Origin of the sequence: Pseudomonas auratipiscis (genome assembly GCF_036324085.1) — a bacterium.
GTDB lineage: Bacteria > Pseudomonadota > Gammaproteobacteria > Pseudomonadales > Pseudomonadaceae > Aquipseudomonas > Aquipseudomonas auratipiscis.
Window position 1 is genome coordinate 56,947 of sequence record NZ_JAZDCU010000015.1, and the last position, 53,561, is coordinate 110,507.

At 58.9% G+C, this 53,561-nt stretch carries 64 protein-coding genes (2 of these 64 only partly in view); 20 read left to right on the plus strand and 44 right to left on the minus strand.

Translation table 11 applies throughout. The annotated features are described in order from the left end of the window. Together sulA and lexA are read right to left on the minus strand one after the other, a co-directional pair. Window positions 1–212: the start of an SOS-induced cell division inhibitor SulA gene (sulA, locus tag V0R60_RS19540; RefSeq protein WP_136475314.1), read on the minus strand. The gene continues 283 nt to the left of window position 1, outside the view; 212 of the gene's 495 nt are visible here — the first part of the coding sequence; its start codon is at window positions 210–212; its stop codon lies beyond the left edge, outside the window. A 10-nt stretch (window positions 213–222) separates the two neighbouring features. Further along, entirely contained in the window at window positions 223–831 is a 609-nt protein-coding gene (gene lexA / locus V0R60_RS19545) for a transcriptional repressor LexA (protein ID WP_330080508.1), read from the minus strand. A 230-nt stretch (window positions 832–1,061) separates the two neighbouring features. On the opposite strand from lexA, the gene V0R60_RS19550 reads away from it, so the two are divergent. The 3 genes from V0R60_RS19550 to nagZ are packed head-to-tail and all read left to right on the plus strand — an operon-like array spanning window position 1,062 to window position 3,365. Beyond that, window positions 1,062–1,775, plus strand: coding sequence for a TetR/AcrR family transcriptional regulator (locus V0R60_RS19550; RefSeq protein ID WP_330080509.1), 714 nt, complete (start codon window positions 1,062–1,064; stop codon window positions 1,773–1,775). A gap of 44 nt (window positions 1,776–1,819) precedes the next feature. Beyond that, window positions 1,820–2,344: a L,D-transpeptidase gene (locus V0R60_RS19555; protein ID WP_136475317.1), complete on the plus strand. Its 525-nt coding sequence runs from the start codon at window positions 1,820–1,822 to the stop codon at window positions 2,342–2,344. A gap of 22 nt (window positions 2,345–2,366) precedes the next feature. Then, entirely contained in the window at window positions 2,367–3,365 is a 999-nt protein-coding gene (nagZ, locus tag V0R60_RS19560; protein ID WP_178084208.1) for a beta-N-acetylhexosaminidase, read from the plus strand. A 65-nt stretch (window positions 3,366–3,430) separates the two neighbouring features. Here the strand turns inward: nagZ and V0R60_RS19565 are convergent, their stop codons facing one another. The 3 genes from V0R60_RS19565 to mfd are packed head-to-tail and all read right to left on the minus strand — an operon-like array spanning window position 3,431 to window position 10,791. Next, window positions 3,431–6,766 (minus strand): DEAD/DEAH box helicase, encoded by a 3,336-nt coding sequence (locus V0R60_RS19565; RefSeq protein WP_330080510.1) that lies wholly within the window; start codon window positions 6,764–6,766, stop codon window positions 3,431–3,433. 4 nt (window positions 6,767–6,770) lie between these two features. After that, entirely contained in the window at window positions 6,771–7,331 is a 561-nt protein-coding gene (locus V0R60_RS19570; RefSeq protein WP_330080511.1) for a CsiV family protein, read from the minus strand. Between the two features lie 10 nt (window positions 7,332–7,341). Continuing rightward, window positions 7,342–10,791, minus strand: a complete 3,450-nt coding sequence (gene mfd, locus V0R60_RS19575) for a transcription-repair coupling factor (RefSeq protein ID WP_330080512.1) — start codon at window positions 10,789–10,791, stop codon at window positions 7,342–7,344. Between the two features lie 169 nt (window positions 10,792–10,960). Here mfd and V0R60_RS19580 point away from each other — a divergent pair, with 169 nt between their 5' ends. The 3 genes from V0R60_RS19580 (at window position 10,961) to sthA (ending at window position 15,123) form a co-directional block, all read left to right on the plus strand. Continuing rightward, window positions 10,961–12,424 (plus strand): glyceraldehyde-3-phosphate dehydrogenase, encoded by a 1,464-nt coding sequence (locus V0R60_RS19580; protein ID WP_136475322.1) that lies wholly within the window; start codon window positions 10,961–10,963, stop codon window positions 12,422–12,424. 86 nt (window positions 12,425–12,510) lie between these two features. Beyond that, entirely contained in the window at window positions 12,511–13,506 is a 996-nt protein-coding gene (locus tag V0R60_RS19585) for an FAD:protein FMN transferase (RefSeq protein WP_330080590.1), read from the plus strand. 222 nt (window positions 13,507–13,728) lie between these two features. Further along, the gene (gene sthA, locus V0R60_RS19590) at window positions 13,729–15,123 is read left to right on the plus strand and encodes a Si-specific NAD(P)(+) transhydrogenase (protein WP_136475323.1); all 1,395 of its coding nucleotides are present in this window, start codon (window positions 13,729–13,731) and stop codon (window positions 15,121–15,123) included. Between the two features lie 42 nt (window positions 15,124–15,165). Here sthA and V0R60_RS19595 read toward each other — a convergent pair whose 3' ends face one another. After that, window positions 15,166–15,888, minus strand: a complete 723-nt coding sequence (locus tag V0R60_RS19595) for a glycerophosphodiester phosphodiesterase (RefSeq protein WP_203476696.1) — start codon at window positions 15,886–15,888, stop codon at window positions 15,166–15,168. 27 nt (window positions 15,889–15,915) lie between these two features. After that, complete coding sequence (locus V0R60_RS19600) at window positions 15,916–16,503, minus strand: PilZ domain-containing protein (RefSeq protein ID WP_136475325.1); 588 nt, start codon at window positions 16,501–16,503, stop codon at window positions 15,916–15,918. A gap of 94 nt (window positions 16,504–16,597) precedes the next feature. Between V0R60_RS19600 and V0R60_RS19605 the strand changes: the two genes are divergently transcribed. The 3 genes from V0R60_RS19605 to V0R60_RS19615 all read left to right on the plus strand — a co-directional run bounded on the left by V0R60_RS19605 (window position 16,598) and on the right by V0R60_RS19615 (window position 19,856). Next, a complete protein-coding gene (locus tag V0R60_RS19605; RefSeq protein ID WP_203476694.1) occupies window positions 16,598–17,848 on the plus strand; it encodes a lipoprotein-releasing ABC transporter permease subunit in 1,251 nt (416 codons plus the stop codon). 7 nt (window positions 17,849–17,855) lie between these two features. Further along, on the plus strand, window positions 17,856–18,539 hold the full coding sequence (gene lolD, locus V0R60_RS19610) for a lipoprotein-releasing ABC transporter ATP-binding protein LolD (protein WP_178084175.1): 684 nt from the start codon (window positions 17,856–17,858) through the stop codon (window positions 18,537–18,539). Between the two features lie 72 nt (window positions 18,540–18,611). Then, window positions 18,612–19,856: a lipoprotein-releasing ABC transporter permease subunit gene (locus V0R60_RS19615; protein ID WP_330080513.1), complete on the plus strand. Its 1,245-nt coding sequence runs from the start codon at window positions 18,612–18,614 to the stop codon at window positions 19,854–19,856. A gap of 62 nt (window positions 19,857–19,918) precedes the next feature. Here V0R60_RS19615 and V0R60_RS19620 read toward each other — a convergent pair whose 3' ends face one another. Both V0R60_RS19620 and V0R60_RS19625 read right to left on the minus strand, forming a co-directional pair. Further along, window positions 19,919–21,277 (minus strand): heavy metal sensor histidine kinase, encoded by a 1,359-nt coding sequence (locus V0R60_RS19620; RefSeq protein WP_330080591.1) that lies wholly within the window; start codon window positions 21,275–21,277, stop codon window positions 19,919–19,921. Continuing rightward, window positions 21,274–21,954, minus strand: a complete 681-nt coding sequence (locus tag V0R60_RS19625) for a heavy metal response regulator transcription factor (RefSeq protein WP_203476688.1) — start codon at window positions 21,952–21,954, stop codon at window positions 21,274–21,276. The genes V0R60_RS19620 and V0R60_RS19625 overlap by 4 nt, the downstream gene beginning before the upstream one ends. Window positions 21,955–22,110: 156 nt before the next feature. On the opposite strand from V0R60_RS19625, the gene V0R60_RS19630 reads away from it, so the two are divergent. Next, window positions 22,111–22,605 carry a cupredoxin domain-containing protein gene (locus V0R60_RS19630; RefSeq protein WP_136475331.1) on the plus strand — a complete coding sequence of 165 codons (495 nt, stop codon included), beginning with the start codon at window positions 22,111–22,113 and terminating at the stop codon, window positions 22,603–22,605. A 68-nt stretch (window positions 22,606–22,673) separates the two neighbouring features. Then, window positions 22,674–23,504, plus strand: a complete 831-nt coding sequence (gene queF / locus V0R60_RS19635; protein WP_136475332.1) for an NADPH-dependent 7-cyano-7-deazaguanine reductase QueF — start codon at window positions 22,674–22,676, stop codon at window positions 23,502–23,504. A gap of 45 nt (window positions 23,505–23,549) precedes the next feature. Here queF and V0R60_RS19640 read toward each other — a convergent pair whose 3' ends face one another. Together V0R60_RS19640 and V0R60_RS19645 are read right to left on the minus strand one after the other, a co-directional pair. Next, window positions 23,550–23,813 (minus strand): DUF4404 family protein, encoded by a 264-nt coding sequence (locus V0R60_RS19640; RefSeq protein ID WP_136475333.1) that lies wholly within the window; start codon window positions 23,811–23,813, stop codon window positions 23,550–23,552. Window positions 23,814–23,937: 124 nt separating this feature from the next. Further along, on the minus strand, window positions 23,938–24,495 hold the full coding sequence (locus tag V0R60_RS19645) for a phosphonoacetaldehyde phosphonohydrolase-related protein (RefSeq protein ID WP_136475334.1): 558 nt from the start codon (window positions 24,493–24,495) through the stop codon (window positions 23,938–23,940). 193 nt (window positions 24,496–24,688) lie between these two features. Between V0R60_RS19645 and V0R60_RS19650 the strand changes: the two genes are divergently transcribed. From V0R60_RS19650 to rssC, 3 genes are all read left to right on the plus strand, one after another. Further along, window positions 24,689–25,396, plus strand: a complete 708-nt coding sequence (locus tag V0R60_RS19650) for an MlaA family lipoprotein (RefSeq protein WP_136475335.1) — start codon at window positions 24,689–24,691, stop codon at window positions 25,394–25,396. A 392-nt stretch (window positions 25,397–25,788) separates the two neighbouring features. Further along, complete coding sequence (gene rssB, locus V0R60_RS19655) at window positions 25,789–26,973, plus strand: two-component system response regulator RssB (protein WP_330080592.1); 1,185 nt, start codon at window positions 25,789–25,791, stop codon at window positions 26,971–26,973. Beyond that, window positions 26,970–27,452, plus strand: a complete 483-nt coding sequence (gene rssC, locus V0R60_RS19660; protein WP_136475336.1) for an anti-sigma factor antagonist RssC — start codon at window positions 26,970–26,972, stop codon at window positions 27,450–27,452. The genes rssB and rssC overlap by 4 nt, the downstream gene beginning before the upstream one ends. Before the next feature lie 39 nt (window positions 27,453–27,491). On the opposite strand, the gene V0R60_RS19665 is transcribed toward rssC, so the two are convergent. From V0R60_RS19665 to dusA, 3 genes are all read right to left on the minus strand, one after another. Further along, on the minus strand, window positions 27,492–29,396 hold the full coding sequence (locus tag V0R60_RS19665; RefSeq protein ID WP_330080514.1) for an alkaline phosphatase D family protein: 1,905 nt from the start codon (window positions 29,394–29,396) through the stop codon (window positions 27,492–27,494). A 148-nt stretch (window positions 29,397–29,544) separates the two neighbouring features. After that, window positions 29,545–30,471 carry a transaldolase gene (gene tal / locus V0R60_RS19670; protein WP_330080515.1) on the minus strand — a complete coding sequence of 309 codons (927 nt, stop codon included), beginning with the start codon at window positions 30,469–30,471 and terminating at the stop codon, window positions 29,545–29,547. A 124-nt stretch (window positions 30,472–30,595) separates the two neighbouring features. After that, window positions 30,596–31,606 (minus strand): tRNA dihydrouridine(20/20a) synthase DusA, encoded by a 1,011-nt coding sequence (gene dusA / locus V0R60_RS19675; protein ID WP_330080593.1) that lies wholly within the window; start codon window positions 31,604–31,606, stop codon window positions 30,596–30,598. Between the two features lie 96 nt (window positions 31,607–31,702). Between dusA and V0R60_RS19680 the strand changes: the two genes are divergently transcribed. Next, window positions 31,703–32,845 (plus strand): tyrosine-type recombinase/integrase, encoded by a 1,143-nt coding sequence (locus V0R60_RS19680; RefSeq protein ID WP_330080516.1) that lies wholly within the window; start codon window positions 31,703–31,705, stop codon window positions 32,843–32,845. Here V0R60_RS19680 and V0R60_RS19685 read toward each other — a convergent pair. From V0R60_RS19685 to V0R60_RS19735, 11 genes are all read right to left on the minus strand, one after another. Further along, window positions 32,814–33,095, minus strand: a complete 282-nt coding sequence (locus V0R60_RS19685; protein ID WP_330080517.1) for a pyocin activator PrtN family protein — start codon at window positions 33,093–33,095, stop codon at window positions 32,814–32,816. The genes V0R60_RS19680 and V0R60_RS19685 overlap by 32 nt on opposite strands. An 11-nt stretch (window positions 33,096–33,106) precedes the next feature. Further along, window positions 33,107–33,283: a hypothetical protein gene (locus V0R60_RS19690; protein WP_330080518.1), complete on the minus strand. Its 177-nt coding sequence runs from the start codon at window positions 33,281–33,283 to the stop codon at window positions 33,107–33,109. Window positions 33,284–33,320: 37 nt separating this feature from the next. Continuing rightward, entirely contained in the window at window positions 33,321–33,872 is a 552-nt protein-coding gene (locus V0R60_RS19695; RefSeq protein WP_330080519.1) for a hypothetical protein, read from the minus strand. Window positions 33,873–33,927: 55 nt separating this feature from the next. After that, window positions 33,928–34,239: a hypothetical protein gene (locus V0R60_RS19700; protein WP_330080520.1), complete on the minus strand. Its 312-nt coding sequence runs from the start codon at window positions 34,237–34,239 to the stop codon at window positions 33,928–33,930. Window positions 34,240–34,282: 43 nt separating this feature from the next. Further along, window positions 34,283–34,618, minus strand: coding sequence for a hypothetical protein (locus V0R60_RS19705; protein WP_330080521.1), 336 nt, complete (start codon window positions 34,616–34,618; stop codon window positions 34,283–34,285). A 94-nt stretch (window positions 34,619–34,712) separates the two neighbouring features. Then, on the minus strand, window positions 34,713–35,036 hold the full coding sequence (locus V0R60_RS19710) for a peptidoglycan recognition protein family protein (protein ID WP_330080522.1): 324 nt from the start codon (window positions 35,034–35,036) through the stop codon (window positions 34,713–34,715). Then, window positions 35,033–35,287: a hypothetical protein gene (locus V0R60_RS19715; protein WP_330080523.1), complete on the minus strand. Its 255-nt coding sequence runs from the start codon at window positions 35,285–35,287 to the stop codon at window positions 35,033–35,035. The genes V0R60_RS19710 and V0R60_RS19715 overlap by 4 nt, the downstream gene beginning before the upstream one ends. Further along, window positions 35,284–35,622, minus strand: coding sequence for a hypothetical protein (locus V0R60_RS19720; protein ID WP_330080524.1), 339 nt, complete (start codon window positions 35,620–35,622; stop codon window positions 35,284–35,286). Before V0R60_RS19720 ends, V0R60_RS19715 begins: the two co-directional genes overlap by 4 nt. A 90-nt stretch (window positions 35,623–35,712) precedes the next feature. Beyond that, window positions 35,713–36,771: a hypothetical protein gene (locus tag V0R60_RS19725; RefSeq protein ID WP_330080525.1), complete on the minus strand. Its 1,059-nt coding sequence runs from the start codon at window positions 36,769–36,771 to the stop codon at window positions 35,713–35,715. Window positions 36,772–37,060: 289 nt separating this feature from the next. Next, entirely contained in the window at window positions 37,061–37,273 is a 213-nt protein-coding gene (locus V0R60_RS19730) for a hypothetical protein (RefSeq protein ID WP_330080526.1), read from the minus strand. Window positions 37,274–37,478: 205 nt separating this feature from the next. Continuing rightward, entirely contained in the window at window positions 37,479–38,558 is a 1,080-nt protein-coding gene (locus V0R60_RS19735) for a DNA cytosine methyltransferase (RefSeq protein WP_330080527.1), read from the minus strand. Between the two features lie 80 nt (window positions 38,559–38,638). On the opposite strand from V0R60_RS19735, the gene V0R60_RS19740 reads away from it, so the two are divergent. Beyond that, window positions 38,639–38,827: a hypothetical protein gene (locus V0R60_RS19740; RefSeq protein WP_330080528.1), complete on the plus strand. Its 189-nt coding sequence runs from the start codon at window positions 38,639–38,641 to the stop codon at window positions 38,825–38,827. 35 nt (window positions 38,828–38,862) lie between these two features. On the opposite strand, the gene V0R60_RS19745 is transcribed toward V0R60_RS19740, so the two are convergent. The 14 genes from V0R60_RS19745 to V0R60_RS19810 form a co-directional block, all read right to left on the minus strand. Further along, entirely contained in the window at window positions 38,863–39,408 is a 546-nt protein-coding gene (locus V0R60_RS19745; RefSeq protein ID WP_330080529.1) for a hypothetical protein, read from the minus strand. Between the two features lie 481 nt (window positions 39,409–39,889). After that, window positions 39,890–40,456: a hypothetical protein gene (locus tag V0R60_RS19750; protein ID WP_330080530.1), complete on the minus strand. Its 567-nt coding sequence runs from the start codon at window positions 40,454–40,456 to the stop codon at window positions 39,890–39,892. A 250-nt stretch (window positions 40,457–40,706) separates the two neighbouring features. Next, window positions 40,707–41,198, minus strand: a complete 492-nt coding sequence (gene ssb / locus V0R60_RS19755) for a single-stranded DNA-binding protein (RefSeq protein ID WP_330080531.1) — start codon at window positions 41,196–41,198, stop codon at window positions 40,707–40,709. Between the two features lie 13 nt (window positions 41,199–41,211). Further along, window positions 41,212–41,829 carry a lambda exonuclease family protein gene (locus V0R60_RS19760; RefSeq protein WP_330080532.1) on the minus strand — a complete coding sequence of 206 codons (618 nt, stop codon included), beginning with the start codon at window positions 41,827–41,829 and terminating at the stop codon, window positions 41,212–41,214. Further along, entirely contained in the window at window positions 41,813–42,586 is a 774-nt protein-coding gene (locus V0R60_RS19765; protein ID WP_330080533.1) for an ERF family protein, read from the minus strand. The genes V0R60_RS19760 and V0R60_RS19765 overlap by 17 nt, the downstream gene beginning before the upstream one ends. Before the next feature lie 7 nt (window positions 42,587–42,593). Next, entirely contained in the window at window positions 42,594–43,694 is a 1,101-nt protein-coding gene (locus tag V0R60_RS19770; RefSeq protein ID WP_330080534.1) for a coiled-coil domain-containing protein, read from the minus strand. Window positions 43,695–43,873: 179 nt separating this feature from the next. Then, window positions 43,874–44,197 (minus strand): hypothetical protein, encoded by a 324-nt coding sequence (locus V0R60_RS19775; protein WP_330080535.1) that lies wholly within the window; start codon window positions 44,195–44,197, stop codon window positions 43,874–43,876. Between the two features lie 310 nt (window positions 44,198–44,507). Next, complete coding sequence (locus V0R60_RS19780; RefSeq protein WP_330080537.1) at window positions 44,508–44,702, minus strand: hypothetical protein; 195 nt, start codon at window positions 44,700–44,702, stop codon at window positions 44,508–44,510. Then, window positions 44,699–44,902, minus strand: a complete 204-nt coding sequence (locus V0R60_RS19785; protein ID WP_330080538.1) for a hypothetical protein — start codon at window positions 44,900–44,902, stop codon at window positions 44,699–44,701. Before V0R60_RS19785 ends, V0R60_RS19780 begins: the two co-directional genes overlap by 4 nt. Continuing rightward, window positions 44,899–45,315, minus strand: a complete 417-nt coding sequence (locus tag V0R60_RS19790) for a hypothetical protein (RefSeq protein ID WP_330080539.1) — start codon at window positions 45,313–45,315, stop codon at window positions 44,899–44,901. Before V0R60_RS19790 ends, V0R60_RS19785 begins: the two co-directional genes overlap by 4 nt. Window positions 45,316–45,335: 20 nt before the next feature. Continuing rightward, entirely contained in the window at window positions 45,336–45,746 is a 411-nt protein-coding gene (locus V0R60_RS19795; RefSeq protein WP_330080540.1) for a DUF551 domain-containing protein, read from the minus strand. Further along, window positions 45,743–46,111 (minus strand): hypothetical protein, encoded by a 369-nt coding sequence (locus V0R60_RS19800; protein WP_330080541.1) that lies wholly within the window; start codon window positions 46,109–46,111, stop codon window positions 45,743–45,745. The genes V0R60_RS19795 and V0R60_RS19800 overlap by 4 nt, the downstream gene beginning before the upstream one ends. Before the next feature lie 783 nt (window positions 46,112–46,894). Then, a complete protein-coding gene (locus tag V0R60_RS19805; protein ID WP_161872682.1) occupies window positions 46,895–47,128 on the minus strand; it encodes a hypothetical protein in 234 nt (77 codons plus the stop codon). A gap of 64 nt (window positions 47,129–47,192) precedes the next feature. Further along, complete coding sequence (locus V0R60_RS19810) at window positions 47,193–47,657, minus strand: hypothetical protein (RefSeq protein WP_330080542.1); 465 nt, start codon at window positions 47,655–47,657, stop codon at window positions 47,193–47,195. Between the two features lie 620 nt (window positions 47,658–48,277). On the opposite strand from V0R60_RS19810, the gene V0R60_RS19815 reads away from it, so the two are divergent. Next, window positions 48,278–48,598 (plus strand): DUF1654 domain-containing protein, encoded by a 321-nt coding sequence (locus tag V0R60_RS19815; RefSeq protein ID WP_330080543.1) that lies wholly within the window; start codon window positions 48,278–48,280, stop codon window positions 48,596–48,598. An 89-nt stretch (window positions 48,599–48,687) separates the two neighbouring features. Beyond that, on the plus strand, window positions 48,688–49,296 hold the full coding sequence (locus V0R60_RS19820; protein ID WP_330080544.1) for a hypothetical protein: 609 nt from the start codon (window positions 48,688–48,690) through the stop codon (window positions 49,294–49,296). A gap of 225 nt (window positions 49,297–49,521) precedes the next feature. Here the strand turns inward: V0R60_RS19820 and V0R60_RS19825 are convergent, their stop codons facing one another. Continuing rightward, window positions 49,522–49,767, minus strand: a complete 246-nt coding sequence (locus tag V0R60_RS19825; protein ID WP_330080545.1) for a hypothetical protein — start codon at window positions 49,765–49,767, stop codon at window positions 49,522–49,524. Window positions 49,768–50,004: 237 nt separating this feature from the next. On the opposite strand from V0R60_RS19825, the gene V0R60_RS19830 reads away from it, so the two are divergent. After that, complete coding sequence (locus tag V0R60_RS19830; RefSeq protein ID WP_330080546.1) at window positions 50,005–50,259, plus strand: hypothetical protein; 255 nt, start codon at window positions 50,005–50,007, stop codon at window positions 50,257–50,259. A gap of 63 nt (window positions 50,260–50,322) precedes the next feature. On the opposite strand, the gene V0R60_RS19835 is transcribed toward V0R60_RS19830, so the two are convergent. The 4 genes from V0R60_RS19835 to V0R60_RS19850 form a co-directional block, all read right to left on the minus strand. Then, window positions 50,323–50,547, minus strand: coding sequence for a hypothetical protein (locus tag V0R60_RS19835; protein WP_330080547.1), 225 nt, complete (start codon window positions 50,545–50,547; stop codon window positions 50,323–50,325). A 572-nt stretch (window positions 50,548–51,119) separates the two neighbouring features. After that, entirely contained in the window at window positions 51,120–52,070 is a 951-nt protein-coding gene (locus V0R60_RS19840) for a hypothetical protein (protein ID WP_330080548.1), read from the minus strand. 109 nt (window positions 52,071–52,179) lie between these two features. Then, a complete protein-coding gene (locus tag V0R60_RS19845; RefSeq protein WP_330080549.1) occupies window positions 52,180–52,434 on the minus strand; it encodes a hypothetical protein in 255 nt (84 codons plus the stop codon). Window positions 52,435–52,436: 2 nt separating this feature from the next. Further along, a complete protein-coding gene (locus V0R60_RS19850) occupies window positions 52,437–53,246 on the minus strand; it encodes a S24 family peptidase (RefSeq protein WP_330080550.1) in 810 nt (269 codons plus the stop codon). Window positions 53,247–53,344: 98 nt separating this feature from the next. Here V0R60_RS19850 and V0R60_RS19855 point away from each other — a divergent pair, with 98 nt between their 5' ends. Beyond that, window positions 53,345–53,561, plus strand: partial view of a transcriptional regulator gene (locus V0R60_RS19855; RefSeq protein ID WP_105641516.1) — the 5' portion only. It continues 23 nt past the right edge of the window; 217 of the gene's 240 nt are visible here — the first part of the coding sequence; it begins with the start codon at window positions 53,345–53,347; the stop codon falls past the right edge of the window.

Consider the following 53,561-nt stretch of genomic DNA (forward strand, 5'->3'; position numbering starts at 1 on the left):
TCGCTCAAATCGCGCAGCATGGGTGCGAGCAGGTTCTGGCAGCTACCCAGAGCGCCACGGAAGGACAGTTCGCTGAATACCTGAGCTGTGCCAGGGTGCGACGCAGGCTTGGCGGCTTTCAGTCCGGGCAGCACTGGCTGGGCCAGAAATGCTTCGAACAAGGGCAGTTGCACTTGCTGCGGTACGTTCTGTGACGCTGGGGGGAACTGCATGACGCCTCCTTTATCGACGAATTACGCCGACACTCAAGCCCTCGATCACCAGCTCCTGCTCTTTCAGGTTGACTTCGATGGGGGCGAACTCGGGGTTTTCCGCAATTAGCCAGACTTTGCTGCCTTCGCGCTGGAAACGCTTGACGGTCACTTCGTCGCCCAGGCGGGCGACCACGATCTGACCATTGCGAGCTTCGCGGCACGTGTGCACGGCAAGCAGGTCACCATCGACGATGCCGACGTCCTTCATGCTCATGCCGTGAACGCGCAACAGATAGTCGGCTCGCGGATGGAAGAAAGCCGGGTTGATGTTGCACGACTCCTCGATGTGCTGCTGGGCCAGTATGGGCGCACCCGCAGCAACGCGACCGATGATCGGCAAGCTGCTGTCTTCGGCCTTGGCCTCAAGACCGGGAATGCGGATGCCGCGCGAGGCGCCTGGAGTCATCTCGATTGCGCCCTTGCGGGCCAGTGCCTTGAGGTGCTCCTCCGCAGCGTTGGGTGATTTGAAACCCAGCTCCTGGGCGATTTCCGCACGGGTCGGCGGAAATCCGTTGTCTTCCAGGCAGCGCTTGATAAAAGCCAGAATTTCAGCTTGGCGTGGCGTCAGTTTTAGCATTTCGATCGCTCTGTCTTTTTATACAGTGACTGTAATTATATACAGTGAGTGGCAAGCTGCAAGCATCGCGCGGGAAGAAAAAGCGGGAAATGGCGCTTATGCCTTGCAGTCTGGGGCCTGCAGCTGTGATTTAATACGTGACCGTATAGACGTAAAACGTCCGGGTGTACTTGACAAATCACCGGTTTGAAACGTATGTTTCAAACAAGTGTTTGTCAGGCGGAGTAGTCATGGCCCAGTCGGAAACCGTAGAACGCATTCTCGATGCTGCCGAGCAATTGTTCGCGGAAAAAGGTTTTGCCGAAACCTCATTGCGGCTGATCACCAGCAAGGCCGGCGTCAACCTGGCGGCGGTGAACTACCATTTCGGTTCGAAAAAGGCCCTGATCCAGGCGGTCTTCTCGCGTTTCCTGGGTCCTTTCTGCGCAAGTCTGGAACGTGAGCTGGAGCGCCGTCAGGCCCGTCCTGAGCACAAGCCAAGCCTCGAAGAGTTGCTGGAAATGCTGGTAGAGCAGGCCATGGTGGTGCAGCCGCGCAGCGGTAATGACCTGTCGATTTTCATGCGGTTGCTGGGCCTGGCTTTCAGTCAGAGTCAGGGGCACCTGCGGCGTTATCTGGAAGATATGTACGGCAAGGTGTTCCGCCGCTACATGCTGCTGGTCAACGAAGCGGCGCCACGTATTCCGCCTATCGAGTTGTTCTGGCGTGTGCACTTCATGCTGGGGGCTGCGGCATTCAGTATGTCCGGCATCAAAGCATTGCGCGCCATCGCTGAAACCGACTTCGGTATCAATACCTCGATCGAGCAGGTCATGCGCTTGATGGTGCCATTTCTTGCGGCTGGTATGCGCGCAGACAGTGGCGTCACCGATGAAGCTATGGCCGCCGCGCAACTGCGTCCACGCAGCAAGTCATCGAGCCCATCGGTTGCCGTCAAGGCCTGAGCCATGGCTGGGCGCGGCGAGCCGCATCGGCTAAGCTAGCGCCCATGCCCAGTCTCGATTTATTGCACATTTCCCTTGCCGATCAATGCCTCTATGGGTTCTACCAGGGGCACTTGCGCGTGCGTCTGCCCGTTTCCACTGCACTGAAGGGCGCCGGAGAAGCCAATGGCTCTGGTTGTACGCCGCGCGGCCGCCATCAGGTGCGAGCAAAGATCGGAACGGGTTTGCCCCAAGGGGCAGTGCTGCGTGGTCGACGCTGGAGCGGTGAAGTCTGGACGCCGCAGCTCCATGCGCAGTATCCGGGCCGTGACTGGGTTCTCAGTCGTATCCTCTGGCTCAGCGGTTGCGAGCCTGGATTCAATCGCCTGGGGTCGGTCGATACGTTTCGACGTTACATATATTTGCACGGCACGCCTGACAGCGAACCTTTAGGCGTGCCGTTGTCCCATGGCTGTGTCCGCCTGCGCAATGCCGACCTGTTGCATCTGTTTGACCGGGTGCCGGTGCATTGTGCAGTGCAGATCGAAGAAGCTGCGTGCCCTCAATGGGTCGACGCGCCCCTGAACTGAAGGATCTAATATGAGTGCCAGCCTGCAAGGCTCCCTGATGGTGGACATCGCCGGTACCTGGCTGACCGCCGAAGATCGCCAGCTTTTGCGCCAGCCCGAAGTGGCGGGCCTGATCATTTTTGCCCGCAACATTGAATGCCCTCGCCAGGTACGCGAATTGGCGGCTTCGATCCGTGCCGTTCGCCCGGACCTGATTCTGGCAGTGGATCAGGAGGGTGGACGGGTTCAGCGCCTGCGCCAGGGCTTTGTAAGGCTGCCAGCCATGCGTGCACTGGCCGACAATGACAATGCCGAATACCTGGCCGAGCAATGCGGCTGGTTGATGGCCACTGAAGTCCTGGCAGTGGGCCTGGATCTGAGCTTTGCCCCGGTTTTGGATCTCGATCATCAGCGCAGCGCTGTAGTCGGCAGCCGTGCGTTCGAAGCTGATCCGCTGCGTGCAACCGCCTTGGCCGGCGCATTCATTCGGGGTATGAACGCCGCAGGCATGGCCGCATGTGGGAAGCACTTCCCCGGCCATGGTTGGGCTGAAGCGGACTCCCATGTTGCGATTCCCACCGACGAGCGCAGTCTGGAAGAGATCCGTGCTGTCGACCTGGTGCCTTTTGCCCGCCTCAGTGGCCAACTGGCTGCGGTGATGCCTGCGCATGTGATCTATCCACACGTCGACAGCCAGCCCGCAGGTTTCTCGCGGCGTTGGCTGCAGGACATCCTGCGCGGTGAACTGGGCTTTGACGGGGTGATCTTCAGTGATGACCTGTCGATGGCAGGCGCGCATGTCGTCGGCGATGCTGCCAGCCGTATCGAGGCTGCGTTGACTGCCGGTTGTGACATGGGGCTGGTGTGCAACGACCGGGCAGCTGCTGAATTGGCGCTAACCGCTGCGCAGCGGTTGAAGGTCAAGCCCTCGCCACGTATTGCGCAGATGCGCGGGCAGGGTTTTGCACGTACTGACTATCGTCAGCAGCCGCGCTGGCTGGAAGCGCTCGGGGCGTTGAAAGAGGCGCAGTTGGTCGATTGATTTCGCCGCGCAAGCCCGTCCACCGGATACACAACGCCAGTGGCCGGGGCTTGCTCCGCGATGGTTCAACCCGTTTTGGACGCCTTGTGCTTACCAGGCAATGGGGCGAACAGAGCATCGATGTCTTCTGCGGCCAAACGCCAGTCTCCCGCCGTTCGCCCATCCAGCACGCCCGCCGCAAGCGCCGACTTCTCCTGCTGCAGTTGCTGGATTTTTTCTTCCACCGTGCCGCGGGTGATCAGTTTGTAGACGAACACCGGTTTTTCCTGGCCGATGCGATAGGCACGGTCGGTGGCCTGGTTCTCGGCTGCCGGATTCCACCAGGGGTCATAGTGAATGACGGTATCGGCCGCCGTGAGATTCAGGCCAACGCCACCCGCCTTGAGGCTGATCAGAAATATCTGCAAATGCCCACTTTGGAAGTCTTGTACGGGCGCCCGACGGTCACGGGTCTCACCGGTCAGGAGTGCGTAGGCGATGTTGCGTTGCTGCAATTCTTGCTCGATCAGCCTCAGCATGCTGGTGAATTGCGAGAACAGCAGCACTCGCCGGCCTTCGGCGAGCAACTCCTCAAGCATTTCCATCAGGCTGGCCAGTTTGCCCGAATGGGCGCCGCGAGCGGTTGTGGCCTGGCTATTGACCAGGCGCAAGTCGCAGCAGACCTGGCGTAGTTTGAGCAATGCCTCAAGGATGATGATCTGGCTACGGGCAACACCCTTGCGCGTGATTTCATTGCGGACCTTTTGATCCATGGCCAGGCGCATGGTCTCGTAGACATCGCGTTGAGCGTCGCTAAGGTCGACCCAGTGAATCATTTCGGTCTTGGCGGGCAGCTCCGTGGCAACTTGTTCCTTGGTGCGCCGGAGCAGGAAAGGCTTGATCCGGGCGTTGAGGTGCTGCAAGCGCTCCTCATTGCCCTGGCGCTCGATCGGTACGCGATAGTCGCGATTGAATGCTTTGGCGTCACCCAGCCAGCCAGGCAGCAGAAAGTGGAACAGCGACCACAGCTCACCCAGGTGATTCTCCAGGGGGGTGCCGCTCAAGCACAGACGTTGGCGTGCTTCAAGTTGACGCGCAGCCTGGGCCGCCTTGCTGTTCGGACTTTTGATGTACTGCGCTTCATCGAGAATCAGTACATGCAGCATCAGATCCTTGAAGTGCTCCATGTCCTTGGGCAGCAACGCGTAAGTTGTAAGCAACAAATCATAGTCGTGCAAGTTGGCAAAGTGTTTGCGTCGGCCGACGCCTTGCAGGGCAAGCACTCGTAGGCCGGGAGCGAAGCGTGCGGCTTCGTCCTGCCAGTTGGGAATCAGGCTGGTGGGCATCACCACCATGGCGGGGCGGGTCAGGCGTCCGGCGTTTTTCTCGGTGAGTAGGTGGGCGAGGGTTTGCAGGGTCTTGCCCAGGCCCATGTCATCGGCAAGGATGCCGCCGACTTCCAGTTCGCGCAGTGCCTGCATCCAGCTCAGGCCTTCAAGCTGGTATGTACGCAGCGTTGCATTGAGGCCGCTCGGGGCCGGCGCCGGTTGAAGGCGGATATCACGCAGGCGCTCGGCGAGGTTGCGTACCTGGGCGCCGCCTTGCCAGCTTAGCGGCAGGTCTTCCAGCGCATTGAGGCGGGTAGCATCCAGGGTGGGCAGGCGCAAGCTGGTGTCGCCTGGTTCCCGTAGGTAGAAGTCGCCTAGGGTCGCCAGTACGGGTTTGAGTCGGCCATAAGGCAGTGCCACTTGCAGGTTGCGGCGTACGTTGCCTGGCGGGCCAGGTAACTGCACCAGCAATTGTTCATCGTCTCGGCGCTTTTGCAAGTGCGCGGGATTGAGCAGTTCCGGATGACTGCGCAGTACGTTGAGAAGAATCGGCAACAGGCTCAGGCGCTCGCCATTGACCTCGATACCCAGTTCCAGGTCGAACCAGTCTCGCCCACCGGCTTCATCAATATGTGCGTACCAGTCATCCACCTGGGCGAGGTTGAAGGCGAAGTCGTCGGTGTACTCGATCTCCCATCCTTGTTCGCGCAACAGCGGCAAATCATTGAGGATGAAGCGCAGCCAAGCACCCTCGGACGCCAATTCAAGCAAGTCGCCAGCGCTTTCGGGCAACGCTTTGCTCTGTCGTGTAGCCACCTTGAATCCCAACTTCGTCAACGTTTGGCGGATGTTGCCTTCGGCTTCGGTCTGGCGCTGGATGCGGTGACAAGTGCTGCCGTCGAGTTTGGTTACGTCTTTGGCCTGGCGGCCGCTGGTGCGCACGCCGTCGTAGACAAAAGACAAGGCGGCTCGGTGCTGGTGCTGGCGCTGCATGCGACCTGATTGCGGCACGTAGGCGCTGAACTCGTGACTGCCCAGGGTAAGGTGGGGTATGGGTGCAATGCCTTCGATGATCTTTTCGCTCAATGTTCTGGGGGTGGGGATCTGACGATTGAGGGTCTGAATCCGATGGCTGAATTGTACTACCTGGCTTTCCGGTATGACCGGCGCGGAGGCGAGATATGAAGCAGTGATTTCGTCGTAGTCGTGGTTCAGGCTGCCAATCTGGTCCTGGGCTTGGTTTAGGTAATACAGTGGCTGCAGGGCCAGAACGTGCTCGATCAATGTGCCGTGGTTGTACCAGCAGCCCTTGTAGTAACCGTTATCCAGCTTGACCCAGCGAAACTCGCAGCTAAGCGGCGCTCCCCGTGTAACAGGGGAGAGACGCGGCGCGAGGACCAATCGTTCGGTAGACAGGGCCAGTTCAAGCAGGGCCGCGCCATCGGCGCCCTCAAGCGTTACGGTGCCGTTGAATGTGGCGCTTTGCGCACTGGCAACGATCAGGCGCAGGAACTTCGCATCACACTCCCGCAGATATCGCGGCTTCAGGCGCAAAGGCTCTTCGGGGTGCAAGAGCGGCTTGAGCTCGGTGAGGCTGCCATCCTTCAGGCGGTTGCATTTGTATGGGGTGATGCAGGCCTTGCCACTTTCTGGCAAGTACAGCGCATAGATCAGTATGTGCCCATCCTCTTTCGAGGATTTGTCGGCGCCTGCTTCAACCTTGGCCAGCCTGTCGATCCAGTGTTCCAGTTGCGGGCTCAGTCCCGACACTTCGCCTGGCTGTGGTGCTTCGTCCGGTTCTTGCAGGTCCATCACGTAATAGAGGACGGCAGCGCAATGCTTGCAATTTAAACCTACTGGGCAACTGCAGAATGTCTTCAGGAATGGCCCATTCTCGAGCTCATCCAATTCAATCCTCTGGGTGTAGACATTGCCAGCGGAACCGCGGCAGGTTGAAGTGAGCCTCGTGTCTTTCAGCGATAGCAGCTTTACGCGGCCTTGCCCCGCATATTCGGCGCCTCTTTTCAACACCTGAGAGCGGAACGCTGACGTCCAGTCGTCATTTTCAACCAGTTGCCGCAGTTCTCTCCGCATCTGGTTATTGCTCCATCAACTCCGGCGCTGGGCTGGGCATCCTCACCGGCCTGTTGGCGGTAACCTTGAGCAGGACGGCCAGGTGGCCGCCATCGAGAAAAGTCAGTTCTGCATTTTTTACCGTGCTGTTGCTCTGCTTGAGCTGTTCGCTCTGGACGACGGCGCCATTGCCGTCGAACTGATTGACCCAGACGTTGGCATCGACGGCGATGAAGCGATCTTCCTTGAGGCTCAGGTTGCCCTCGATCGGGAAGTGGCCGAATTGTTCCTTGCCGTCGGTGATGGCAACAATGCCGGTATCCTGTTTCCAGGCTTTGTGCAAAAGCACCGTGTATTGGCTGTCGGCGGTCAGCTTCGCCGCTTCTTCGGTCAATGCAGGCTTGCGCAGGTCGCCTTCGGCAAGGGCCTGGGCGCCGTTACTCCAGTCTTCTGGGGCAAACTGGCTGGTAATCGCTGGCACGGCGTTTTGCCGTACCAGAATCATTTCAACCTGATACTCCCCTTCAGCAAATGCGGCTGGGGCGAATAGCACCAGTAGCAGGGTCAGGCAGCGAATGGCACGCATGGATCTTCCTTCACGCAGATTGTGGGGTCAGGCGCTCGAATAGCGCCTCAAGGTTGTTGAAGCGTTGTTCCGGGCGCTCCATCGGCACCATGAACTTGAACTGGGTGGCACCTTCGAACTTGTAGCGCTTGGGCTGGCTCTGGATCAGCTTGATCAATGCCATTGGGTCGACCGGCGTCTCGGCTTCGAATTCGATCTTGCCGCCGTTAGGGCCGGCGTCGACTTTCTTGATGCCAAGCTTTTCTGCCTGCAGCTTGAGCAAGGTCAGGCGTACCAGGTTTTTGGTTGGCTCGGGTAGCAGCCCGAAACGGTCGATCATCTCCACTTGCAGGTCTTTGAGGCCGTCCTCATCCACCGCCGAGGCAATTCGCTTGTACAGAATCAGGCGCGCATGCACATCTGGGAGGTAATCTTCAGGAATCAGCGCGGGTAGGCGTAGATTGATTTCCGGGCCACCGCCCAACGGCTGGTCGAGGTTAGGCTGGGTACCCTTGCGGATGGCCTTGACCGCGCGCTCGAGCATTTCCATGTACAGGGTAAAACCGACCGCCTGGATTTGCCCGCTCTGGCCTTCGCCAAGTAGCTCGCCGGCGCCACGGATCTCCAGGTCGTTGGTGGCAAGGACGAAGCCTGCGCCCAAATCCTGGGTATTGGCGATAGCCTCCAGGCGCTTCTCGGCATCTGGCGTGATTTGCTGGCGTGGCGGGGTCAGCAGGTAAGCGTATGCCTGGTGGTGACTGCGTCCGACCCGGCCACGCAACTGGTGCAACTGGGCCAGGCCGAACTTGTCGGCACGCTCGATGATGATGGTGTTGGCGCTCGGTACGTCGATACCGGTCTCGATAATGGTCGAGGCAATCAACACGTTGAAGCGCTTATGGTAGAAGTCGCTCATCACCTGTTCGAGTTCGCGTTCGCGCATCTGCCCGTGACCGATGCCAATGCGCGCCTCGGGTACCAGTTCAGCGAGGTCGGCGGCGCACTTCTCGATGCTTTTCACATCGTTGTGCAGATAGTAGACCTGGCCGCCGCGCAGCAGCTCGCGCAGCAGTGCTTCTTTGACGGTGCTCTTGTTCTGCTCCATGACAAAGGTACGCACCGACAACCGCCGAGCTGGCGGGGTGGCGATGATCGACAGGTCGCGCATGCCGGCCACGGCCATGTTCAGCGTACGCGGGATCGGTGTAGCCGTCAGGGTGAGGATGTCGACCTCGCTGCGCAGCGCCTTGAGCTGTTCTTTCTGGCGTACGCCAAAACGGTGCTCTTCGTCGATGATCACCAGGCCCAGGTCTTTGATCTTGACGTCGTCTTGCAGCAACTTGTGGGTGCCGATGACGATGTCGATCTTGCCTTCGGCGAGATCGGCGACGGCGTTGGCGATTTCTTTGGGCGACTTGAAGCGGCTCATCACCTCGACGGTGACAGGCCAGTCGGCAAAGCGGTCGCGGAAGCTGTTGTAGTGCTGTTGGGCGAGCAGGGTGGTCGGTACCAGGATTGCTACCTGGCGACCGCCGTGCACGGCGATGAAGGCGGCACGCATGGCAACTTCTGTCTTGCCGAAGCCCACATCGCCGCACACCAGGCGATCCATCGGCTTGGGCGCGAGCATGTCCTCGCGCACAGCTTCGATCGCGCTTTGCTGGTCGGGGGTTTCCTCGAAAGGAAAGCCGGCGCTGAACGTGGCGTAGTCGGCAGACGGATCGGCGAAGGCATACCCTTTGCGCGCGGCGCGGCGGGCATAAATGTCGAGCAGCTCGGCGGCCACGTCGCGCACCTGTTCGGCCGCTTTGCGCTTGGCTTTTTGCCAGGTTTCGGAGCCAAGCCGATGCAGCGGCGCCAGCGCGTCATCGCTACCGGTGTAACGAGCGATCAGGTGCAGGTTGGCCACCGGCACGTAGAGTTTGGCGCCCTCGGCGTACTCCAGGGTGAGAAATTCGGCGACCTGATTGTCGATTTCCAGGGTCGCCAGGCCCAGGTAGCGACCCACACCGTGGTCGATGTGCACCACTGGCGCGCCTTCGCGCAGTTCGGTGAGGTTCTTGATGACGGCATCGTTGCTGCCGTCGCTGCGTTTTTCCCGGCGTCGACGCTGCATGACCCGCTGCCCGAACAGCGGGCTTTCGGCGACCAGGGCAATGGCTGGATCTTCCAGCAGCAGGCCTTCATCGAGCGGGGCGATGGTAATTGCCAGGCGCTCTTTGCCGGCAACAAATGCACTCCAACTGTCGACGGTTTGCGGGCGCAGCTTCAGGCGCTCGAGGAGTTCGAGCAGCACTTCGCGACGGCCTGCCGACTCGGCAGTGAACAACACGCGGCCAGCGAACTGGTCGAGGAACGCTGATAACGCTGCCAACGGCTGGTGGGCCTTGGCTTCGATGGCAAGATTGGGCAGCGCTTGTGCCGGGAAGCGCTCGCGACCGACGCCGCTGTCGATGTCATCCTGGCTGGCGACAACGCGTGGCCAGTTTTTCAGGCGGGCGAAACAATCCTCTACCGGCAGGAACAATTCGGCCGGTGGCAACAGGGGGCGCGACGGATCGATACGCCGCTCCTCGTAGCGGTTGCGCACATCGCTCCAGAAATGCTCGGCTGCCTGCTCGACGCCGGGCAGGGAAAATACCTGGGTGTCCTGGGGCAGGTAGTCGAACAGTGTCGAGGTGTCATCGAAAAATAGCGGCAGGTAATACTCGATACCGGCAGGGGTAATGCCGCTGGACAGGTCCTGGAAGATCGAGCAGCGGCGGAAGTCGACGTCGAAGCGCTCACGAAAGCGAGCCTTGAAGCGAGTCACGGCATCTTTTTGCAGCGGAAACTCGCGCGCCGGCAACAAGCGCACCGACTCCACTTTGTCGATGGAGCGCTGGGTCTCCGGGTCGAAGGTCCGCAGGGTCTCGATCTCGTCGTCGAACAGATCGATCCGGTACGGCAGCTTGCTGCCCATTGGGAACAGATCGATCAGTGCGCCGCGCACGGCGAATTCGCCGTGTTCGTACACCGTATCGACACAGCGGTAACCGCTGGCTTCCAGACGTGTACGCATTTGCTCGACATCGAGCTTCTGGCCGATGTCCAGCACCAGGCTGCTACCCAGCAGGAAGCGGGTCGGTGCCAGGCGGTGCAGGGCAGTGGTGATCGGCACCACGAGAATGCCGTGGTCAAGCTCCGGCAGCCGGTACAGGCTGGCAATCCGCTGAGAGATGATGTCCTGGTGCGGCGAGAACAGGTCGTAGGGCAGGGTTTCCCAGTCGGGGAACGGCAATACCGGCAGATCCGGCGCAAAAAAGCGCAACTCCTGCTCGAGCCGGTCAGCTGTTTGGCTGTCGGCGGTCAGAAGCAGGGTAAAGCGCTTGGCGGCGCTGGCAGCTTCGGCAATGGCCAGGCTCAGGGCAGCGCCCGGCAGATTGCCCCAGGTTTGTTTGCCGGCAGTGGCCGGCAGGTGCGGTAGACGCAGTACAGGCACGGGAGGTCGAGCTCCAAGCGTTACGACAAAGACGACAATTGTACCGGTGACGAGCCCGTGCTGTCAGGTTTGCGCAGGCTAAATCCATGTAGTGACGCATCGGCGACAGGCGCTCATTGCTCGATGGGCTGCGGGGCGTCATAATGTAGCCCCTTTTTTCTGTCCCTACATGTGGAAGGTTCCCGTGACTCAGAAGCCCGACCAGTGTCTTGGTGAGTGGATTGATCGTGAAGCACTTGCAGAAGCGATGATCCCGCTTATCGGTCAGCTCTACCGCAATAACAATGTGGTGAGCTCGATCTATGGCCGTAGCCTGATCAACCGCTCGGTGATCTCGATCCTCAAAGCGCATCGCTTTGCTCGTCATCGCCAAACCGACGAAACCGAACTCTCTGTCCACGAGACATTCCCGCTGCTCAAGGCCATGAGTGAGCTGAAACTGGGTGCCGCTTCGGTCGACCTGGGCAAGCTGGCCAACAAATTCAAGCAAGAAGGCAACGGCCGCAGCGCCGAGCAGTTCGTGCGTGAAGAAATGGCCGATGTGGTTGGCCAGCAGAATGCTTCGGCGCGCAAAGGCACCGACGTCGTGCTGTACGGCTTCGGTCGTATCGGCCGTCTGCTGGCGCGCATCCTGATCGAAAAAACCGGTGGTGGCGACGGTCTGCGTCTGCGTGCCATCGTCGTGCGCAAAGGCGCCGAAAATGATCTGGTCAAGCGTGCCAGCCTGTTGCGTCGTGACTCGGTTCACGGCCCGTTCGATGGCACCATCACCATCGATGAAGAACACAACACCATCACCGCCAACGGCAACCTGATCCAGGTTATCTACGCCAAGAGCCCGAGCGAAGTCGACTACACCCAGTACGGCATCGAAAACGCTCTGATCGTCGACAACACCGGTGTATGGCGTGATGCCGACGGCCTGGGCCAGCATCTGGCTTGCCCTGGCGCTGCTCGCGTAATCCTCACTGCCCCTGGCAAAGGCGCACTGAAGAACATCGTGCACGGTATCAACCACGGTGAAATCAACGCTGACGACAAGATCATCTCGGCCGCTTCCTGCACCACCAACGCTATCGTGCCGGTGCTCAAAGCTGTCAATGACAAGTACGGCATCGTCAACGGCCACGTCGAAACCGTTCACTCGTTCACCAACGACCAGAACCTGATCGACAACTTCCACAAGGGCAGCCGTCGTGGCCGCGCCGCGCCGCTGAACATGGTTATCACCGAGACGGGTGCAGCCACTGCAGCTGCCAAGGCGTTGCCAGTGCTCAAGGGCAAGCTGACCGGTAACGCGATTCGTGTTCCAACGCCGAACGTGTCGATGGCCATCCTCAACCTGAACCTGGAAAAGGCCACCAGCCGCGAAGAAATCAACGAGTACCTGCGCCAGATGGCCATGCACTCGGATCTGCACAAGCAGATCGACTACGTCAGCTCGCAGGAAGTGGTTTCCACTGACTTCGTTGGCTCGCGTCACGCCGGTGTGGTCGATGCCGAAGCTACCATCTGCAACGATAATCGCGTTGTCCTGTACGTCTGGTATGACAACGAATTCGGTTACAGCTGCCAGGTCGTGCGTGTAATGGAAGACATGGCCGGTGTAAACCCGCCAGCTTTCCCACGCTAAGCTTGTCTTGGTCGTGAAAGACGGGAACCTTAGGGTTCCCGTTTTTTTTGCCTGATCTTCCAGGAGGATGAATGCGTAAGCTGTTGCTGGCGAACGCGCTGGTGAGTGCACTGATCAACCTGGGCGGTTGCTCGCAAGGCGATACGCTCGAGCGCGTCAGCGGGCCAACCATGGGTAGCAGTTACACCGTGCAGTATGTGCGCACGGCTCAGGGGCCGACACCGGAACGGGTCAGGCAGGAAGTGCAGAGCGTACTCGAGGGGATCGACAAGCGCTTTTCCACCTATCGTAGCGACTCGTTGACCGAGACCTTCAATCGCTTGCCCGCCAACAGCTGCCAGGTGATGCCGGCAGAGGTGTTGGGGCTGGTGCGCGTTGGCGAGCAGCTGTCGCAGCAGAGTGATGGTGCATTTGACCTGACCGTGGAGCCGTTACTCGATCTGTGGGGCTTTGGTCCGCAATCACGGCGAGAGAAAGTGCCGGACGCACAGGCGTTGGCCAGCACGCGGCAGCGCGTCGGGCATGGGCATTTGCGCATAGTGGGCGAGCAGCTGTGCAAGGATGCGGCGGTGCAGATCGACTTCAATAGTATCGCGGCAGGTCATGCGGTGGACCTGCTGGTTGAACGCCTTGATGCCCTGGGGGTCGCGGATTTGCTGGTCGAAGTGACCGGCGAGCTCAAAGCCGTGGGGCGAAAGCCCGATGGCAGCCACTGGAAAGTAGCGCTGGAACTCCCCCGCGATGATCGCCAGATTGCCCAACAAATAGTGGCGGTGGATGGCTATGGCGTTTCGACCTCCGGTGACTATCGCAACTATTTCGAGGAGAATGGCCAACGCTATTCGCACACCTTCGATGCGCGCCAAGGCAAACCGGTGCAGCATGAGTTGGCGGCGGTGACGGTTTTTGCTCGTTCAGCGTTGAAGGCTGACGGTTACTCGACCTTGTTGTTGATCCTTGGGCCGCAACAGGGCTGGGACTTTGCCTTGAAGCACGAAATTGCTGCGGTATTCGTGACCCGGGTTGGCGATGGTTTCGTCTCTCGGAGCACGCCCGCCTTTGCACAAGTGGTTAAGAATTGAAAGGCATCGCGGGGCAAGCCCGCTCCCACAAATTTTGGGTGGGCTTGCCCCGCGATGAATACATGTAGTGCAGAGAAAATTAGCCTACGACGCGACCAAGGGTTAATGTGCGCGACGCTCAAGCTTGATTAGACTGCATTCGAAATTTTCATGGCGCCGCTGGCGACATGATCTAGCCCCGATCGCCGGCGTGGCGAACGGGCCTGTTCTGAAGGAGTACGCATGGCTGTCTACAACTACGACGTAGTGGTGCTGGGTTCCGGCCCCGCAGGAGAAGGGGCGGCAATGAATGCTGCCAAAGCAGGACGCAAGGTGGCGATGGTCGATAGCCGTCGCCAGGTCGGCGGTAACTGCACCCACCTGGGCACCATCCCGTCCAAGGCCCTGCGTCACTCGGTGCGCCAGATCATGCAGTTCAACACCAACCCGATGTTCCGGGCCATTGGTGAGCCGCGCTGGTTCTCGTTCCCCGACGTACTGAAAAGCGCCGAGAAGGTGATTGCCAAGCAAGTCACCTCGCGCACAGGTTACTACGCGCGCAACCGTGTCGACGTGTTCTTCGGTACTGGCAGCTTTGCTGATGAGCAGACCATCGAAGTGGTTTGCGCCAATGGCGTGGTCGAGAAGCTGGTTGCCAAGCACATCATCATCGCCACCGGTTCGCGTCCGTACCGTCCGGCCGATATCGATTTCCATCACCCGCGTATCTACGATAGCGACACCATCCTCAGCCTCGGTCACACACCGCGCAAGCTGATTGTCTATGGTGCCGGTGTGATCGGTTGCGAATACGCCTCGATCTTCAGTGGCCTGGGTGTGCTGGTGGAGCTGGTGGACAACCGCGGTCAATTGCTGAGCTTCCTCGATTCGGAAATCTCCCAGGCATTGAGCTACCACTTCAGCAACAACAACATCACTGTTCGCCACAACGAAGAGTATGACCGTGTCGAGGGCGTCGACAACGGCGTGATCCTGCACTTGAAGTCTGGCAAGAAGATCAAGGCAGACGCCTTGCTCTGGTGCAACGGCCGTACCGGCAACACCGACAAGCTAGGTCTGGAAAACATCGGCATCAAGGTCAACAGCCGTGGCCAGATTGAAGTGGACGAGACCTACCGCACTCACGTGCCGAATATCTACGGTGCCGGTGACGTGATCGGTTGGCCGAGCCTCGCCAGTGCTGCCCATGACCAAGGTCGTTCGGCGGCGGGCAGCATTGTCGATAACGGCAGCTGGCGCTTCGTCAACGACGTACCGACCGGTATCTACACCATTCCGGAAATCAGCTCGATCGGCAAGAACGAGCAGGAGCTGACCCAGGCCAAGGTACCTTACGAAGTGGGCAAGGCGTTCTTCAAGGGTATGGCGCGGGCGCAAATCGCTGGTGAGCCGCAAGGAATGCTGAAAATTCTGTTCCATCGCGAGACGCTGGAAATCCTTGGCGTGCATTGCTTCGGTTACCAGGCTTCGGAAATTGTCCACATCGGTCAGGCGATCATGGATCAGCCGGGTGAGCGCAATACCCTGAAGTACTTCGTCAACACCACCTTCAACTACCCGACCATGGCCGAAGCCTATCGGGTAGCTGCCTACGACGGCCTCAACCGGCTTTTTTGAGCGGCTCCGGCCGGTGGCCTGAGCCGGCCGGGGAGACCGATTTCAGCGATTCTCGAGGGTGGCGCTGGCCAAACCGGGAAAGTCTGTAATCAGGCTGTCTACGCCGAAGTCGGCGAGCCTGCGCATCAGCGCCGGCTCGTTGACTGTCCACACTGACACGTGCAAACCCTGGCGCTGGGCCTTGATCAGGCGCTCAGGGGTGCACAGTGTCCAGTTCAGTGCCAGTAAGTTGCAGCCATAATTCTGGGCGACCTTCAGAGGGTCGAGCCAGGCGTATTCGGCAACCAGTCCGCGCGAAATATCCGGGGTGAACTCCGCAGCTGCGCCCAGCACTTCCCGTGAGCTTGATGTGATGGTGACTTTATCGAGCAGGCCGAATTCTTGCGCCAGTTCGCGAATCGCCAGCACGGTGGTGACGGCGCGCGTGCGAGAAGCGCTCTTGACTTCAAGTTGCCAGTGCTCGAAGTCACACTTCTCGAACAGTTCTGCCAGGCGCGGGATAGGGCTTGCCGATACCCAGCCCGGGCCGCCTTTGCGTGCATCGTATGTGATCAGGTCGGCAGCCTGGTGCTCGAAAACTTTGCCACGTCGCCCGGTGGTACGCTTGAGCGTCGGGTCGTGAATCACCATCAGTTCATTGTCCGCTGAAAGGTGCAAATCCAGCTCGCAGCGGCGGACGCCGTGCTTGAGACATTGCTGGAAGCTGGTCAGGGTGTTTTCGGGGGCTTCGCCCTTGGCGCCACGGTGGCCATAAATCTGGGTCACGGTTGTTCCTTCAAAAAAAGGTAAGACTCAAGAAGCGCTAGAGGTGTTTTGGTCCAATGCCTGGCGTCGCTGTTGCGCCTGTCGCTGCAGGATATAGCGGGCCAGTAATTGTCGTTGGGCGTCGGTGATATCAACGAATTCGCTACCGATTTCGTATTGGCCGTCAGCTTGCTGGTCGCAGTGGGTGACCTTGCCGCGCAGCAGTAGGCCCAGGGCCTGGGGCATGAGGATCATCTTTACCGCGACCCGGGTGCCTGCGGCAATTGGCTGGGCCTGCTTGAATTCGATGCCGCCTTCGGATAGCACCACAGCTTGCGGCGCACTGATCTGCCCTAGCAGTGTTTGTGCGACAACGGCGCTGAGCAGATCGATGCGTTTGTTCTGGGCTTTGAGAAAGGCCGCAAGGGTGCGGTCCTTGTCACTGAGCTGGCGCAGCAGATGTTGGGACTCGAATTCGCTCAGATGCAGTTCGCTGAGCAGGTTGAAGAGTGGTGAATCATCTTGCAACAAGTCTGGGCCAAGGGCTTCGGCGGCACTCAGTGGGCTAATTTCCAGTGCGATCTGATCCTCGATACGGTAGTATTCGCGGCGATCTTCTTCATCTAATGTCGACATGGCGAACCCATGGTAGCGGCGGTGGTCTGAGTGTAAAGCCGCTATTCAAGCCCCGCCACAAGGACGTTCCTCTTTCCTCCGAACAAGCCCCGACATGTTCAGACCTCTTTTCGTATTTATCGGTACGCGTTACACACGTGCCAAACGCCGCAACCACTTCGTCTCGTTCATTTCGCTGACCTCGATGATCGGCCTCGCCCTGGGCGTGGTTGTGATGATCGTGGTGTTGTCGGTCATGAACGGTTTCGATCACGAGATGCGCACCCGGGTATTGGGCATGGTGCCCCATGCCACACTGGAAACCGGTCAGCCGATTAGCGACTGGCCTGCACTTGCCAATCAAGTAAAGCAGAACCCGCAGGTTGTAGCGGTAGCGCCCTTTACCCAGATGCAGGGTCTGCTGACCCATGAGGGCAAAGTGCAGAAGGTGCTGCTCAACGGCATTGATCCGGTTCAGGAGCGCCAGGTCTCGATCATCGATAACTTCATTCGTGAAGGTAAGCTCGACGCCCTGGCGCCGGGTGAGTTCGGCATCATGATCGGCGACAAGGCGGCAGCCAAGCTGGGCGCAGGCATCGGCGACAAGCTGACCTTCGTGGCCCCGGAAGTCACCGTGACGCCGGCCGGCATGTTCCCGCGCATGAAACGCTTTACCGTGGTTGGCATCTTTCATGTCGGCGCAGGCGAAATCGATGGCTATATGGGGCTGACCAACCTGTCGGACCTGTCGCGTCTGCATCGCTGGAAAGCGGACCAGGTGCAGGGCCTTCGCTTGAAGTTCGATGACCTGTTCCAGGCACCGCGTACAACCTGGGATATTGCCCAGAAGCTCGGCGACCGGGAGTTCTATGCCCGTGACTGGACCCGTACCCACGGCAACCTGTACCAGGCGATTCGCATGGAGAAGGCCATGATTGGCCTGCTGCTGTTGCTGATCGTGGCAGTGGCGGCGTTCAACATCATTTCCACCCTGGTGATGGTGGTCAATGACAAGAAGGGCGATATCGCCATTTTGCGTACCCTGGGTGCGACCCCGGGGCAGATCATGGCCATCTTCATGGTCCAGGGCACAGTGATCGGTGTGGTCGGTACCTTGATTGGAGGTGTGGTGGGTATTGCCGCTGCGCTGAATGTCAGTGCGGCGATATCCGGACTCGAAACCCTGATCGGACACAAGTTTCTCAATGCCGACGTCTATTTCATCGACTACCTGCCGTCCCAGGTGATGGCCGAGGACGTATGGATGGTCTGCGGTGCGGCATTGGTCCTGAGTTTCCTCGCCACCTTGTATCCGGCCTGGCGTGCGGCGCGCACCCAGCCTGCGGAGGCGCTACGTTATGAGTGAGTTGGGCATGAGTGATAAAGCAGTGCTGAGTTGCCGCAACCTGGGCAAGTCCTACGAGGAAGGCCCGGAGTCGGTACAGGTGTTATCCGGCTTGCAATTGGAGTTGCAACCCGGTGAGCGGGTGGCCATCGTCGGCAGTTCTGGGTCGGGCAAAAGCACTTTGCTCAACCTTTTGGGTGGCCTCGATACCCCTACTGAAGGCAGCGTCTGGTTGGCCGGTGAAGAGCTCTCGGCCCTGGGTGAGCGTGCCCGTGGACTGTTGCGCAACCGCGCACTGGGTTTTGTCTATCAGTTTCACCACTTGCTCCCGGAGTTCACCGCGCTGGAGAACGTGTGCATGCCATTGCTGATTGGCCGCACTGCCATTCCCGAAGCGCGCGAGCGCGCCGAGGCATTGCTCAAGCGTGTTGGTCTTGGCCATCGACTGAGCCACAAGCCTGCCGAGCTGTCGGGTGGTGAGCGCCAGCGCGTGGCGATTGCCCGGGCCCTGGTCAACCGCCCTGGCCTGGTGATGCTCGATGAGCCCACCGGCAACCTTGACCATCACACCGCTCAAGGTATCCAGGACCTGATGCAGGAACTGAGCAGTTCATCGCAGACCGCCTTCCTGGTTGTAACCCATGACCTGAATCTGGCGCGGCAGATGGACCGAGTGTTGCGTCTGGAAGACGGACATCTGGTAGCGATCTGACCTGGCCGTGCACGGCGCCCGCAAATGTTGTCGGGTGCTCTGTTCCTTTTCTTTACCTGGGTGCTTTCGTTCATGTTCAGACCCTTGTCTATTTTCATCGGCGCTCGCTACACCCGCGCCAAGCGCCGCAACCATTTCATCTCGTTCATTTCCATGACCTCGATGATCGGCCTGTCGTTGGGCGTGCTGGCGATGATCGTGGTGTTGTCGGTGATGAACGGCTTCCAGCGCGAAATGAGTGCGCGGATCCTCGGAATGGTTCCGCACGCCAGCATCCTTGGTGTGAAACCCCTGGATGACTGGCGTGCGGCGGCGGACGCTGCCTTGAAAAATCCGCAAGTGGTTGCTGCAGCGCCGTTGACCGAGATGGAAGGTATGCTGTCCTACAAGGGCGCGATGCAACCGATCCAGGTCAGCGGTATTGATCCGGCCGAAGAGGGCAACGTCTCGATCGTCGGCCAGCACATTGTCCAAGGCAGCCTTGCGGCCCTGGAGCCGGGCGAGTATGGCGTAGTGATTGGTGAAATCAGCGCCCGACGTTTTCGCTTGAACGTCGGTGACAAACTGACCTTGATCGTGCCGGAAGTGAGCAGCGCGCCGGGTGGCATCACCCCGCGTATGCAACGCCTGAACGTGGTCGGGGTGTTCAAGGTGGGTGCCGAGCTCGATGGCTCCATGGCTTACATTCACATGGCTGATGCCGCGCAGATGCAACGTTGGCAACCGGGGCAGGTGCAGGGCGTGCGCCTAAAGCTCAAGGATCTCTACAGCGCGCCGCAGGTATCCAAGGCCATTGCCGCAAGCCTGGGTGAGGCCTACCGTGCCGATGACTGGTCGCATACTCAGGGCAGTCTGTTCAGTGCGATGAAAATGGAGAAGACCATGATTGGCCTTCTGCTGCTGATGATCATCGCCGTGGCCGCGTTCAACATCATTGCCACGTTGATCATGGTGGTCAACGACAAGGGTGCGGACATTGCCATCCTGCGCACCATTGGCGCGACCCCTGCGCAGATCATGGGCACTTTCATGGTCCAGGGTTCGTTGATCGGCGTTGTCGGCACTCTTATCGGCGGTGTGCTTGGGGTGATCGCTGCGCTTAATGTCAGTCAGATTGTCGGCTGGCTGGAGCGGGTCAGCGGGCAGCACATTTTTACCTCCGACGTGTACTTCATCAGCAGCTTGCCATCGCAACTGCAATGGGGTGATGTGGCGCTGATTTGCAGCGCTGGTCTGATCATGAGCTTCCTTGCGACCTTGTACCCTGCCTACCGCGCCTCGCAGGTTGAGCCAGCGTACGCCTTGCGTTACGAGTAACAATCAGCGCCGCTCAAGCCTGCTCCACTACGCATTGGTGGGAGCGGGCGTGACCGGCGATTTCACACTGCTGGCAAGCTGATAACAAACCGCGTCCATCCCCCCACCGACTCTGCCCGAATATTCCCTCCATGGGCCTGTACGATCGAGCGGGTTATCGCCAGTCCCAAGCCTGCATGCTCACTACTGCCTTCGCGACGCGCTGGGTCGGCCCGATAAAAACGGTCGAACAAGCGCGGCAACAGTGACGGATCGATAGGTTCGCCCGTGTTGGCCACCTGCAACTGCATCTGATGGTCGTGCACCTGGATATTCACGCGGATTTCCCCTGCGGGCGGGGTAAAGCGCAGGGCGTTATCGAGCAGGTTGGACAGGGCCCGGCGCAACATGTGACGGTCGCCTTCCAGGCTTGCCATACCCTCGCGACTCAAGGTGACTCCAGCGTCTTCGGCCAGGGGTGCGTAGTATTCGATCAAGGCGTCGGCTTCATCATGCAGGTCCAGGTACTGACGGCTCGGCATTAGCAGGCCATGGTCAGCCTTTGCGAGGTAAAGCATGTCATTCACCAACTGCGCCATCCACTGCAATTCCTCCAGATTGCTGTGCAAGGCTTCGCGATACTCTTCCAGGCCCCGTGGGCGCGTGAGGGTGACCTGGGTGTGCGTCAACAGGTTCGACAGTGGCGTGCGCAGTTCATGCGCGATGTCGGCGGAGAAGGCCGACAGGCGCTGAAAGGCATTGTCCAGGCGCTCGAGCATGGCATTAACGGTTTGTGCCAGTTCTGCAAGTTCTACCGGCATCTGCTCCGCCGGCAGGCGTGTGGTCAACGAGCGTGCCGACACTTTTGACGCCACCTCACCCATCTGGCGCAAGGGGCGCAGGCCGCTGCGCGCCGCCCAGGCGCCGAGCAGGGCCGTGGCCAGGGCTGAGAGGCCGACGGTGAGCCAGATCAGTTGCTGCATGCGTTGGAGAAAGTGTTGGTGATGGGTGATGTCGAGAAACAATGTCAGTTGCGCTGACTGTGGGTCAGCATTGTTCAGATTGACGCACAGGCTGCGGTAGTCGCTGCTGGGGCTGTGCACTGTACTGACCCCGGGCACCCGCGGGGAGTCGGGTAGCTTCTCCTGGCTGTCGAACCAGACTTGGCCATCGCTGCCGCGTACACGCACTGCAAGGTCGGTCTGGTGGCTTAGTTCGGATTCAAGGGCAGGCAGGCGCAAGGCCAGGCTGGCAGGGTCGGCAACGCCTTCAAGTAACTGGCGCAGTACTGACAGGCGACTTTCGAGCAATTGCTGATCGAGCTCGATGAAGTGCCGTTCGCTGGCACGGCTGAACAACACACCGGCCGTCAACGATACTGCCGCGGTGCAAGCGGCGAACAGCAGGGCCAGCCGGCCACCCAGAGACAATTTACGCATCAGCCAACTCGCTCTTCCAGCACGTAGCCCATGCCGCGCACAGTATGGATAAGCTTGTGCTCATGACTGTCGTCGATCTTCAGGCGCAGTCGGCGAATGGCCACTTCAATCACGTTGGTATCGCTGTCAAAGTTCATATCCCAGACCTGAGAGGCGATCAATGACTTGGGCAGCACCTCGCCCTGGCGGCGCAACATCAATTCCAGCAGGGCGAATTCCTTGGCGGTCAAGTCGATGCGCTGACCGCAGCGCTCAACTCGGCGGCGTATCAGGTCAAGGCGCAGGTCGGCGAGCCCAAGGGTGGTTTCTTGTGCGGGGCTGCTGCCGCGGCGTAGCAGGCTGCGCACCCGCGCCAGCAGTTCCGAGAAGGCAAAAGGCTTGACCAGATAATCGTCGGCACCCAGCTCCAGACCGTGCACGCGGTCTTCCACAGCGTCGCGTGCGGTAAGAAACAGGACGGGAACCTCATTGCCGGATGCACGCACCGCTTGAAGAATCTGCCAGCCATTTCGGCCGGGCAGCATCACATCGAGAATCAGCAGGTCATAGTCGCCAGTGAGGGCCAAGTGCTGGCCGGTATTGCCGTCGGCGGCAAGTTCCGTGGCAAAGCCTGCTTCACTGAGGCCTTGGCACAGATACTGGCCGGTTTTGGTCTGGTCTTCGACGATCAATAGTTTCATCGTGAGGCTCTTGGAGAAGGAGTGCCAGGTGGTTATACCGTGCCCGGCAACGTGGGTGGCCAAGCTGACAAAGTTGTAATCTTTCTGTCAGGTAGCTGCCAGCGCCGATTTTTTACAGTGAAGCCTGATTCGTCGCAACCCTGGAGTAGGCCTGACATGAAACACCTTTACTTCGCTGGCGCCCTGGCGCTATTCAGCCTGCCTGCATTGGCATCGCCTGCGCCTTCGTACGTTTTCGGCGCACCAGCTCCTGCCGCCAAGGCCGATCGTACTGTGGAGATTGTCATGGGCGATATGTTCTACGAGCCGCGCAGCTTGCAGGTCAAGCCTGGAGAGACGGTGCGCTTCGTGCTGATCAACAAGGGAGCGGTGGCGCACGAGTTCAGCCTTGGCGATGCAGTCATGCATGCCAAGCACCAGAAAGAAATGATCGCCATGCAGGGGCAGATGGATCATTCGTCCATGGGTCATGGCGGTATGCAGCATGGTGGCGGCATGAAGCATGAGGATCCGAACACGGTCATGGTCGATCCGGGCAAGCGCGGTGAACTGACCTGGACCTTTACCCAGGCAACCCCCATCGAGTTCGCCTGCAATGTGCCAGGCCACTATCAGGCCGGCATGGTTGGCGAGCTGACTATCGGTCAATAACAGCCGAATGCCCAACGTATGGCACAAACCCGATAAACTAGGCGTATTTCGTCCTTCAGGTTTGAGCCATGCACCCCGCCGCCGAACACTCCCCGCTGGGCAAGTCCAGCGAATACATCGCCACCTACACACCCTCGCTGTTGTTCCCGATCCCACGGGCAGCCAAATGGGCCGAGCTGGGCGTCACGGCCCAGACCCTGCCTTGGCAGGGGGTGGATTTCTGGAACTGCTTCGAGTTGTCCTGGTTGCTGCCCTCGGGCAAGCCGGTGGTCGCTATTGGCGAATTCGCCATTCCCGCCGATTCACCCAACATCATCGAGTCCAAGTCGTTCAAGCTGTACTTGAACTCGCTGAACCAGACCGTCTTCGAAACGCCGCAAGCCTTGCAGGCGTGCCTGGCAAAGGACCTTTCGGCGGCCGCTGGCAAGCCGGTGTCCGTGCAGGTTCGAAGCTTGGCCGAAGTCGAAGGGCAGGGCGTGGTTGCTTTGCCTGGCCGGTGTATCGATGAGTTGGAAGTCAGCATCACCAATTACGAGCAGCCGCAACCGGAATTGCTGCGTTGTGACAACAGCCGCGTTGTCGAAGAAACCCTGCACAGCCACCTGCTCAAATCCAACTGCCCGGTCACCGGTCAGCCCGATTGGGGCAGCGTTACCGTGCATTACCGCGGCGCGGCGCTGGACCCTGCAAGCTTGCTGACCTACCTGATCAGCTTCCGTCAACACGCTGACTTCCATGAGCAATGCGTTGAGCGTATCTATCTGGACCTGAAACGCCTGCTCAACCCCGAATTCCTCACCGTTTATGCCCGGTATGTTCGTCGTGGTGGGCTGGACATCAACCCTTACCGCAGCACCGAAACTGTGACGCTGCCGAACGTGCGGTTGGTTCGCCAGTAACGAAAAAGCCCCGTTTGATAACGGGGCTTTTTTTTCGGAGCGGGGTCAGATACCCATACTGTGCAGGCTGACGGCCAGGCGGCGCAGGATGCCGGTCAGGCTGGGGTGATTGGCTTCAAAGGTTTCCACTGCCAGATTGACGCTGTCGACCAGATCGTTGTCGGGACTGGCGGCTTCCAGTTCAAGTTTGGCCTCGATCTGGCGCATAAGCTCATGCAGGTGTTCGCGCTCTTCTTCTGAAAGCGGTGGATTTTGCTCCAATTGCTCGCGCAGCTCGTTGAGTTGCTCTTGCAGTTCGCGGGCAGGCATGGGTGATCTCCCTCTATGAATAGGCACAGTCATGGACCCCGGTAGTGGGTGAAAGGTCCATACCTTGCCTACTAGAGTAATCCACTGGGCGACGCTTTGCATGACCCTGATCAACAGCTCTGTGTCAGGGCTTTTCGCCCTTGATACGGCGCTGGGTGATGTCGTTCAGGCAATCGTTCAAGGCTTCGAGGTGGCCGATCACCGAATGCACCCCCAGTGCGAACAATTGTAACGTCGCCTTGCCGCGCTCGCGTTCTTGCTCCTGGATGCTTAGCGCCTGCCATTGCAGGCTGTCTGCCCGGCACCGTGAGTTGCAGCTTGCCACGCCGATTGTCCACAGGCCTGCATTAAGGCCCGATTGCAACAGCCGTGGGTCGCCACTGACCAGCACGCAGCCGTCGAGGGTATGGGCCTTGAGGGTCATCAGTGCGTGCCAGCAGGCATCGGGTGCAGGCCATGGCGCGGGTGCCTGGTGCTGGGCCTTGAGCCATGATGGCAAGGGTGAGGACAACTGCAGGGCGTCGGCTTCAGTCAGCTCGTCGATCCAGGCACAGGGGATTTGTTGCTGCTTCAACCCGTCGAGAGTTTGCAGCGCGCCTGGCGTCAGTTGCACCGTAGTGCTGTCGACGAGGCAGTCGCGCAGACCGAAAAGCAATGCGTTAATTGCGGGAAAGTCTGACATGGCAACGTCCCTGTAAATAGCCTGCAGGCTACACTCGACGTGTTACACCTTGGCGACCAGGTACACAGTTGTTCACAAAATCGTGACCTCAATTGTGCCAAGCTGTTTATCAGTGGAAGACCCTTTATACTTGTTTCCTTTTTTAGCGCAGGGCGTATAACGTCCAGCGCAGTGACTGTCGAGGAGTAACTCTATGCGTAGGATCGGTACAGGTGTGATCGATCGGATGACCCGGGCCTGTGTCTGCGCCGGCCTGTTGCTGGCGCCATTGGGCGCAGCCCAGGCAGCTACTGAAGAAGACCCGTGGGAGAGCATCAACCGGCCGATCTTCACCTTCAACGATACCGTCGATACCTACGCCCTCAAGCCGCTGGCAAAAGGGTACCAGGCCGTCACTCCCCAGTTTCTGGAAGATGGTATCCACAACATGTTCCTCAACCTGGGCGATGTCACCAACCTGGCCAACAACGTGCTGCAGTTCAAGCCTCACGCTGCTGGCGTCGACACTGCTCGCTTGATCATCAACACCACCTTCGGGTTGGCCGGTTTCTTCGATGTCGGCACCAAAATGGGCCTGCAACGCAACGATGAGGACTTTGGCCAGACCCTCGGTTACTGGGGTGTCTCCAGCGGGCCTTACGTGATGCTGCCGCTGCTTGGCCCTAGTACGGTTCGTGATGCGATCGGCAAGTACCCGGACACCTACACCGAACCGTACCGCTATGTTGATCATGTGCCGACCCGAAACACTGCCATCGCCGTCGATGTTGTCGATACCCGCGCAAGCTTGCTGTCGGCGGAAAAGCTGATCAGCGGTGACAAATACGTGTTTATTCGTAATGCCTACCTACAAAACCGTGAGTTCAAGGTCAAGGACGGCGAAGTTGTAGACGATTTCTGATTCTGGGCCCGTTCATCGGCGCAGGGGAGCGAGCTTGCCTCGCGTTGCGATTCAGCTGAAAAATCGCAATTGCGGGCAAGACTGCTCCTACCATGCAAGCCTTTTTCTCCTACATCGGCTTTCCACCGTCCTTTCCATTGTGTTGCAGCTGCAGGCGTTTTTATAACTCCCGGTAATTTACCCAGCAAAGAGCAGCTGCGAGCATCGGCGTACCCTTGAAACCCCCGGCGGATGGGAGTACCGTCTGCGCCTTAGAGGGCACCTCTGCTAGTTGCCGGACAGCCTGTCTTGTCCTACAACTCATATAAGAGTGGCTAGAAGCGAATCCAGTACGTGTGCTCATGCCTTGTCGAGCCACCTACGCCAACCTAATTCTGGCGCCGTTTGCCCACATGCAGAATACCAGTGCAACGCTGCTGATAATCGATGACGACGACGTCGTGCGTGCGAGTCTCGCCGCCTACCTTGAAGACAGTGGCTTCAGTGTCCTGCAAGCGTGTAATGGCCAGCAGGGCCTCCAGGTCTTCGAAAAGGAACAGCCTGATCTAGTGATCTGCGATCTGCGCATGCCGCAAATGGGCGGTCTGGAGCTGATTCGCCAGGTTACCGAGCGCGCACCTGAATTGCCGGTGATCGTCGTTTCTGGCGCCGGAGTGATGAACGACGCGGTGGAGGCGTTGCGCCTGGGTGCAGCCGACTACCTGATCAAGCCCCTCGAAGACCTCGCAGTACTGGAGCACTCGGTACGCCGTGCGCTGGACCGTGCTCGCCTGGTGCTGGAAAACCAGCGTTACCGGGAGAAGCTCGAAACCGCCAACCGTGAACTGGAGGCCAGCCTGCACCTGTTGCAGGAAGACCAGACCGCTGGGCGCCAAGTGCAGATGAATATGCTGCCGGAAAGTCCGTGGGTGGCTGACGCGCTGTCGTTCGAGCACCAGATCATTCCATCCTTGTACCTGTCGGGCGACTTTGTCGATTATTTCCGCGTCGATGAGCGCCGTATTGCGTTCTACCTGGCAGACGTTTCCGGTCACGGGGCTTCCTCGGCGTTCGTCACTGTATTGTTAAAATTCATGACTACCCGGCTGTTGTTCGAATTCAAGCGCAATTCCAGATTGCGCGACTTCAAACCGTCGGAAGTACTTGGGCACATCAACCGCGGCCTGATCAATTGCAAGCTGGGCAAGCACGTGACCATGGTCGGTGGTGTGATCGATGAAGATACCGGGCTGATGACCTACAGCATCGGCGGCCATCTGCCGTTGCCGGTGCTTTACACCCCGGAGCAGTGCCGCTACCTGGAAGGTCGTGGGTTGCCGGTCGGGTTGTTCGACGAGGCGACTTACCAGGATCATGTTCTGGAATTGCCACCGACATTCAGCTTGACCTTGCTCTCTGATGGCATTCTGGATCTTTTGCCTGGAAAGACGCTCAAAGATAAAGAGGCGGCCTTGCCTGAAATAATAAAGGCCGCGGGGGGCAGCCTGGATGGGCTGCGCCAACGATTCGGATTGGCTACGCTTGGGGAGATGCCGGATGATATCGCCCTATTGGTGTTGAGCAGGAACCTTCAATGAGTATGGGAAGAATCCAGTTCGCTGAACAGAGCGGCACGTTCGTTCTGAAGTTCGTCGGCGAAGTGCGCCTTACCTTGTGTTCGGCGCTGGATGCGACTATTGAAAAGATCTTTACGGCGCTGGATTTCTCGGCGATTGTCATTGATCTGACTGAAGCAGAAAGTATCGACAGCACCACCTTGGGGCTGCTGGCCAAGCTCTCGATCCTGTCGCGGCAGAAGGTCGGCCTCTTGCCGACGGTGGTTACCACCAACCCGGATATCTCGCGGTTGCTGCAATCCATGGGCTTCGATCAGGTGTTCAACATCGTTGATCGGCCAATCCCTTGCCCAGAGTGCCTGACCGACCTCCCTTCCCAAGACCAGAGCGAAGACGTGGTGCGCTCCAAGGTGCTTGAGGCGCATAAAATCCTCATGGGCCTGAACGACTCCAATCGTGAAGCCTTCCATGACCTGGTCAACGCACTCGAGCGCACTTGATCTGGCCTGCAGGCGCCGCAGGGCGCCTGCTTCTACTGGTTAATCCGTTACCCTGGGTGGAAACTCTGTCGCTGCCGAGCCATCGGCATTGAGTTGGAAAATCTGCTGGGGTTGACCCTGTTCGTTGAAAAACACCTGGCCCAGGCCTGCGCTGTTCCACAGCCGTTCGCCCGCTTTGCTGTGGTTGGGCGTGCGCGGTATCACTTCCATCTGGCGGCGCTTGGTGAACCAGTTCAGAGGGGAATGCGGGGCGTAGAGCCAGCGATTGAGGCGGTCGAAAATGTCCAGAAGCCGCCGCGGAAACTCGTTCTTGATGCCACTGCTGGTGATCTGCCACAAGTGCGGGCTGCGCTGACGGTGGCGAATCAGTACTTCGTAGACGAACGAATAATGCACATCGCCCGATAGAATCACGTAGTGCCCCGGGGTTCGCGAGTGGCGGAAGATATTCAGAATGACTTGCGCCGAACCACGATGGGCCATCCAGTTTTCCGCATCGACCAATAGCGGATAGCCCAACCAACTGAACACCCGCTGCACTGTCTCTATCAGTTTGACGCCGAAGATCGGAGCCGGGGAGACGATGATCGCCGAGGGATGATCGAGCAGCGCTTGCTGCAGTTCGCACAGGGCTTCCCAATCGAGCAGGCCCGATGGCTTCTTCAAGTTGCTTTCACTGCGCCAGCGCCGCGTGCGGGTATCGAGCACCAACAAGGGTGGATTGCTCGGCAGCACGAATTGCCAGCCTTCAAAGCGCAGCAGCTCATCGATAAGGGTATCTTGCAGCGGCGAATCCAATTCCAGGTCCGCTTGGGCACTGCTACTCAGCGTCTGGCATTTGCTCACCAGCTCACGGCAGCTGTCGGGATCATTGCCCCAGCCCTGGCACAAAAGGTAGGCAAGCAGGGCATTGCCGATGATGCGTTTGGAGAAGGGATGACCATAAGCGGTCTCTTCCCATTGCGCTGACAGGTTCCAATCATCGGTGATGTCATGGTCGTCGAAGATCATCAGGCTGGGCAGGTGCGCCAGCACACGTGCTACGCCGCCAAGTCCGGCGACGAAGTCTTCTATCAGTTGCTGCTCGGCTCGGTAGCGCACTTGGCGCGGCTCGGTAAGCCCAGGCGGCATTTGCACGTCGATCAATGTCCAGGGCACCGGCGACCAGACCAGCAGGTACATGGCCATGACTTCGGCGAAGGTCACCAAGTGGTTATCGGCGTTACTGCTGGTAAAAATCGGTTTGCGCGTGCCGCCGAAGAAGCGTTCACGCAGAGTTTCGTTGCTTTCCAACGCCGGCAGCAGGTCGGCGCGATGATAGTAGCTTGCCGGGTGTCTGTAGAGCGCAGCGCTGTTTTCGACCACTGCGCCTTGCAGCTTTTCGTTGAACAGTCCCAGGCGTTCGATCAGAACATGGATGGCCCGCAACATGGGGCCGGCGACGTCGTCGGCGTAGACCTGGTCGCCGTTCATCATCAGTAGCGCTGGGCGAGCGTTGGGGTCGACACAGTCCATCAGCAAGCGATCAGCACACAGCAGGCCATCTGCAGCGGCGAAGTGGGGTTTGCGGCAAGACCCGTGAAGCAGTTGATCAATGCGCGAGCGCAGTACGAAATTGGGCTGGCTGGCACCTTTGTAAAGCAGGTGTGGCGCCCACTGTGCGATGCCTTGGCAGCCGTCGTCTGTGCTCAGGAGCAGGTCATAGTCGATTTGCACATCGTAGGGCAGGGCGCTGTCGAGATGGATATCGATCAGGTGCACGAACGCGTGCTGGCCGATGGCAATGACTTGGCACTCCAGGGTGGAGGTGATGTTCGCACAGCTCAATGACAAACGAGGATTCAGTTCTTGCGAACCAACCAGCCAGAACACCATACGGGTGGGTTCCAGGCGGCGCAGTAAAGGGCCAGCCAATACTGCTGGCAAGGGGGAGGGATCAGGCATCAACATCTCTAAGGGCACAAATCAAAAGCATCGCGGGTCACGCCCGCTCCAGTGCAGGAGCGGGCGTGACCCGCGATGAGGCCGTCAAGGCCGCAAAAAGGCAAGGATACTCAGCATTCTTCAGCTCAGTATCAAACCCGGCTTTGTATCAAACCTTTGCCGCCATCAACGCCTCAAGCTTCTCTTGATCGCGTGCGAACTGACGAATACCTTCGGCGAGCTTTTCGGTGGCCATCGCATCTTCGTTGGATGCCCAGCGAAATTGCGCTTCGTTGAGTTGCTGGCGCGGCTCACCGGCGTTGCCTGGCTTGAGAATACGTGGCAGTTCGCCTTGATCGTCGCTCAGCTGCTGCAGCAGCTCTGGGCTTATGGTCAAGCGGTCGCAGCCGGCCAGTTGTTCGATCTGGCCAATGTTGCGAAAGCTTGCACCCATGACCACGGTGTCATAGCCGTTGCTCTTGTAGTAGTTGTAGATGCGTGTAACCGACTGCACGCCTGGATCCTCAGCGCCGACGTAGTCAGTGCCGGTGGATTTTTTGTACCAGTCGTAGATGCGGCCCACGAACGGTGAAATCAGGAACACCCCGGCATCGGCGCAGGCTTGGGCCTGGGCGAAGGAAAACAGCAGGGTGAGGTTGGTCTGGATGCCTTCCTTTTCCAGTACTTCGGCAGCCCGAATACCTTCCCAGGTTGAGGCCAGCTTGATCAGTACGCGGTCGCGGCCGATCCCGGCTTGCTCGTAGAGTTCGATCAACTGCCGGGCCTTGGCCAGCAATGCCGGTTGATCGAAGGACAGGCGCGCATCGACCTCGGTGGAGATACGCCCGGGGATCACCTTGAGAATACCAGCACCCACGGCCACGGCGAAGGCGTCACAGGCACGGGCGACATCACCCTTGCTGTGCCCCACCGAATCCTTCAGCAGATCGGCGTAACCCGGCATGGCTGCAGCCTTGAGCAGCAGCGAAGGATTGGTGGTGGCATCGACCGGTTTCAGGCGGCTGATGGCATCGATATCACCAGTGTCGGCAACCACAGTGGTGAACTGCTTGAGTTGTTCCAGCTTGGAGGTCATGGGCGTGCTCTGTCCTGTGCAATGGATCGACATTACCCGAGCGCTGCCAGCGGCTCAAGCACTGGCTGGCAGGAGGGGCGAGGGGATAACACTTCGAGTCTGCAACCGCCCACAGGTTCCGGAACTAACGCCCTTGCAGCAGCTCGCCTGCCTGGTCCAGCAGCGCCAGAGGGTCGTTGCTTTTGTGGATATCGACCGAGAGCAACTGACGGAACTTGCGTGCCCCTGGGAAGCCCTGGCCAAGGCCGAGGATATGACGGGTGACATGATGCATCGCGCCGCCTGCAGCGAGATGCGCGGCGATGTACGGGCGCAACCTGGCCAGTGCCTCACTGCGGCTGATCACGGGTGCCTGACTGGCGAACAACTGCTGGTCGACCTGCGCCAGCACGTAAGGATTGTGATAAGCCTCGCGCCCGAGCATCACGCCGTCGAAGGTCTGCAAATGCTCCTGGCACTCGGCGAGCGTCTTGATGCCGCCGTTGAGGATGATCTCCAGCTCTGGGAAATCCGTCTTCAGTTGTGCGGCAACGTCATAGCGCAACGGCGGAATCTCGCGGTTCTCCTTCGGTGATAACCCTTCGAGAATCGCGATTCGTGCATGCACGGTAAAGCTGCGGCACCCGGCATCCCGTACCTGGCCGACGAAATCGCAGAGCTGCGCGTAGCTGTCGCGCCCATTGATCCCAATACGGTGTTTGACCGTCACAGGAATCTGCACCGCATCCTGCATCGCCTTGACGCAATCGCCCACCAACGCCGGATGCGCCATCAGGCAGGCACCGATCATATTGTTCTGCACCCGGTCGCTTGGGCAGCCGACGTTCAGATTGACCTCATCGTAGCCCGCACCCTCCGCCAGCTTGGCGCAGGCCGCCAGATCGGCCGGCACACTGCCACCCAATTGCAGGGCCAGGGGATGTTCGGCTTCGTCGTGGCGCAGGAAGCGTTCGGCATCGCCGTGCAACAAGGCACCGGTGGTGACCATCTCGGTGTAGAGCAATGCATTGCTCGAGAGCAGACGCAGGAAGAACCGGCAGTGGCGATCGGTCCAATCCATCATCGGTGCAACAGAAAATCGCCTAACTACCGAATCTATTGGGTGGGCCTGATTTTCTGGTGTTTCGGGGAGCATTCGGGTTTCTCTCATTATCTATCGTTTACTACCTTTTTTGCTTATTCTCCAAACCCTGTTGCTGAATTTCAGCAAAGGCAGATGAGGATTTAGCAAATGGGCACCATCACAACCCGCAAAAGGAAAGACGGGTCTACCACCTACGACGCCCAGATCAGGATTATGCGCAAGGGTGTGAAAGTCTATCAGGAAAGCCAGACCTTCGACCGGAAGACTACAGCCCAGGCCTGGATCAGGAAACGGGAGGCTGAACTGCACGAGCCTGGCGCTATCGCCAAGGCGAACCGGGACGGGGTCACGGTCAAGCATATGATTGACCGCTACCTTGACCAGTACGAGAAGCTTCGACCCCTCGGAAAGACCAAGCGAGCGACGCTCAATGCCATCAAGGAAACATGGCTGGGCGAAGTCACTGATACCGAACTGACCAGTCAGAAGCTTGTCGAGTACGCCATGTGGCGAATGGAGAACGACGGCATCCAGGCGCAGACCGTAGGAAACGACCTGGCCCATCTCGGCGCCGTGTTGTCCGTGGCAAGGCCCGCCTGGGGCTATGAAGTCGACCCGCACGCAATGCCGGACGCCCGGAAGGTGTTGCGCAAGATGGGCGCCGTCAGCAAAAGCCGTGAGCGAAACCGCCGGCCCACGCTGGACGAGCTCGACCGCATCCTCAAGTACTTCGACGAGATGCGCGACCGCCGCAAGCAGGAGATCGACATGCTGCGGGTGGTGCTATTTGCGCTGTTCTCGACCCGGCGCCAGGAGGAGATTACGCGGATACGCTGGGATGCTCTGAGCGAGAAGGACCATTCTGCCCTGGTCACAGACATGAAGAACCCGGGACAGAAATACGGGAACGACGTTTGGTGCCACATGCCGGATGAAGCATGGCGCATCCTGCAGTCGATGCCACGGGTGTCCGATGAGGTATTTCCGTACAAATCAAAGTCGATATCGGCATCCTTCACCAGGGCCTGCAACTTCCTTGAGGTGGGCGACCTGCACTTTCACGACCTGCGCCACGATGGCGTCAGTCGGTTATTCGAAATGGGGTGGGATATCCCGAAGGTGGCCTCTGTTTCCGGTCACCGGGATTGGAATTCGATGCGGCGCTATACGCACCTGCGGGGGAATGGCGATCCATATAAAGGATGGGAATGGATCGATAAGGTGATAACGGGCCCCGTGATCGAGGCCCAGAAGAGGATCAAGAGACGCGTCGAAGACCGCGACCCATGAGCTTGTTGTGCTCGGTCTTGGCCTTGGCGTGCTGGGTATCGAGGTAGGCGGCCAGGTCGTTCAGGTGTACGCCGCGGGCAGACTTTTGGCTTGATTCCATGCAGACCAGCGGCAGGTTGATTTCGCCTCGGGCGACCTTGCCCTTCATCTTCTCCGGGGTCAGGTGGCTGAAGTAGTCGAGGCAAACGCGCTCAAGCGGGATGATTGCCTGTCCACCGTACTGGGCCATGAGCAGGAAATAGGTATTCATCTGGTGCCTCCTCAGGCCAAGAAATGATGCCCGACCGCTGCCGCGCAGGCGGCTTCCTCGGTGCGGAACATAAGGTGGGTTTTACTGGTCCGGCCATAGGCCTCGTATTCAACGTCAACCCACCAGGCGCCGAACTTGCGATAAGGCGCGCCCAGGATCTTGCTGACGTAGCAGTCGATCAGGTTCATGGATGGCTCCACGCCGCCGGTGGCGGCAGGTTGGTGGTCAGGCCAGCAGGACTTCGCGCACGACTTCCCAGAGTCGGGCTGCGGGCCACTGGTAGCGGTCGAAGTCCGTGTCTGGCTGGATGCCGTGGCGGCAGGTGGAATGGGCGCCGGCCGGGTACTCGCCGCGCTTCTGCATGATGGTGGCCACGCGGCCGTCACCGCCTGGCTCTGTGCGGTGGTACGCATAGGCCTGGGTGTTGTAGTCGTTCCCGGCCTCGATCTTGAAGGAGGTTTCGTGCACCAGGTCGGCGCGCCCGTCTGGCGTCCAGGGCCGGCCGCCGTTGGCGGTGCGCTTGCCTTCGTGGAGGTACAGCACGAATTCCCCTTCGGGGTTATGCATCAGCCAGTAGCAGTGATTGATCTGCGTGCCGACCAGCACCCGGGAGATGAAGTTGAAGCGATGATCGTGGATCGCCGAGTGCTCGAAGCAGGCGCGGCGGGGCAGTTCTGGGTGCCACACGTGCAGGCGCTGGTCGCCCTGCAGTTGCACCTGGACAAAGCCCAGGCCGTGTAGCGTGATTTTGTCCGTCATCACGTCGTCGATGATCATGGCAATAGCTCTCCATGCCCGCGCATGTCGTCGGGCTTGAGTAGTAGGGGGAGGGTTAGCGTTGGCGGTCGAAGAAGTTGCCGTCACTACGCTGGAATGTCAGGTGTGCCCACTGGCGAGCGGCGTTGCCGGCTTGGACGAGGGACGTTGCATCGGTCGAATAGCCGGCATGCAGTACCTCGTCGCCGGCTGCACTGCTGAGCACGATCATGGCTGCCAGCGGCTCGCGCTCCACCTCGTTGCCTTCAATGTGCTGCGCAACTTGCCGGAACCAATCGGCCAGCTTCTTCCGCTCCGCCTGGTTGGCCAGCACTTGGTTGTTGTGGGCTCGGCGCTTAAGCGGAAACTGGAAGACTTCGGCGCTCATCGCGGCCCCCTGTAGATCAGATAGGCCATGTAGGCGAGGGCGATCATGGCTTCCACCTCTTGCCTACGCGATACACCGTCATCATGTTGTGATGGAGTGGCACTTTCAGGACGTGGTCGAAGAACTCGCCCTTTCCAGAGATGAATCCGGTCGGCACCTTTGTTTCTCCGGTGCCGAATTCACGCCAGCACTCTTCGCCGCCGTTCTTTTCCCAGTAAGCGCGCTCCCGCTTTGGGATTTCATCGTAGGTTTTTTCGAACACAGAGATATCCGGGATATCGCAGATCCGGCGCCACGCGGGATTTCGTTTGCACCAGTCTGCGGCATGCTGAGAGGCTTGATCTGCAGAGTAGAATTCCTTGGTGCTTTGTTCGGTCACGGCATCACCTCCTTCGGCGGATGAACCGGGCACGGCCAGCGCAGTGAGCCGTCGCCGGATGGACAGGTGCAGGTCTTCGCTTCGACCAGGTCGGTCATGCTCGCCTCCGCTCGGGGTTGCCGTAGATGTCATACTCAGGCCGCGCCGGCGGGTACGCCTCTGCCGTCAGCGCTTGGTCTATGGCCGCGCGCAAGTTCTCGTTGTAGTTCTCACCGAGCACGCGCCGGTTTGGCTTGCCCATGTAGTGGCCGATGATCTCGATACCGATGCTGTAATCGCCGTCCATGCCATTGGAATGGCTTTCGAAGCTGACATCCCAGCAGCACGACTCCAGTGCGCTGAGTCGGTCCCGGTCGCGCCGCAGCTCGGCCAGCTCTTCGCTGGAGACGATGGTGAAACTGGTCTTCTTCTTGCTCACAGCTCATACCTCTCATCAATCCAGCGCCCAGGCGCCAGTGCGGGTGTAGGTCCGTTGTCCTGCTTTTCGTGCGGGGAGAGCTGGCGCTCGTTGCCGGCCTGCAGCTGGCTGTCGGGGATGCAGAAGATCGCCGACTCGTTGAGGATGTAGCAGGTGACGCCGCGGCGGGCGTCGTGCTGCACGTCGATGTAGCGCTCGTTTGCGCTGGCGCCGGTGGCCAGCAGCAGGAGGCAGAGGGCGAGGCGGGTCACGGCAGTTCTCCCACTTTGGCTGCAGCGTGAACAATGGCTCGACGCGTGCAATCTCGAAGATCGCCGGAGACCGGCACATATAGGCCCTCATCCAGGTCACCGCTGTAGACATCGACGCCGCCGGCGTTGATTTCGATGTTCAGCCGAAGCTCAACCGCCAGTTTCAGCGCATCACCGTCGTTGATGAGTGGGTTCCAGTGGGCACGGACGCCGGACTGGCCTTTCAGGCGGAACGGCCACTTTGGGTCGCGGCAGGTGCAGGGCTCGATATCCAAGCCACCACCCTTGGCGGCCAGCTTCAGCAGTTCGTGATCCAGGTTCTTTTCTTCGGGCACGATGATTCCTTGGCCGCCATATCGCGGCAGTGAATAGAGGGGAGAGGGGTTACAGCTTGGAGTACAGATGTGCTCTTCACGAGCCGCGGCTTACTCGCCCTGGTTGGCCAGTGCGTTCAGTCGCTGGAAGGAGGTGCCGGGGATGCCGTGGGCGCGCTCGTCTGGTGGCACGTCCTCGTCGCGCAGGTCGTACCGCTTGAGCAGGTCGATCAGCTGGCGCTGGTCATGGATGGCCTGGATGCAAGGGCGGCCGGGTAGATCGTCTGGCTTCTCGAAGCAGATCCGGTCATAGCCATTGCCGCCGACATGCCAGGCGATCGGTGCGCTCGGCTCTGCGCTGGCGGATAGGGCGACAAAGGTGCGCAACTCTTTAACGAAGTCGTGTTCTTCTTCAGGATCAAAGGACTTGAAGCCCTCATCCATACCCATGCAAACACGCTGGTTCAGGCAGTATTCGACCATGCCTACCAACGTTGAATAGGCCTCCTGCCCAAGCACGCGGATAGGGTGCGGCCCATCCCGCTCGGCCAGCTGGGCCTCCATGGCCGCAACTTTATTGGCTGATCGGTCGTACTCGCCCTTTGCCTCCCCAAGCTCAGACTTCAGCTGCTCGATGACTCTCATCTTCTCGCCGGCCACGGCCTCCAAGCGCACATTAGGATCAGCATTGGTGTAGAGCTTGGCGCCGAGCCTTGGCATGCGCCCAGCTGCCCAAGCTATCTCATGCAGCCCTTTTCCGAACGCCACAACTTCGCCCACCGGCTCGCCCTGACATTTCTCGGCAGTTGCGATGCCGGTCATCGGCCCCAAGCCTACAATCGACAGCCCAGTCTCCGCCGCATCCCTCTCTGCCTCTTCTTTGGTCCACCAGATGGCAGTACCAACCATCCAGGCTATTGGTTCGGGGTGGGGACGCGGGGCTGGCGCCTGTCCAGCGATCTGCGCGACTCCAATACGCAGGTGCTGGCGAGCTTGGGCATGTGCCATTTCGTGGGGCGTGGCTTCACGAACCGAGTAGGGCAGTCCTCCATCAATTTTCCTGAACACCCAGCCGTAGTGGCTGAGATTCTTGTCCATCTGGATCAGGTGCAGGCCGTCGTCGCAGGCTATCCAGCCCTCGGTGTTGCTGGATCGGTTTTCTGTGGGCATGGGGATACCTCGCTGTACAATTAAAGGTTCTTACCTGGAGAGAATAAAAATGGCGGGTAGCAGGGAAGTCCAACTTAGAAGTGCGTTGACTGCGTTGATAGCTGCAGCAGGGAGCCATGGCCTCGACATGGACCTACTTACCAAGAGCGCAATTGCACGATTGTTCAGTGCTGATGGTGGTGGAAAGTCCGATGGTAAGCGCACCTCTGCCGCTGTAGAGGAGCTGGAGATCGCGCTCGGGCGTGCCAAAAAGCTGTAGTCGACTCAAGCTTTATGCGATGCATGCTACTTAGGCGACTTTCGGCGTTACTTCTTGCGGGTAGTCTATCCAGCCAACCTTCGGCATCTTGGTTTTCTGATTGATCACCGGCTTGCCTTTGGCGTCGGTAATCACGCACTTAGCCCTGATACGCAGGTCGCGGCACTGGCCTGTCTTCCGTGCAAGCTCCATGAACTGCTTGGCGTACTGCGGTGCGTCGAGCATCTGGCTCAGCTGCTTCACTTTCTCGCCGGCCATGATCTTGGCGGCGCATTCCGCAACGGCTTCATTCCACTCGGCAAGCGTTAGCTCAAGGGCTACCCCCCCCCACCTTGCCGCTTGCCTTGGTGGTCTTGGTGATCTTCCTGGCCTCAGCCAGCGCTACGTCGGCGGTCATGCCGAAGACTGCGAATGTGCTCATGGTTATCTCCGGGCGCCTCGCTGGCGCTCACAGTGTTTCGAGATACGCGGCTATGAACTGCGTTGCCGCTTCAGCATTGATGGCGTTTCCGTAGGCGCGCAGTCGTCCCACTCGACCGGGAGCCCCATGAGCCAACGGGAATGTGCTGGGTTCAACTGGCCGCCACTTTCCATCCCGGCAGAAGAGCCAGTCAGCGTCTCGCCAGAGGCCGTTAACCGGGCCGCCATTGCGGTGCTGATCTGCTGCCCCTTGGATATGCGCTTCATCACTACCGGCAAGGTGGCATCCGCCTTGTTCCCGTCGGTAGCTAGCGGGGTAGGCCAGCCCGATAGGCTCGCTGAGCCTGCTAGTGTCTCCAGTCCCCGCTGCGTTTCTGGTTGGCTCTTGGAGTTGGCAGTCGGTGTCGGCCAACCGCACAGGTAAGCTTGCCGAGGTAACTGGTCGTTGCGGTCCTTGCCGTCGCGCTGTGCCACCATGCCCGGCGTATCTTTCCAGTCCCGTGTAGTTGGCGTGGTCCAGCCGGACAATGCGGCAATCTGGTTCAGAGGGCGCCCTGTGTCCCACGGTCGAGCGTCCTTTGCTCCGCGACTGGCGTCCGCTGCCGTTGGCGTTGGCCACCCAGTACGTTCTATCTCGGATGTGCGGCGCACCGACGCCCGCAGACGGGAACGCGATAGCCCCGAAGGCATAATCCATGGTTTCCAGGTCAGCTTGTACAAGGTCGAGCCAAGGCTCTGAGTCCTTGCTTGCAACCTGTTCTCCAAAGAGCTCTGCAGGTTTTCGCTCACGGATGAGCCAGGCGAACGCTGGCCACAGGTGGCGAGGATCATCAAACCCATCTCCTTGGCCTGCCGAGGAGAAAGGTTGGCACGGACAGGAACCGGTCCAAACAGGTCGATCATCTGGCCAGCCGGCGCGACGAAGGGAGTGGGACCAAACGCCGATACCGGCGAAGAAATGACACTGGGTGTAAGGCTTGAGGTCATCAGGGTGAACATCCTCGATCGATCGTTCGTCGACGTCGCCTGGTGCTATATTCCCCCCCGCGATGAGGTTGCGTAGCCACTGGGCGGCGTATGGGTCAATTTCGTTGTAGTACGCAGCCATAGGCGTTCCTCGCCGGGGTGGCGTGATTCATGAAAGAGAGGTATCAATTGATGCTCGACGCAACCTGACTGGAGCCCGACATGACCCTGCAAAGCGATACAGATGCTCTTGCGGCAATAGAGGAAGAGGCCGAGAGAATGCTGAAACAGCTTGGTCTTCCAGACGACAAGCAGAAGCTTGAGGTGGTCATTGGTCTGCGGCAGATCATTGCCATTGCCCGGTACAGGTCAGGCATGGACTTGAGCGAGGCAGACCTACGAGAACGCTGAAGTAGGCCCGGGCGCTGGCGGGCAGCGCAGGAGGGTCAGGCGGCGACCGGAAACTGTTGTCTCAGAGCCTGCTGCGCCGTCGCGATGATGCGGCAAAGGTAGGCCCAATCTGGGTTTGGCTCCATGGCATCGGCTGGCAGGTTCCACCAGTCGTCACCGAACACGCGGTGCATGAACTCGCGGTGGGCGCCGCCGCACTCATCGAGCGAGCTGGTATGGCTAACATCCTCGGCCTCGTCGAACAGGCTCCGAGCATCCTCGCCATCCAGGTCCTGATCACGCCGCAGTTGCACGATCAGCTGCCGCGCCTTGTCGGCCAGCACCTCAGCGCTGAACCGTCTAGAACTCAGCGACCGGTCGAAGTAGCCGATGATGTAAGCGGGGTTCAGCTTGCAGAAAAACTGGCCGATGGTCAGGCCATCCCACATACCGCCCCAGTAGGCGTGCCAGGTCTTGTCGTAGCAGCTGACGGTGATCTTGCCTTTGCAGGGGGCGAGGTCTTCCAGGTAGATGCTGATCGGGTCCAGGCCGTCGACGCCTGTGATGTGCAGCTTGGTGACTGTCGATGTCTCGACGTTCATGGCTTTCTCCATGCATGCGCCGCCCTCCGTGGCCGGATGCGGCATGGTGGCAATTTGGTTTGGGATGGGGTATTACGGGTGACCGGCATGGGGCCGGATCAAGGGAGCTGCAAATGCTGACGATCCAAGAGAGCCAAATCGCGGAAACGGCCCTGCATAGATACCGACTCATTTATGTTGCGGACCAGCGAGCGGAGAACCCAACTTTGATCTATGAGGCCCGTCCGATAGCTGAGCTGGTCGCCAGCGCGAACAGTGGTACTCAGTTGGCCTCGGAGACCGCAGTGATCTGCGTTGATGACCCAACACCCCAGGCATGCGAGAGGATTCAGGCGGCAGTGTATGCCAAGCTTGGCTTGAACTAGGCTTGCGGCCTGATGATCTCGTCGCCAAGATCGCGCCTCAGCTCCACCATGCTGGCTTCGTTGAACTGACGCGCTAGCTTTGGCGATATCTCAAAAGCTGGGGCGTTAGGTTGAAGTCAGGCCTGCTCGGTGAGCAACAGAAGGCCTTTGTCGTCCGGGTCGCTACCCAGCCAGATGTCAGGCGCTCGGACCTGGCGCTGCATTCGCCATTCGTCCAGGGTGCGCGCCACAGAATTGCTGATTGCGAATTTGTGGCGCGGCGGCAAAGTAAACAGTGTGAGGGACTGAATCGGCCCGAGAGCATGTGCCCGCTCAATCAGAACGCGGATGATGAAGCTTCGGTCGGCAGCGTTGATCCATTCGCCCATCGAATCCAGCGCCTGGACAGTGCCGCGACGCGCCATGAGCCGGATCTCGACTCGATTTGCTGGCGCATGCTGGTCACTTTCGATTTCCAGGTGGGCGCCGGCGGCGAAGAATGGAAACTTCGACCTGCCGAGTGAGTGCGCGTTGTAGATCAGCAGGGTCAGTGCCTCACCACTCTCCTCAATCTCGGCCCAGGCCATCAGATCGGAAAGCTGTCTGGCGTGTGACACACCAACCTTCAGCCTCAGGTCTTGCTCCCCCAGCAGAGCTGCCTTCTCGCGCCGACGCTCGTCGCGCTCCTGCGGCGTCATCGCCATAGACCACCTCCTTCAATCCGCTAGGCGGCAAGTGAACCTGTGCCCGGCGCTGGTGGCGCTGCAGGGCCATTCGTTTGAGTTTCATGGGATAGCTCCATATCGGTGTCGTGCCAGCCTGCAAGCCACCAGCCTCCGTCTACGGTCATGTTTCCGTAGGGCTGGGAGAGGCGGCACTTTCCGTCTTGGCGGCAGACCCGGCCTTGGTAATAGGCCGTGGGGTAGATGAGGCGGAACCTTCGGGCCTTCATGGCTACGCACCAGTCAGGTAATGCAGCGGGGCGAAGGGGATGTCGTCGTCGAAGCTGTCGAAGTCCGGGCCCGGGACGCCTTGTTGATTCTGTGGTTGCGCTTGCGGTCGGGCCTGCTGGCGCTGCTGCTGAGGCCGGGATTGTTGCTGCTGGCTACTTTGCTGTGCCTGCTGCGGCGGGCTGCCTGCAAACTTGATGATGATCACGCGGCCGGTGAGTTTCACGCCCTGGGAGTGGTCGGCCTTTATGTAGGTTTCGACGTGGGCGTCGTCTATGGTGAAGTGCACTTGCTGTCCTTTGAGCAAGTAAGGCGCCATCGCCTCGGCCTGCTTGCCCCAGAGCGTTGCATCTACCCACTGGGTAGGGCGCTTCCCGTCTTGACCCTTGCGACCGTATTCGCAGGCGATAGCCAGGTTGCAGACGGGGTCTCCGTTTGGCGTGAAGCGCAGTTCGGCGTCTCGGCCGATGCGGCCGATGTCAGTAAGAGTAGGCATCATGATTCCTTGGTTATGCGGCCAGGCCGAGCACCTTGTTCATGCGCTCGTCGAGGATTTCGTAGAAAGTCTTCACCCGTTCGGTGAGCTTGCGGATCATGGCTTCGTCGCGGTACGCGCGTTTGACGAAGAGCGGCATTCCGGGCCAGTAGCTGATGAAGTCCAGCCACTCGCGGTCGGAGACCCACAGACCGCCCTGGCACTGGGCGACATGCTCTTTCGGAACCTCACCAGCCAGGATCACGCCAACCTGAAACTTGGGAAGCTTGGTCTTGATCTCGGTGAGGCCGTTGTCGCCGACCAGGGCGTCAGGCGAGTAGCCGATGCCGTGGTTCAAGATGATTCCCACGGACCGAGTCTTGAGGCTTTCGCGGTCCTCATACAGGCTTCGCGCGACGCCCTCCAGTTCATGACCTCGGATGGTTGCCTTGGTCTGAAAAGGAATTTCGGCGGCCTCTTCGGTGATGCGCTCACCAATCAGCTGGTCCATGTAGGTGAAGGCTGCCACGCCGAAACCTGCTTCCCCCTTGCCGCTGACCAGCAGGCAATCCAGTTCCGAGCAGGTGATGATGCCCAGGCGCAGTGCCAGCCACTCCGGCGTGCCTTGCTCGATATCAGTGATGATCTGCATTAGTGTTCTCCTCGCTCGCAGCTTCGTGCTGCTTCACAGACTTGCTCAGCATCCCCAACACCTGGTCGAACGCTGCTTTCTCAACTGCGGATGGGGTGCCGTGGATGCTGGCGAATGCGGCCTTGGCTTTATCGCTGCAGCGCTCCAGCAGCATGGCCAGCTGGGTGGCCTGCACCGAAGTCACCCGCGGCGTCACGACTGCGCCGTTGCCATCGTCATCCTCACCAGTGGTGGTGAAGTTGAGCAGGGCACCGGCGGTGTACCGCTTGCCGTAGCTCACGCTGGAGGCCACAGCCTGGACGCCGTTCTTGCTGCCGGTGGTATCGGCCGGCAGTACCAGGGAGGTGGTTTCCCGGTGTCCGGCGCGGTGGCTCAGGACACCCTCGACCTCGATGCCACGCTCGTTGCGTGGTGTGCGGAAGGACAGGGCGAATCCATGTCGGGCGAGAACGGGCTTGATCATCTCGTTGATGTCTTCCCAGAGCGCATAGGTGCTCTGGATGCGACCGGTCTTGTCCTTGATGCCTCCACGCTCGCCGATCACCGGCAGCTCTTCCTGCATGGCGGCCAGTGCCTCGTCGAACTGCTGCTTGGCCTGCTGGGCCTGGATGTTCTGGTGCATGATCATCAGGCGTTCCATCTTGTCGATGTCGGCGGTTGGCGACATGGCCACCTGTTGGATGATCTGCAGAATGGTCACCGACTCGGCGGCGATCACTGGGGTATTGGCCTGTTCGACTCGGGCGACGTTGCTCATGGTGACCTCAGTATTGAATGGTGATGGCGGGAATTTTGCGCTGGGCGATCAGAGTGACCGCTTGCTTGGCACAGGCCTCGGGCATGCCGCTGGCAATGAAGGCCTCCAAGGCGGCGCGGTTGATTTTGGCCTTGTGCGCCATGTCAGCCTCGCGGGCCTGCTGCTGGCGGAGTATTTCGGTTGCTGCTGCGTCTGCCCGGCGGCGCTCGTCTTGACGGGCCTGCTCGGCAGCCTGCTCGGCGCGCTGTGCTGCGGCCTGGCGCTCTTGTTCAGCCTTCTGCTCGGCTTCAATCTGCTCGCGCTTTGCTTGCTCGGCGCGACGTTCAGCTTCGGCGGCCTGAAGCCTCAGGTCGTTCTCGCGCTTCTCGGCGGCGGCCTGCTCGTCACGGATTCGTTGGGCTTCTGCGTCACGCTCTCGTTGGGCCTTGGCTTCAGCTTCTCGGGTGGCCTGTTCTGCGGCTTCCCGGGCAATGCGTTCTTCGCGGTCCCGTTTCTCGCGGGCCTCTGCCTCGGCGCGCAGGCGGGTCAGTTCGGCCTGCTCGGCTTCTACTTTCAAGCATTGGGATAGCATGGCTCGCAGCTTGATCAGCGATTGGTCTTTAGCCTGCGCTGCCTCGGCCAGGAACTCCTGCCAGCTATCGTCGATTACTAGCTGTTCCAAGTCGGCAATTACTTCGGTGACGTGCGCAGCGCTCGGCGTATCAGCGAACAGGACCACATCGTTGATGCGCTGAATCCCGTCGTTGTGTTTTTCGACCCGTGCATCTTCGGCGGCCTGCCACTCGTTCAGCGGCCGGCGCACCTCTTCTTGCCAAATATCCAGCGTGTCGCGCATCCGCTTGCGCTCGGCGTCGATCTTCTTTGGGATCTCTTTGAGTTCGGAAACAAGCTCCTTACCAAGGTTGTCAAGGAGGGTCTTGGACCTGGCTACGGTATAAGCGATTGAGGCAATGGCCTTGCGGCCTTTGACTGTCGTAACGTCCGGTACGAAGGCATCGATTTCGTCGCGGATGTGCTTCAGATAAGGATCAAGGCCGTTGGTGGCTTGGTACACCTGAAGCGCGGTTTCTCTCGGCGGCACGACGGCCAGTTCGGTTTGTGCGGACATTGGAACACCTCGCGCTCCATGCGAGCGCCGTCAGTTGGAATAGGGAATGCCAGATCACCCAAGCACGGAGGGTTGACCCAGGCTCTGGCTGCCGGTGATGGTTGCGCGCTCTTTCCGGCCTACGCTCCACTCAGGGTACGGTTATCCCCGTAGGGGCCCGCCGTGCTCGGGAGTGTGATTCAGGAAGTGGCTTTGGCGATGGTGCGCTCGAAGCGCGATGCCAATTCGGCATTGACCTCAGCCTTCTTGAAGCTGTCGTCAGTGTTCTTGGCGCGGTGTAGGGCTTCGTAACGCCGCAGCGTCTGAGCGGCAAGCGCAAGATCGTCGAACATCTCTGGCGCGACTGCGATCAGCCTTGCATTCGCCATCTGGTGCATCCCGCCATCAACCTGGCAGATGAAATACACGCCATCGCCCACTTCTATGCTGACTTTGTCCTGATCAGCGTCAGGACTGGACTGATTCACGGCCCAAGGCCCAGGCATATGGTGCTTTGCTTGCATAGGGAATCTCCCGCGCCATCCCTGCGGTGGGCGCTGATGAAGGGGTTACTGAGTGATGGCGCCGGCCAGTGAACTGGCGAACATGAAGGCGGCGCAGGCGAGAAGGGTGAGGGCAGATCCGCGCCAGTAGGCGATGCGCTTGGCGCGCTGGTAGGTGGTCATGGCTGTTGACCTCGCTGCTTATCCTCCCGCGCTTTGATGGCGCAGTCAGCGTGCTGAGTACGCCAGCCGCCCTGATGGCGCTCGAAGTGGCCGGCGCCCTTGGCAACGTGACCGCCGCAGCGGTAGCAGGTTCCGGCAAATCGGTTTCTCATGGCCGAACCCTCACCGCGATTCGACCGCCTTTCATGGTCGCGCTCAAGCGGCGCTTCAGGCTGGCCACAGGACGCTCGCGCGGCTGACCAATCACCTCGTTGAAGGGAAGGCCGAAACCGAGCATAACCAGCTTGGCTTCGATCTCGTCGCATTGCTCTTCGATCAGGGACTTAACCGGTGCAGTGCTCATGCAGCCTCCTTGCGGCGCTCGGAAATCCGACGCACACGCTCGCAGTAGTGTTTGAACTCTTCAGCGTTGATGACCAGGATCGAGAAGAAGTTGACGATGGTCGTCTCGGCCTTGGCATCTTCGATTGCGGTGGCACCAGGCAGCAGCATCGTTTCGATGGCTGCCTCGATGGCCTTCACGGCAATCTGGTGAGGGCTCATAGCTCGGCATCCTCTGCCTGGGCGATCAGCGCGTCGTCGGCCAGCGGCTCGAGAAAATCCGCTGCCAGTTCAATCAAGTGCTGATCCGCCTTGTTCTCTCCCAGCAGATTGGCCGCTGTGGTCCGGCAGGGCTCGCCGAAGGCTGCCTGAATGACAATCTCGGCCAGCCAGTCGCCCTTATCCTCTCCTTCCTCCCAGCGCTTCAGTAGAAGGAATTGGATGTGGGTCTTGAAGTCGGAGTAGGTGATGGTGCGCGGGGCGCGCAGGCGGCGCCGAACCTTGATGTCGCTGCCCCGGGCCAATTGCTCACCGGCTTCTTCCTGCCAGGCCCGGCGTGCATCAGCCCGGGTATCGATCATTGGAGGCGGCTGCCGGTTGTCGTACTCAAACTGTGATGCTCGAAGTGCGCCCATGGTCGCCTCCAGTTGGTGGGTTACTCGGTGGGGTCGACTGGCAGCGGGTGCCAGTGAGTGGTGATCGGCCGCTGGACTTCGCCCGGGCCACCTGCGCAGGACTCAATGTGCTGGCAGGATTCCTCAGCCTCGTACCAGGCGCCGCCTTCGTCATCGCTCGAATCCGCCTGCCAGCAGTCCAGCTCAGCAGCGAAGCAGTTCCAGTTCGGCCACTTGCGCCACACGACAACGGTTTGGCCATCAGCGGGCTTGGCGTCTTCGCACTTGATCCAGCCCTTGCCACGCGACAGGAGCGCGGTTATCGCAAGGGCATGGCCTGCCACCGCCTTGTGCTCTGTCACGGCGGTAACGCTCACGACCGTGAGGAATGTGCCGCCTTTGGCAGTCCACGATCCGTCAGGGTTCTGCTTCACATCAATTGGGGTGCTCATGGCTTCACCCGGGCGGCGAGCATGGCATCGGCAAGCGCGTAGGAGGTTTCTGCAATCTTCTGTGAGACCGACCTGCCATCGCGCGGATCAACGTATTCAGGGTTTATGAAATTGCTGTCTGCACTGGTTGCGGTCGCCTGAGCCGCTGCAAACTTGGCCGCGAAGTAGTCGCGGATAGTGATGCCGTGCGACGGGCCGTGACCGGCATATTCGTTTGCTGCGACAGGGAAGGCTGATTGCTCTCCATCCTCGGCCGGTTGGCAGTCGATACAGACTCCGCCGCGTTGCTCATCTTCGGTTACGCATGTGCCGCAGCGCAGGCAATGCCCTGCGCCCGGCGGATCAGGTGGCTGAAGGAAGTCCATTGATTGTCCTCGGCAACCGCATTGGCCAGATACCAGGCACGGGTGACCAACCCGAGCCGCGAAGCTCGCTGGCACCTGCCGATACGGTCGATGTGAAGGGAAGGGGTGCAGGCGGTGAGCGCTACCTCACATGCATCTGGTCTGGCCGGGTAGGCCCCGGATTCGCCTGCGGGGAACGTCGATTAATGTTCAGCTATGCGAGCCTTAACTTGCATAAAACTCACGGGGATGCGCTTTAAATCGATGCAAACAGCATCGGAGATCGCTCGAATCTGGCTGGCGAGTAAACCGTCTTCGCCGCGTTGTTCGTCGCTCTGGCTCAGGTAGAGGTGGCCACCCTGCTATCTCGGGGCAGTCCAGCCGAGCGATCTCCGGTGCGGCCTGCGATGGGGAGCAGGGCATCGGGCAGTTAACGTCAGGCTGACGTGGCGCTGGTTGTTCTTGCCGTTACCGCCATGGGTAGCCTTGGTATGGCTCACCCGAAAGCCGGTGCTCAGCCTGTCCGGCCAGCTTTTCCCAGAGAGCTTTCAGGCGCTTGCGACCGGCCTTCGTTTGCTGATCGGGGATCACTGTTTTTGCCAGCGCGAAACCGCACTCGTCACTGCAGCAGCTGAAGCTGTGCCCCCAGGCCGAGCTCGACATGCGCGCGCCGCCCCACTCATCTCTGGCGTCTTTTGCTCCGCAGTGCGGGCAGTCATGCGTAAGGTAGTACTGCCTGAATTTCATAATTCAGCCCTCGGTTGATTTCCCGTCTGGCCTTGTCGCCAAGGCCAGCCAGTGAAATCACTTAATGCCTGAGGCGAGCCGGAACTCTTTCCAGTCTGCTTCTGTTACATGGATGGTTTCGTCACCGATGTCTTTGCCGCGGTCGATGTCGTCAACCGGGGTTTTCGGATAGAAGTCGCCGTAGGCATCTGGCGATCCACGCACCTCTCCATCCGGATCACAGAAGAAGTGGTCGATTCCCTCCGGCCATTCGCTGACCTCGCAGCCCAGTACCGCAATCAGTCTTGCCATGCTTATTACTCCAGTGGATTCCCCCTGATGCGCCCCGCTTGAGGCGAACCGGGGAATCGTCTGCTCAGTTGAAGTAACGCCGCTCAAGTGTGATCTTCTCCGCTTGAGGTACCGGCGAAACGTTGTACCGATAGGCGTCCGTGGTCTCGTCGATCACGAAGTTGAAGCGGTGGGCAAGCTCGCGAAGTGCCTCAAGCGAGATTGAAATGACCAAGCCATTGAAGCTGGTCGAGACTGTGTCGACCCCGGCAGTTTTGAATACATCGCCTGGGTTGCTGCTCCAGGCTCCAGTGACCTCCTCTACGCTGCCATCGCGCATCTTGAAGGTTCCACCACATGCTCCACCGCTACCTGCCGAGCAGTAGTCGACAAGACCTTCGCTTTGGGCCAGGTAGAGCCGACCGAATCGGTCGTAAACCAATCCTCCCTGAATCTCGTCGCGGGCCGTCTGATCACCGCGAAGCCGCATGTTCCAGCGGCGGTTGTACCAACTCAGCTCAACGCTGGTAACGGCATCTACGATTTTCATGCATCTATCTCCAGTGAATTCCCAAAGCACCCGGTCGCCCAGGTGCTTCAGTGAATCTCGTGGTGCGCCGCGACCCGCTACTGGCGTCGGTCGCTGGCTCAAATCTCATCGGTGCGCATCCGGTACCACCTGGGCCTTGCCCAGTTCGCACTCTGTTGTCAGGTCACTCACCGCGCCGCCGGTAACCGGTGGGCGCCGCTCGATTCCTCCCTACTACCGCCGGGGGTGGCGGGGCGCATTGCTTGCCAGGTCATTCACACGGTTTAGGCATTTCGCCTTCGTCAGCCGTACAGGGTGCTCCCTGTCGTTGGCAGCCTTTCGGGGCTGTCTGGCGCCGGTCGCCGGTAGAGGCAATGCGGTCTGTTGGTTGTTGCGCTGGTTGTTAAAGAGCGGTGAGGCTTGAGGGCCTCCCGAGGGTCTGTGTAGCGCCTCGATGAACATAAATTAGCAACCGCTAAATTTAGCGTCAATAGCAAATGCTAAATTAATTATTCGCACGTGCTCTTACCGGCCCGAGCCAGGGGCTAAACATGTCGCGCATCAGGGGTTTTACATTCTGCTAATTCTGGGTATGCTTTTCGTAACTACTGTACATGCATACAGCAATCAAGGAGTGAACGATGGCTCGTCCACAAAAACAGAAGCAGCAAGAACGCACGCCAATGTCAGGAATTGAAAGGCTCAACCTAAGGGTGTCGAGCATGATCAATCACCCAATCGCTCAAGATCAGCGCTGGGTAACGATTCACCGGTTGGATACAGACGGTGATCGAGAGTGGGAGGAGGTAATGACCGTGCTTTCGGAAACTGACGGGATCGAAATGACGATCAACGACGAGGACGAGTCGGTGACACTGAGGTGGGAGGCGCCATCTGACGAAGACCCCAGAGTAGAGGTGATCGACGAATTCTTGGCCGTTGAAGAGCCAGCGCCATTCTAATGGTCCACAAAAAAAGCCCGCTCAATGGCGGGCCCAGGGTGGTGATAGAGCTCTGCTACAATGCCGCCACTCAATGTCTGGAGCTTGGAATGAAACGGATCATCGCGGCAATGGTCACGGCTGTCGCCCTTGGCGGGTGTGCTACCGGACCAACTTGGCAGGCAACCGGCACCACCGATGAATTCACCGACAAGACGACCATGATGGTCACGACTGGTGACTTCCCCGCGTCAGGGTCTATCGTCACCAGGTCGATGCACTTCTATCCCGTGGTACGAAAGGAGGGGGAAGAGATCTACGTTGGGCTTATGTCAGGCGGGCGATTTAAGATCCCAGTGGGCACAGTCCAGTTGCGCATTGATCAGAACGAGGCTTGGACCATCACTCCTCAGGAGACTCCGGTCAGCTTGATGCCAGCCTCTCCCCAGTATGCTCTGAACCTACCACCAGAGCAGGCTGCAATCGTCAAAAGCGCGCAAGACCAGGCCATGCTGAATGTCAGCCAGATGATGAGCCCTTACACAGTCACCGGCGGCGACAAGGCCAAAAAGATTCTGAAGCAGATGCTGGCCGGACAAAACCTCAAGTATCGGACTGTCGGCATCAACCAGGCGGCATCGACGACTGGCGAGGCGCTGATTGACCCAACGCTGGCCGAGTCGCTCCGACTCATCGGTGTAGACCCCTCGTCGCTGTAACGCAGGCAAAGAAAAGCCCGCAGGGGAGGGCGGGCTGAAGGTTTCACAAGGAGCAGGGCGACTATGTAGCCTGGCTTGTGAAAGGAATGTGAAGAGGCATTGCGCAGGCATGAAAAAGCCCGCATAAGGCGGGCTGCTTTTCACACTGGGCGCTGTTCCTTCAGCTGACTTAAGTGTAGCGTGGTAGTGGCATATGGCCAGAAATTGACCTGGTGCGCCCTTGGCTCAATCCTCTGGGTCACCAGTTTCTTCCGGCTTCCACCTGGCAATCAAGTCGACCAACAGCTCGGCAATAGCGTCACTGTTTTCTATCAGCACTTCCAGGTGCTCATTGATGCGATGGTATGTTTCAGTAGAGCCTCGCTGATCGATCCAAATGCCAATTTCCTCGATAGCAGAACCCAGGGCATTGATGTTCTGGTTCAAACGGCTGAGCAGGGCCGGGGTCGGGTCGTCAGGAAGAGCGGCCATAGCGGTTCCTCTAGCTTTTGAGGAAAGCGTAGCAGTCGGGCTCGCCCAAGGCGCGTGCAGAAACGAAAAGCCCGGCACTGTAGGCGGGGCCTAATCCCTTTGGCTTGTTCATAGCGCTGCAGAGGGTGACTGGCAGCAAAAAGCCAATTTCAGCCCTGGCTCACCATTCTGGATGTGAGCCAGCCACCTGCCTGCTATAGCTATTAAACACAGCGGTCTGGTTTGGAGGGCAGGGGCATGAGCACCAATGAATTTGGCATGAAGGCGTGGGGTGTTTGCACGGTGGTTCTTGCGATTGCGGCGCTTGCTGTTGTTGTTTTGGGAGGGGCATATATTGGGTCGAATGGAGAGTTCAATTCGGGAGCACCGCAATGGATCGCCGGAATGTACACCGCCCTTAAGGACTGCGGAGCCATCGTGGCAGGAATCTTGGGATTCAGCGGTTTAGCTTGGTCGAATTTCTACAAAGCGTCGACTGGCATTGGCAAATAGATCGTTCATGTTCAATTGAGGGCAGTATCACAAAGCCCGCTGAGGTGGAGGGCTCGGCACTACTCAGTGCAGGCTACCTGTACCGCTGCGTTCTTCCTTGGCTGCATTCGAGTTCCCGATCTCAACCAGGGCGGTCTCCACAGCTTCCAAAGCCTGAGCAATTTGCTGCAGCGCTTGTTCAGGGTATCCCTGAGTCGTAGGGGTGACTCCTCTCATGTTCGTGGCCAGAGCCAGCTGTGCGTCAGCTAATCGAGAGAGCAGCGATAGGGTGAGTTTGTCGGTGACCATGGCTGGATCCTCCAAAGGTCACGACAGGATAGCAGGCACAAAAAAGCCCGGCACTTGGCCAGGCTCTCTGTAGACGGGGCCAAATCCCTTTGGCTTGGTCATAGTGCTGTAGTGGTGTTACGAGTTGATGACAGGAATGAAAAAGGCCGCCGAGGCAGATTGAGGGTGAGATCTAAATATGTCAGGTTTATTAATGGTAAATTGCACGCAGCGATAACGTTGATTACATGGATTTTCTGCAAATGTTGATGATTATCGCGCTAATTGTTGATACCTGGACGAGCGTGTTTATCACCAGCGCGACAGCATAATGCATGAAGGCGTTGGTCGGTGCGGACGAGAGGGATAGTATGGATAGAATAAATGTTGCCGCTAGAGACAGAATGCAAAAAAAATAAATTGAGAAGAAAATATCCAGATAATGGTTTTTTTTATAATTTTTGAATGCCTGAGAGCTTGAGAAGTTTACAAGGATAGCTATGACGGCCGCCAGGAATCCAAGCATCGTGAACGCGTATGTTGCCAGTATTACACTCAGGTTTGATTTCTGTTTGTACAGGCTAAGCGAGTAGTCACTGTCTAAGATTATAAGAGTCTTGTACAGATAAAGCATAATCGGACCAGGAAGGCTCATCGCAATAACGGAGAATGCTACTAAAATCAGCCTGGTTTTCCCGTCCATCCCTCTTGAACTCCCTTAGTTGTTCGTGCAACGTCTCATTTTTAGCAATTTTCTCTTCAATATTGAAGCCTATTAGAGACTCTTCTGTTGCATCAATAACATCGGAGATTACTCCGCGCCCCGCCACATAAAGGTCAAGCATAGCAGAAGCAGCATCGTTTTTGGCCTTGAGGTTGAGTTTTTTTAGTTCCTCATCGGAGGTGAGGTTGAGTATTGCTTCCACAAAGGGCTTGATGCTTTTTCTTCTTTTTGGCTTGATAGTTATCTCGATCGAGTCCAGCTCGTCATAGCTGTCACTAACAAATAGGGCATTGGCTAAGTGGCGCGTCAGAGAGTTTTTTCTTCCAACTTCGATGGTTGTTCTTCCTATGTACTGCATGCTAACCGCTTCGTTCTTGGTGGCCTGCCGTAATAGCGGTGTTACCCTGAAGTGAATGTTTCCGTTATTTGTCCTGCTTAAAATTTCATTGACAAGATCAACAAAGGTATCAAATTTTGGTGAGAGCGATGACGAAGCGAATCCAAAGTAATTCGGCTTCACGATTACATACGATGCAAAGCCGAGTTTCTGCTCGCTGCCAAGCATGCTTGTCAACTCGTTTATCGAAAGGTTCGATGTGTTGATAGAGCGAAGCTGGTCACCATCTCGAGTCATTAGTAGTATGCAAACACAGCCAGATATTCGTTTTAGGTAAACATATTCGGAGTTGAATCGGAAGCTTCCCTTTACATCAGGATTATCGAACTCTGCAAATGACAAAATCACCTTGGAAAGGTCTACCAGGTGTGTCTCTTGTTTAACCTTGTGTTCCAAGGAATATCCGTAGTAGCTAATCTTCACGCTTTCGCTCCCCTCCGTGGTTCTCAAATTATTTGGTGGATCAATGCAATTTTTTGCTAATGATGCCCCGACAACCGATCCTCCCCAGCCTGCATCAATTTGCAGATCCTCATTCCGGCACGGCGACAGGTGTCTTCTCACGGACAATGAGCCCCAGGTGCGCTTCCTCGGCATAACCGGTAAGTCGTTCCTCGCCATCATGGAAGATCCGGCACATTCTCAGCACGGCCTGGGCATCTGCATCATTGCCGGCCTGGCTCAGCCTCTCGGCGATACGCATAAGCTCGACCGCGGACCACTTGAGGTCAGAGGCCAAACCCTGGAGATCGCGGCGAAGATCTTGGTTGGGCTTGGTTAGGGGCATGGCTACGCTTTCCTGGCGTTCCAGATGAGTAGCACTTTCGCGTGAATGGTCACGTCATCGATCCGCGCCGTCTGGTTCTCGTAGTGCTGGTTGTCGGAGATCAGACGATAGTGCTCTTCGTCTAGGCGCATCATCCGCTTTATGTACAGATCCTGATGCCAGGTCATTACGTAAATACCCTCACCAAGGAAGTCCTTCACACCCTTGTCGACGATGACCAAGTCCTTGTCGTTGATCGTTCCTTCCATGCTCTGACCCCATCCGGTGATCATCGCCAGAGATGCTGCAGAGGTGTAGGTAACACCTTTCTCGCGCAAGAGCTCCTCTCGCACAACCAGGTTGCGCACGGCCTCGTTGTATTCAGGCGGGAGCTGGCCGTCACCCATTGCAGCGCGAATGTCGTACTGAGGGATCAGGATCTCTTCATTCGTTGGACGAAGGCTGGCCAGATTCGCAGGAAGGTAGTCGGTCGACTGACACTCTGGCTCTTCGGCCGCTGCGACGATCCGATCTCGCGCTTCGCTGGAAAATCCCTTCACCTTGGCGAGAGAGAGCTTCAACTGTTCGATGGCCGACAGCCCAGCTTTGGGTGAAGTGCTTTTTTCAAGCGCAGCAGGATTGACCAGGCTGCCGGAAGGCAGGCCAATCTTCTCTTCCAAATTCGCCGCAGCTTTTTCACCGAGGTTTCTGTGCCCATTGAGGATCTGGGACAGATACGAGGCATCGAGCCCGTGCTGATTGGCGAAGTCTTTCTGGGATGCCCCGGCCATCACGGCTTTCAGGGCATTCACTCTCTGTTGGTTTATATCCATTTGCCAATAATCGCGCCCTGTTAGCAATCAGTAAATTACAGTCTGCTATTGCTTGCCGTATTAGCAGTTGCTAATCTGGTGGCAATAGGAGGTGCACTATGACCCTGCACGACTACATCAAGCCGTTCGACAAGCAAGAGCTGGACAGTTTCGCTGCCAGGTGCGGAACCACAGCGGGCCAGTTGAAGCAGGTTGCATATGGCTATCGCCGCCCAGGTGCAGCACTGGCCATCAGCATCGAGCGCGAATCCTCGCGCGCGGTTACCTGCGAAGAAATGCGCCCGGATATCGACTGGGCATATCTGCGTAGCACCG

Bases quoted from the DNA above. Each gene is read 5' to 3' on its own strand.
- lexA (WP_330080508.1), bottom strand. From the start codon at position 831: ATGCTAAAACTGACGCCACGCCAAGCTGAAATTCTGGCTTTTATCAAG.
- V0R60_RS19550 (WP_330080509.1), top strand. From the start codon at position 1,062: ATGGCCCAGTCGGAAACCGTAGAACGCATTCTCGATGCTGCCGAGCAA.
- V0R60_RS19555 (WP_136475317.1), top strand. From the start codon at position 1,820: ATGCCCAGTCTCGATTTATTGCACATTTCCCTTGCCGATCAATGCCTC.
- V0R60_RS19565 (WP_330080510.1), bottom strand. From the start codon at position 6,766: ATGCGGAGAGAACTGCGGCAACTGGTTGAAAATGACGACTGGACGTCA.
- V0R60_RS19570 (WP_330080511.1), bottom strand. From the start codon at position 7,331: ATGCGTGCCATTCGCTGCCTGACCCTGCTACTGGTGCTATTCGCCCCA.
- V0R60_RS19580 (WP_136475322.1), top strand. From the start codon at position 10,961: ATGTGGAAGGTTCCCGTGACTCAGAAGCCCGACCAGTGTCTTGGTGAG.
- sthA (WP_136475323.1), top strand. From the start codon at position 13,729: ATGGCTGTCTACAACTACGACGTAGTGGTGCTGGGTTCCGGCCCCGCA.
- V0R60_RS19600 (WP_136475325.1), bottom strand. From the start codon at position 16,503: ATGTCGACATTAGATGAAGAAGATCGCCGCGAATACTACCGTATCGAG.
- V0R60_RS19605 (WP_203476694.1), top strand. From the start codon at position 16,598: ATGTTCAGACCTCTTTTCGTATTTATCGGTACGCGTTACACACGTGCC.
- lolD (WP_178084175.1), top strand. From the start codon at position 17,856: ATGAGTGATAAAGCAGTGCTGAGTTGCCGCAACCTGGGCAAGTCCTAC.
- V0R60_RS19615 (WP_330080513.1), top strand. From the start codon at position 18,612: ATGTTCAGACCCTTGTCTATTTTCATCGGCGCTCGCTACACCCGCGCC.
- V0R60_RS19625 (WP_203476688.1), bottom strand. From the start codon at position 21,954: ATGAAACTATTGATCGTCGAAGACCAGACCAAAACCGGCCAGTATCTG.
- V0R60_RS19630 (WP_136475331.1), top strand. From the start codon at position 22,111: ATGAAACACCTTTACTTCGCTGGCGCCCTGGCGCTATTCAGCCTGCCT.
- queF (WP_136475332.1), top strand. From the start codon at position 22,674: ATGCACCCCGCCGCCGAACACTCCCCGCTGGGCAAGTCCAGCGAATAC.
- V0R60_RS19640 (WP_136475333.1), bottom strand. From the start codon at position 23,813: ATGCCTGCCCGCGAACTGCAAGAGCAACTCAACGAGCTGCGCGAGCAA.
- V0R60_RS19645 (WP_136475334.1), bottom strand. From the start codon at position 24,495: ATGTCAGACTTTCCCGCAATTAACGCATTGCTTTTCGGTCTGCGCGAC.
- V0R60_RS19650 (WP_136475335.1), top strand. From the start codon at position 24,689: ATGCGTAGGATCGGTACAGGTGTGATCGATCGGATGACCCGGGCCTGT.
- rssB (WP_330080592.1), top strand. From the start codon at position 25,789: ATGCAGAATACCAGTGCAACGCTGCTGATAATCGATGACGACGACGTC.
- rssC (WP_136475336.1), top strand. From the start codon at position 26,970: ATGAGTATGGGAAGAATCCAGTTCGCTGAACAGAGCGGCACGTTCGTT.
- V0R60_RS19665 (WP_330080514.1), bottom strand. From the start codon at position 29,396: ATGCCTGATCCCTCCCCCTTGCCAGCAGTATTGGCTGGCCCTTTACTG.
- tal (WP_330080515.1), bottom strand. From the start codon at position 30,471: ATGACCTCCAAGCTGGAACAACTCAAGCAGTTCACCACTGTGGTTGCC.
- dusA (WP_330080593.1), bottom strand. From the start codon at position 31,606: ATGCTCCCCGAAACACCAGAAAATCAGGCCCACCCAATAGATTCGGTA.
- V0R60_RS19680 (WP_330080516.1), top strand. From the start codon at position 31,703: ATGGGCACCATCACAACCCGCAAAAGGAAAGACGGGTCTACCACCTAC.
- V0R60_RS19685 (WP_330080517.1), bottom strand. From the start codon at position 33,095: ATGAATACCTATTTCCTGCTCATGGCCCAGTACGGTGGACAGGCAATC.
- V0R60_RS19690 (WP_330080518.1), bottom strand. From the start codon at position 33,283: ATGAACCTGATCGACTGCTACGTCAGCAAGATCCTGGGCGCGCCTTAT.
- V0R60_RS19695 (WP_330080519.1), bottom strand. From the start codon at position 33,872: ATGATCATCGACGACGTGATGACGGACAAAATCACGCTACACGGCCTG.
- V0R60_RS19700 (WP_330080520.1), bottom strand. From the start codon at position 34,239: ATGAGCGCCGAAGTCTTCCAGTTTCCGCTTAAGCGCCGAGCCCACAAC.
- V0R60_RS19725 (WP_330080525.1), bottom strand. From the start codon at position 36,771: ATGCCCACAGAAAACCGATCCAGCAACACCGAGGGCTGGATAGCCTGC.
- V0R60_RS19735 (WP_330080527.1), bottom strand. From the start codon at position 38,558: ATGGCTGCGTACTACAACGAAATTGACCCATACGCCGCCCAGTGGCTA.
- V0R60_RS19740 (WP_330080528.1), top strand. From the start codon at position 38,639: ATGACCCTGCAAAGCGATACAGATGCTCTTGCGGCAATAGAGGAAGAG.
- V0R60_RS19745 (WP_330080529.1), bottom strand. From the start codon at position 39,408: ATGAACGTCGAGACATCGACAGTCACCAAGCTGCACATCACAGGCGTC.
- V0R60_RS19750 (WP_330080530.1), bottom strand. From the start codon at position 40,456: ATGGCGATGACGCCGCAGGAGCGCGACGAGCGTCGGCGCGAGAAGGCA.
- ssb (WP_330080531.1), bottom strand. From the start codon at position 41,198: ATGCCTACTCTTACTGACATCGGCCGCATCGGCCGAGACGCCGAACTG.
- V0R60_RS19760 (WP_330080532.1), bottom strand. From the start codon at position 41,829: ATGCAGATCATCACTGATATCGAGCAAGGCACGCCGGAGTGGCTGGCA.
- V0R60_RS19765 (WP_330080533.1), bottom strand. From the start codon at position 42,586: ATGAGCAACGTCGCCCGAGTCGAACAGGCCAATACCCCAGTGATCGCC.
- V0R60_RS19770 (WP_330080534.1), bottom strand. From the start codon at position 43,694: ATGTCCGCACAAACCGAACTGGCCGTCGTGCCGCCGAGAGAAACCGCG.
- V0R60_RS19775 (WP_330080535.1), bottom strand. From the start codon at position 44,197: ATGCAAGCAAAGCACCATATGCCTGGGCCTTGGGCCGTGAATCAGTCC.
- V0R60_RS19780 (WP_330080537.1), bottom strand. From the start codon at position 44,702: ATGAGCACTGCACCGGTTAAGTCCCTGATCGAAGAGCAATGCGACGAG.
- V0R60_RS19785 (WP_330080538.1), bottom strand. From the start codon at position 44,902: ATGAGCCCTCACCAGATTGCCGTGAAGGCCATCGAGGCAGCCATCGAA.
- V0R60_RS19790 (WP_330080539.1), bottom strand. From the start codon at position 45,315: ATGGGCGCACTTCGAGCATCACAGTTTGAGTACGACAACCGGCAGCCG.
- V0R60_RS19795 (WP_330080540.1), bottom strand. From the start codon at position 45,746: ATGAGCACCCCAATTGATGTGAAGCAGAACCCTGACGGATCGTGGACT.
- V0R60_RS19800 (WP_330080541.1), bottom strand. From the start codon at position 46,111: ATGGACTTCCTTCAGCCACCTGATCCGCCGGGCGCAGGGCATTGCCTG.
- V0R60_RS19805 (WP_161872682.1), bottom strand. From the start codon at position 47,128: ATGGCAAGACTGATTGCGGTACTGGGCTGCGAGGTCAGCGAATGGCCG.
- V0R60_RS19810 (WP_330080542.1), bottom strand. From the start codon at position 47,657: ATGAAAATCGTAGATGCCGTTACCAGCGTTGAGCTGAGTTGGTACAAC.
- V0R60_RS19815 (WP_330080543.1), top strand. From the start codon at position 48,278: ATGGCTCGTCCACAAAAACAGAAGCAGCAAGAACGCACGCCAATGTCA.
- V0R60_RS19820 (WP_330080544.1), top strand. From the start codon at position 48,688: ATGAAACGGATCATCGCGGCAATGGTCACGGCTGTCGCCCTTGGCGGG.
- V0R60_RS19825 (WP_330080545.1), bottom strand. From the start codon at position 49,767: ATGGCCGCTCTTCCTGACGACCCGACCCCGGCCCTGCTCAGCCGTTTG.
- V0R60_RS19830 (WP_330080546.1), top strand. From the start codon at position 50,005: ATGAGCACCAATGAATTTGGCATGAAGGCGTGGGGTGTTTGCACGGTG.
- V0R60_RS19835 (WP_330080547.1), bottom strand. From the start codon at position 50,547: ATGGTCACCGACAAACTCACCCTATCGCTGCTCTCTCGATTAGCTGAC.
- V0R60_RS19845 (WP_330080549.1), bottom strand. From the start codon at position 52,434: ATGCCCCTAACCAAGCCCAACCAAGATCTTCGCCGCGATCTCCAGGGT.
- V0R60_RS19850 (WP_330080550.1), bottom strand. From the start codon at position 53,246: ATGGATATAAACCAACAGAGAGTGAATGCCCTGAAAGCCGTGATGGCC.